50 protein-coding genes, 1 other RNA gene and 3 pseudogenes (2 of these 54 running past the window's edge) are annotated in these 57,671 nt (G+C 36.2%); 29 read left to right on the forward strand and 25 right to left on the reverse strand.

Annotated features, from left to right (window positions below; translation table 11 throughout):
* A protein-coding gene (locus AC4CUY_RS10955) for a DUF1266 domain-containing protein (RefSeq protein ID WP_490774114.1) crosses the window boundary here: on the reverse strand, positions 1 to 890 show its beginning. It extends 1,006 nt beyond the left edge of the window; only the first 890 of its 1,896 coding nucleotides appear in the window; it begins with the start codon at positions 888 to 890; its stop codon lies off the left edge, out of view.
* A 171-nt stretch (positions 891 to 1,061) separates the two neighbouring features.
* Here AC4CUY_RS10955 and AC4CUY_RS10960 point away from each other — a divergent pair, with 171 nt between their 5' ends.
* On the forward strand, positions 1,062 to 1,763 hold the full coding sequence (locus AC4CUY_RS10960; RefSeq protein WP_336950923.1) for an SIR2 family NAD-dependent protein deacylase: 702 nt from the start codon (positions 1,062 to 1,064) through the stop codon (positions 1,761 to 1,763).
* Positions 1,764 to 1,817: 54 nt separating this feature from the next.
* On the opposite strand, the gene AC4CUY_RS10965 is transcribed toward AC4CUY_RS10960, so the two are convergent.
* Both AC4CUY_RS10965 and aspA read right to left on the reverse strand, forming a co-directional pair.
* Complete coding sequence (locus tag AC4CUY_RS10965) at positions 1,818 to 2,819, reverse strand: DUF4349 domain-containing protein (RefSeq protein WP_490774115.1); 1,002 nt, start codon at positions 2,817 to 2,819, stop codon at positions 1,818 to 1,820.
* Positions 2,820 to 2,963: 144 nt separating this feature from the next.
* A complete protein-coding gene (aspA, locus tag AC4CUY_RS10970; protein WP_490774116.1) occupies positions 2,964 to 4,415 on the reverse strand; it encodes an aspartate ammonia-lyase in 1,452 nt (483 codons plus the stop codon).
* A gap of 374 nt (positions 4,416 to 4,789) precedes the next feature.
* On the opposite strand from aspA, the gene putP reads away from it, so the two are divergent.
* Entirely contained in the window at positions 4,790 to 6,295 is a 1,506-nt protein-coding gene (gene putP, locus AC4CUY_RS10975; protein WP_336950920.1) for a sodium/proline symporter PutP, read from the forward strand.
* 50 nt (positions 6,296 to 6,345) lie between these two features.
* On the opposite strand, the gene AC4CUY_RS10980 is transcribed toward putP, so the two are convergent.
* Positions 6,346 to 6,843, reverse strand: a complete 498-nt coding sequence (locus AC4CUY_RS10980; RefSeq protein ID WP_336950918.1) for an Lrp/AsnC ligand binding domain-containing protein — start codon at positions 6,841 to 6,843, stop codon at positions 6,346 to 6,348.
* 120 nt (positions 6,844 to 6,963) lie between these two features.
* Between AC4CUY_RS10980 and putA the strand changes: the two genes are divergently transcribed.
* Entirely contained in the window at positions 6,964 to 10,719 is a 3,756-nt protein-coding gene (gene putA, locus AC4CUY_RS10985) for a trifunctional transcriptional regulator/proline dehydrogenase/L-glutamate gamma-semialdehyde dehydrogenase (protein WP_490774117.1), read from the forward strand.
* Positions 10,720 to 10,845: 126 nt separating this feature from the next.
* On the opposite strand, the gene AC4CUY_RS10990 is transcribed toward putA, so the two are convergent.
* From AC4CUY_RS10990 to AC4CUY_RS11015, 6 genes and pseudogenes are all read right to left on the reverse strand, one after another.
* On the reverse strand, positions 10,846 to 11,412 hold the full coding sequence (locus AC4CUY_RS10990) for a TetR/AcrR family transcriptional regulator (RefSeq protein WP_336950916.1): 567 nt from the start codon (positions 11,410 to 11,412) through the stop codon (positions 10,846 to 10,848).
* 29 nt (positions 11,413 to 11,441) lie between these two features.
* The gene (locus AC4CUY_RS10995) at positions 11,442 to 11,786 is read right to left on the reverse strand and encodes a DMT family transporter (protein WP_336950915.1); all 345 of its coding nucleotides are present in this window, start codon (positions 11,784 to 11,786) and stop codon (positions 11,442 to 11,444) included.
* Positions 11,787 to 12,117: 331 nt separating this feature from the next.
* A complete protein-coding gene (locus tag AC4CUY_RS11000) occupies positions 12,118 to 12,819 on the reverse strand; it encodes an IS1 family transposase (protein WP_004282341.1) in 702 nt (233 codons plus the stop codon).
* Between the two features lie 674 nt (positions 12,820 to 13,493).
* Entirely contained in the window at positions 13,494 to 13,718 is a 225-nt protein-coding gene (locus AC4CUY_RS11005) for a hypothetical protein (protein WP_004719860.1), read from the reverse strand.
* Positions 13,719 to 13,845: 127 nt separating this feature from the next.
* Positions 13,846 to 14,781 (reverse strand): annotated as a pseudogene (locus AC4CUY_RS11010) (alpha/beta hydrolase).
* Between the two features lie 131 nt (positions 14,782 to 14,912).
* Positions 14,913 to 15,128, reverse strand: a complete 216-nt coding sequence (locus AC4CUY_RS11015) for a hypothetical protein (protein ID WP_336950913.1) — start codon at positions 15,126 to 15,128, stop codon at positions 14,913 to 14,915.
* 338 nt (positions 15,129 to 15,466) lie between these two features.
* Here AC4CUY_RS11015 and AC4CUY_RS11020 point away from each other — a divergent pair, with 338 nt between their 5' ends.
* Positions 15,467 to 15,748, forward strand: a complete 282-nt coding sequence (locus tag AC4CUY_RS11020) for a hypothetical protein (RefSeq protein WP_336950911.1) — start codon at positions 15,467 to 15,469, stop codon at positions 15,746 to 15,748.
* A 259-nt stretch (positions 15,749 to 16,007) separates the two neighbouring features.
* Here AC4CUY_RS11020 and AC4CUY_RS11025 read toward each other — a convergent pair whose 3' ends face one another.
* From AC4CUY_RS11025 to AC4CUY_RS11035, 3 genes are all read right to left on the reverse strand, one after another.
* Positions 16,008 to 17,234, reverse strand: a complete 1,227-nt coding sequence (locus AC4CUY_RS11025; protein ID WP_490774118.1) for an acetamidase/formamidase family protein — start codon at positions 17,232 to 17,234, stop codon at positions 16,008 to 16,010.
* Between the two features lie 316 nt (positions 17,235 to 17,550).
* Positions 17,551 to 17,931: an NADPH-dependent 7-cyano-7-deazaguanine reductase gene (locus AC4CUY_RS11030; protein WP_490774119.1), complete on the reverse strand. Its 381-nt coding sequence runs from the start codon at positions 17,929 to 17,931 to the stop codon at positions 17,551 to 17,553.
* Between the two features lie 573 nt (positions 17,932 to 18,504).
* Complete coding sequence (locus AC4CUY_RS11035; RefSeq protein WP_004821939.1) at positions 18,505 to 18,630, reverse strand: hypothetical protein; 126 nt, start codon at positions 18,628 to 18,630, stop codon at positions 18,505 to 18,507.
* Positions 18,631 to 18,840: 210 nt separating this feature from the next.
* On the opposite strand from AC4CUY_RS11035, the gene AC4CUY_RS11040 reads away from it, so the two are divergent.
* On the forward strand, positions 18,841 to 19,305 hold the full coding sequence (locus tag AC4CUY_RS11040; protein ID WP_419327309.1) for a DoxX family protein: 465 nt from the start codon (positions 18,841 to 18,843) through the stop codon (positions 19,303 to 19,305).
* Between the two features lie 93 nt (positions 19,306 to 19,398).
* Here the strand turns inward: AC4CUY_RS11040 and AC4CUY_RS11045 are convergent, their stop codons facing one another.
* Entirely contained in the window at positions 19,399 to 19,800 is a 402-nt protein-coding gene (locus AC4CUY_RS11045) for a hypothetical protein (protein ID WP_419327310.1), read from the reverse strand.
* A 493-nt stretch (positions 19,801 to 20,293) separates the two neighbouring features.
* Here AC4CUY_RS11045 and xseA point away from each other — a divergent pair, with 493 nt between their 5' ends.
* Both xseA and xseB read left to right on the forward strand, forming a co-directional pair.
* Entirely contained in the window at positions 20,294 to 21,556 is a 1,263-nt protein-coding gene (xseA, locus tag AC4CUY_RS11050; protein WP_490774120.1) for an exodeoxyribonuclease VII large subunit, read from the forward strand.
* Positions 21,549 to 21,743, forward strand: a complete 195-nt coding sequence (gene xseB / locus AC4CUY_RS11055; RefSeq protein WP_034615548.1) for an exodeoxyribonuclease VII small subunit — start codon at positions 21,549 to 21,551, stop codon at positions 21,741 to 21,743. The genes xseA and xseB overlap by 8 nt, the downstream gene beginning before the upstream one ends.
* A gap of 107 nt (positions 21,744 to 21,850) precedes the next feature.
* Here xseB and pepN read toward each other — a convergent pair whose 3' ends face one another.
* Positions 21,851 to 24,460: an aminopeptidase N gene (gene pepN, locus AC4CUY_RS11060; protein ID WP_419360023.1), complete on the reverse strand. Its 2,610-nt coding sequence runs from the start codon at positions 24,458 to 24,460 to the stop codon at positions 21,851 to 21,853.
* Positions 24,461 to 24,751: 291 nt separating this feature from the next.
* On the opposite strand from pepN, the gene AC4CUY_RS11065 reads away from it, so the two are divergent.
* The 4 genes from AC4CUY_RS11065 to dsbG all read left to right on the forward strand — a co-directional run bounded on the left by AC4CUY_RS11065 (position 24,752) and on the right by dsbG (position 28,945).
* Entirely contained in the window at positions 24,752 to 25,195 is a 444-nt protein-coding gene (locus AC4CUY_RS11065; RefSeq protein ID WP_336950904.1) for a hypothetical protein, read from the forward strand.
* Between the two features lie 68 nt (positions 25,196 to 25,263).
* Entirely contained in the window at positions 25,264 to 27,297 is a 2,034-nt protein-coding gene (gene dsbD, locus AC4CUY_RS11070; protein WP_490774121.1) for a protein-disulfide reductase DsbD, read from the forward strand.
* Between the two features lie 10 nt (positions 27,298 to 27,307).
* Positions 27,308 to 28,138 carry a prolipoprotein diacylglyceryl transferase family protein gene (locus AC4CUY_RS11075; protein WP_490774122.1) on the forward strand — a complete coding sequence of 277 codons (831 nt, stop codon included), beginning with the start codon at positions 27,308 to 27,310 and terminating at the stop codon, positions 28,136 to 28,138.
* A 57-nt stretch (positions 28,139 to 28,195) separates the two neighbouring features.
* Positions 28,196 to 28,945 (forward strand): thiol:disulfide interchange protein DsbG, encoded by a 750-nt coding sequence (gene dsbG, locus AC4CUY_RS11080; protein ID WP_490774123.1) that lies wholly within the window; start codon positions 28,196 to 28,198, stop codon positions 28,943 to 28,945.
* A gap of 137 nt (positions 28,946 to 29,082) precedes the next feature.
* Here dsbG and hpaR read toward each other — a convergent pair.
* The 3 genes and pseudogenes from hpaR to AC4CUY_RS11095 form a co-directional block, all read right to left on the reverse strand.
* Positions 29,083 to 29,514, reverse strand: a pseudogene (hpaR, locus tag AC4CUY_RS11085) (homoprotocatechuate degradation operon regulator HpaR).
* 682 nt (positions 29,515 to 30,196) lie between these two features.
* A complete protein-coding gene (locus AC4CUY_RS11090; RefSeq protein ID WP_490774124.1) occupies positions 30,197 to 30,577 on the reverse strand; it encodes a hypothetical protein in 381 nt (126 codons plus the stop codon).
* Positions 30,578 to 30,594: 17 nt separating this feature from the next.
* A complete protein-coding gene (locus tag AC4CUY_RS11095) occupies positions 30,595 to 30,933 on the reverse strand; it encodes an immunity protein Imm33 domain-containing protein (protein ID WP_336950899.1) in 339 nt (112 codons plus the stop codon).
* Between the two features lie 239 nt (positions 30,934 to 31,172).
* Here AC4CUY_RS11095 and AC4CUY_RS11100 point away from each other — a divergent pair, with 239 nt between their 5' ends.
* A complete protein-coding gene (locus AC4CUY_RS11100) occupies positions 31,173 to 31,610 on the forward strand; it encodes a LexA family protein (protein WP_490774125.1) in 438 nt (145 codons plus the stop codon).
* A 105-nt stretch (positions 31,611 to 31,715) separates the two neighbouring features.
* Positions 31,716 to 32,918: a winged helix-turn-helix domain-containing protein gene (locus tag AC4CUY_RS11105; RefSeq protein ID WP_490774126.1), complete on the forward strand. Its 1,203-nt coding sequence runs from the start codon at positions 31,716 to 31,718 to the stop codon at positions 32,916 to 32,918.
* A gap of 475 nt (positions 32,919 to 33,393) precedes the next feature.
* On the opposite strand, the gene AC4CUY_RS11110 is transcribed toward AC4CUY_RS11105, so the two are convergent.
* Entirely contained in the window at positions 33,394 to 33,576 is a 183-nt protein-coding gene (locus AC4CUY_RS11110) for a hypothetical protein (RefSeq protein ID WP_336950896.1), read from the reverse strand.
* Between the two features lie 347 nt (positions 33,577 to 33,923).
* On the opposite strand from AC4CUY_RS11110, the gene AC4CUY_RS11115 reads away from it, so the two are divergent.
* The 4 genes from AC4CUY_RS11115 to accC all read left to right on the forward strand — a co-directional run bounded on the left by AC4CUY_RS11115 (position 33,924) and on the right by accC (position 37,749).
* Positions 33,924 to 35,240 carry a Y-family DNA polymerase gene (locus AC4CUY_RS11115; RefSeq protein ID WP_490774127.1) on the forward strand — a complete coding sequence of 439 codons (1,317 nt, stop codon included), beginning with the start codon at positions 33,924 to 33,926 and terminating at the stop codon, positions 35,238 to 35,240.
* Positions 35,241 to 35,475: 235 nt separating this feature from the next.
* Complete coding sequence (aroQ, locus tag AC4CUY_RS11120; protein WP_336950894.1) at positions 35,476 to 35,931, forward strand: type II 3-dehydroquinate dehydratase; 456 nt, start codon at positions 35,476 to 35,478, stop codon at positions 35,929 to 35,931.
* A 17-nt stretch (positions 35,932 to 35,948) separates the two neighbouring features.
* A complete protein-coding gene (locus tag AC4CUY_RS11125; RefSeq protein ID WP_336950893.1) occupies positions 35,949 to 36,368 on the forward strand; it encodes an acetyl-CoA carboxylase biotin carboxyl carrier protein in 420 nt (139 codons plus the stop codon).
* A 16-nt stretch (positions 36,369 to 36,384) separates the two neighbouring features.
* Positions 36,385 to 37,749: an acetyl-CoA carboxylase biotin carboxylase subunit gene (gene accC, locus AC4CUY_RS11130; protein WP_336950892.1), complete on the forward strand. Its 1,365-nt coding sequence runs from the start codon at positions 36,385 to 36,387 to the stop codon at positions 37,747 to 37,749.
* A 114-nt stretch (positions 37,750 to 37,863) separates the two neighbouring features.
* Here accC and AC4CUY_RS11135 read toward each other — a convergent pair whose 3' ends face one another.
* The gene (locus tag AC4CUY_RS11135; RefSeq protein ID WP_336950891.1) at positions 37,864 to 38,352 is read right to left on the reverse strand and encodes a hypothetical protein; all 489 of its coding nucleotides are present in this window, start codon (positions 38,350 to 38,352) and stop codon (positions 37,864 to 37,866) included.
* A 254-nt stretch (positions 38,353 to 38,606) separates the two neighbouring features.
* On the opposite strand from AC4CUY_RS11135, the gene AC4CUY_RS11140 reads away from it, so the two are divergent.
* The 5 genes and pseudogenes from AC4CUY_RS11140 to AC4CUY_RS11160 all read left to right on the forward strand — a co-directional run bounded on the left by AC4CUY_RS11140 (position 38,607) and on the right by AC4CUY_RS11160 (position 45,094).
* The gene (locus AC4CUY_RS11140) at positions 38,607 to 40,082 is read left to right on the forward strand and encodes a GGDEF domain-containing protein (RefSeq protein WP_336950890.1); all 1,476 of its coding nucleotides are present in this window, start codon (positions 38,607 to 38,609) and stop codon (positions 40,080 to 40,082) included.
* 22 nt (positions 40,083 to 40,104) lie between these two features.
* Positions 40,105 to 41,595 (forward strand): annotated as a pseudogene (locus AC4CUY_RS11145) (amidase).
* 786 nt (positions 41,596 to 42,381) lie between these two features.
* Positions 42,382 to 43,260 carry a sulfite exporter TauE/SafE family protein gene (locus AC4CUY_RS11150; RefSeq protein WP_336950886.1) on the forward strand — a complete coding sequence of 293 codons (879 nt, stop codon included), beginning with the start codon at positions 42,382 to 42,384 and terminating at the stop codon, positions 43,258 to 43,260.
* Positions 43,261 to 43,403: 143 nt separating this feature from the next.
* Positions 43,404 to 44,495: a 3-deoxy-7-phosphoheptulonate synthase gene (locus tag AC4CUY_RS11155; protein ID WP_004719768.1), complete on the forward strand. Its 1,092-nt coding sequence runs from the start codon at positions 43,404 to 43,406 to the stop codon at positions 44,493 to 44,495.
* Between the two features lie 74 nt (positions 44,496 to 44,569).
* Positions 44,570 to 45,094 (forward strand): protein tyrosine phosphatase family protein, encoded by a 525-nt coding sequence (locus AC4CUY_RS11160; protein ID WP_419327363.1) that lies wholly within the window; start codon positions 44,570 to 44,572, stop codon positions 45,092 to 45,094.
* 128 nt (positions 45,095 to 45,222) lie between these two features.
* Here the strand turns inward: AC4CUY_RS11160 and AC4CUY_RS11165 are convergent, their stop codons facing one another.
* From AC4CUY_RS11165 to AC4CUY_RS11180, 4 genes are all read right to left on the reverse strand, one after another.
* Positions 45,223 to 48,237: a M66 family metalloprotease gene (locus AC4CUY_RS11165; protein ID WP_490774128.1), complete on the reverse strand. Its 3,015-nt coding sequence runs from the start codon at positions 48,235 to 48,237 to the stop codon at positions 45,223 to 45,225.
* 369 nt (positions 48,238 to 48,606) lie between these two features.
* A complete protein-coding gene (locus AC4CUY_RS11170; RefSeq protein WP_336950884.1) occupies positions 48,607 to 49,335 on the reverse strand; it encodes a histidine phosphatase family protein in 729 nt (242 codons plus the stop codon).
* A 108-nt stretch (positions 49,336 to 49,443) separates the two neighbouring features.
* Complete coding sequence (locus tag AC4CUY_RS11175; protein WP_336950883.1) at positions 49,444 to 50,295, reverse strand: 3'(2'),5'-bisphosphate nucleotidase CysQ family protein; 852 nt, start codon at positions 50,293 to 50,295, stop codon at positions 49,444 to 49,446.
* A 304-nt stretch (positions 50,296 to 50,599) separates the two neighbouring features.
* Positions 50,600 to 50,767, reverse strand: a complete 168-nt coding sequence (locus AC4CUY_RS11180; protein ID WP_419360005.1) for a hypothetical protein — start codon at positions 50,765 to 50,767, stop codon at positions 50,600 to 50,602.
* A gap of 277 nt (positions 50,768 to 51,044) precedes the next feature.
* Between AC4CUY_RS11180 and AC4CUY_RS11185 the strand changes: the two genes are divergently transcribed.
* From AC4CUY_RS11185 to AC4CUY_RS11210, 6 genes are all read left to right on the forward strand, one after another.
* Positions 51,045 to 51,764 (forward strand): HAD-IA family hydrolase, encoded by a 720-nt coding sequence (locus tag AC4CUY_RS11185; protein ID WP_419360003.1) that lies wholly within the window; start codon positions 51,045 to 51,047, stop codon positions 51,762 to 51,764.
* Positions 51,748 to 52,188 (forward strand): RNA-binding S4 domain-containing protein, encoded by a 441-nt coding sequence (locus AC4CUY_RS11190; RefSeq protein ID WP_336950812.1) that lies wholly within the window; start codon positions 51,748 to 51,750, stop codon positions 52,186 to 52,188. The genes AC4CUY_RS11185 and AC4CUY_RS11190 overlap by 17 nt, the downstream gene beginning before the upstream one ends.
* Positions 52,189 to 52,347: 159 nt before the next feature.
* Positions 52,348 to 53,391, forward strand: a complete 1,044-nt coding sequence (gene recA / locus AC4CUY_RS11195; protein ID WP_336950811.1) for a recombinase RecA — start codon at positions 52,348 to 52,350, stop codon at positions 53,389 to 53,391.
* A gap of 145 nt (positions 53,392 to 53,536) precedes the next feature.
* Positions 53,537 to 54,385 carry an SDR family NAD(P)-dependent oxidoreductase gene (locus AC4CUY_RS11200; protein WP_419327324.1) on the forward strand — a complete coding sequence of 283 codons (849 nt, stop codon included), beginning with the start codon at positions 53,537 to 53,539 and terminating at the stop codon, positions 54,383 to 54,385.
* 1 nt (position 54,386) lies between these two features.
* Positions 54,387 to 55,817, forward strand: coding sequence for a class I adenylate-forming enzyme family protein (locus tag AC4CUY_RS11205; protein WP_483770950.1), 1,431 nt, complete (start codon positions 54,387 to 54,389; stop codon positions 55,815 to 55,817).
* Between the two features lie 207 nt (positions 55,818 to 56,024).
* The gene (locus AC4CUY_RS11210; RefSeq protein ID WP_336950808.1) at positions 56,025 to 56,651 is read left to right on the forward strand and encodes a regulatory protein RecX; all 627 of its coding nucleotides are present in this window, start codon (positions 56,025 to 56,027) and stop codon (positions 56,649 to 56,651) included.
* A 382-nt stretch (positions 56,652 to 57,033) separates the two neighbouring features.
* On the opposite strand, the gene ffs is transcribed toward AC4CUY_RS11210, so the two are convergent.
* Positions 57,034 to 57,130: signal recognition particle sRNA small type (gene ffs / locus AC4CUY_RS11215), an RNA gene on the reverse strand.
* A 382-nt stretch (positions 57,131 to 57,512) separates the two neighbouring features.
* On the opposite strand from ffs, the gene AC4CUY_RS11220 reads away from it, so the two are divergent.
* On the forward strand, positions 57,513 to 57,671 hold the 5' end (the start) of the coding sequence (locus AC4CUY_RS11220; RefSeq protein WP_419327326.1) for a YbgF trimerization domain-containing protein. It continues 699 nt past the right edge of the window; 159 of the gene's 858 nt are visible here — the first part of the coding sequence; it begins with the start codon at positions 57,513 to 57,515; its stop codon lies off the right edge, out of view.

A 57,671-nucleotide genomic window follows, 5' to 3' on the forward strand; every position in this document is an offset into this window, starting at 1 on the left:
GCTTGATTGACATGATTGGTTAAATCTTCATTTATCTCAGGTTGATAGACGATTCCCATGCTTAAACAATCAGGATTGTGATTATTATTTGGTTGAATATGATTTAAAAATAATAAGACATCATCTGCATATTTCTTAACTGGTGCTTGATTCTGCTTACCCTTAATCTGCTCAATACACCAGGCTTCACCATCCCATTCTAAACTGATGGTTACATGGGGCTTATTGCTTGAATCCCTTAAGCTAAAATAACGAAATATCCCCTGCTCTTTTTGCGTCACATAGTATTCACCATAGCCATCTTTCAATTCAATCAGGTTGCTAAACTGCCCTAAACAGTGCTGCATATAACGTGATTCAAATGCCATTTCCTTACGTAACAACATTCCTGTTGCCGTAATTTCAATAAACTTGCCTGTATTTACAGTTAAAACTTCATCAATTGCCTGCTCACTGCTGTCCCATTGCCCTTTTTCTAAACGCTTTTTCATTGCTTCATGATCTTTATGCCAAGCTTCTAACACTTGCTCATAGGTCATTTTCATGAATTTGCCTTTTAAATTGCTTTTTAAACGCGAATTAAAAAACTCTAAAATGGGCTTTTCCAGCTCCAAAATCTGTTCATGTAAAGGATCAACATACAACATCTGATGTTCTGGCTGTTGTTCAAGCTTGTTCAAAAACCATGTAGGAATGGGCTGCGGAAGTTGACAAATTTTCCAAGCAGAGACCGAATTTACATGAAAAACTGGATTAAATTGTTTAATCACATATTCAAAGAATTTCTTTTCAAACCATTGGGTAATTTCTGGATCATCTTTCCGGCGTTGACTACGCTCTACAATTGTCTTTTTTACTTCAGGGGCATTGACAATATCACGTGTTTCCATGCTGTTCCAATTTAACTTATTTCTAGTACATTTGATTTTTATAAAAAATATTCGAAATGATCGAAGTATGACTGACTATTATTTTATAACAAATTAATTCCAATAAAAAACGTTTCAGTCATATTTCACAATATTTATGTTAGCATTTTAAAAATTTTAATTGTTTATCCTATGAAAAAAATTGTAGTTTTCTCAGGTGCGGGAATGAGTGCGGAAAGTGGAATCAGCACTTTCCGAGATAGTAATGGCTTATGGGAGAATTATGATATTCAAGAGGTGGCTACACCTGAAGCTTGGGAGCGTAATCCTGCATTGGTGCAACGTTTTTATAATGAACGACGTCAACATATTCTCCAAGCCCACCCTAATCAAGCACACAATATCATTGCTCAATTCGAACAACATTTTGATGTCATTGTCATTACTCAAAATATTGATGATCTTCATGAACGTGCTGGAAGCCAACAAGTTATTCATTTACATGGCAATATTCGCCTTGCTAAAAGTTCTAAACCCAATTCGCAGTACACAACTCAGTTTTATCCTATAGATGGTTGGCAATTGGATCTAGAACAACATAAATGTCCTGAAGGATATCCACTTCGCCCCCATGTGGTTTGGTTTGGTGAAGCAGTTCCTGCTTATGAAGAAGCAGTACAGATAATCCGTGATGCTGATATTTTTATTGTTATCGGCTCCACATTAACCGTTTACCCTGTGGCTAGTTTGATACACGAGATTCCAGAACACTGTGATGCATATTATATTGATCCACAAGCCAGTTATGAGCGTGTTCCCCAACAATATCAATGTTTAAAAATGAGTGCGACTGAAGGGATGCAACAGCTTTTTGAAAAACTGACAACACATTAAAAAACCAGTGCAATTGCACTGGTTTTAAAAATTACAGCATAGCACTAAGCAAAATTATTCATTTTCATCTGTAGAATTCATCTGATCTTTTGTTACATCTTTAGGCGCTTTAGTCGATGATGAATCATTAAATAATTTATTCATTACAGGTTTAATCACTCGATAAATAATCAAGCCAATAAATACCAGTAAATAAAGAGGCCAAATGGTGACTAAAATAACCAATAAATCCAAAATAAATTGCCAGCCATATTGAACACCTTCCCAAGCACGCTTCCAAAAACTATCACCGTTTAAGCGTGTCACAGCAGCAACATCAACATCCAGACTTTCTCTCACCATCGCAGGTTGCTTAATGGCAATACTAATCGTGCTAAAACGCACACGATCTTGAACTTCAAGTTGGGTTAAACGGGAAATTTCATTCAGCTGTGATGGTTTGGTATCACTTGGAACGCTTTGCGTTTGTCCAATTTTTTCTTCTAAAAGCTTTAACTCAAAACGCTTAGCAGAATATTGTTGTTGATTTAAAAAGTACATCAATGGCAATAACTGATTGACATATATCGCAGCTTTATCACTCGGTACTCTGACAATGATCTCAGCATGCGGATCAACTTTTTCAAAAACTCGGATTTTACCATCCGCAATTTTTTGTGTTTTTACATCGAGTACATCAAAACTGATATTTTTCTGCTCTATAAAGCCACCCGCTTGAAAAGTGAGCTTATCAATTTCTAAAGCAGTTTTCACCACATCTTTGGCTGTGAAATTAACCTGTGCTTCTCGCACCATACGACGTGCTTTTTCTGCTTGGCTGACATCGGTACTTAAAATAGTTTCAGGTTTTTGTTCAGTCAGAGGTGTAGTATCAACAGAATTTTCACTAGCTTGCTCAGTACTTTTTTCTGCGGCATCAGCCGCTTGAACAGCATCCTGAGCAACGACTTGTGCATCTTGAGCAGCTGCTGAAGTTTCAGCAGCTTGTTCCGATTTTTTCGCGCATCCAGAAAGAAGTACCAAGCTTAAGGCGAGAATTAAATGTTTATTATTCATAGATTATTGACTTTTGTTGGTGATTTTAAATTTTGTTGAATTATAAAGAAACTTTACTTTTTTTACCATGCATAAAAATACAGCACCCAAATGCTGTATCTATCAGATCTTTTTTACACGGATCAATAGCCGTAATTCAAACAATTAGCCTGCTTTACCGATTTCTTCATATGGCTGTACTGCAATTTCTGCAATCATATTTTCAAAAGAGAAAATTTCATCTAGACGTTCTTGGCTCAATAAACCTTGTTCAAGTACAACCTCTTGAATGGTTTTATTTTCAGCAATACATTGCTTCCCAATTTCATCACACTTCGCATGACCTAAAATTGGATCAAGTAAGGTAATTATTCCGACACTACGCATCACAGCATCAAAACAGGTTTTTTCATTGGCAACCACACCTTGAATACACTTCTCATCCAAGGTTTGGATTGCATGGATTAGTAACTCAATTGACTCCTTCATGGTAAGTGCAATCACAGGTTCCATAACATTTAACTGTAATTGGCCTGCTTCTGCTGCAAAGGTAATGGTTAAATCATTACCAATCACTTTAAATGCAATTTGATTGACCACCTCGGGAATCACTGGATTGACTTTCGCTGGCATGATCGATGAACCAGCTTGTAATTCAGGTAAGCGAATTTCCCATAAACCTGTTCTTGGGCCAGAACTTAATAGACGTAAGTCATTACAAATTTTAGAGAGTTTTACAGCCAAACGTTTTAAGGTGCTTGAAAGGATAATAAATACACCGCAATCACTGGTCGCTTCAACATAATCTTCTGCACCACTTAAGTTTAATCCTGTTAAGGCTTTTAAATTTTCATTGACCTGGGTAGCATAACCATGAGGCGTATTTACGCCTGTACCAATCGCAGTAGCGCCTAAATTAATTTCTAATAAAAGTTCACGGGTTTTTTTAATTAAACGAACATCTTCTTTGAGTAATGTAGCAAAGGCATGAAACTCTTGCCCTAATGTCATTGGGACAGCATCTTGTAACTGTGTTCGTCCCATTTTTAACACATATTGAAACTCAGCAGATTTCAATGTCAGTGAACTAATCAAGTTATTGATTTTTTCAAATAACAAATCCAGTGAATAGTAAGTTGCTAAACGTAATGCTGTGGGATAGACATCATTGGTCGATTGAGATTTATTAACATGGTCATTTGGATGGATGATGTCATAACGTCCTTTCGCATAACCTAAAGACTCTAACGCAATATTGGCAATAACTTCATTGGTATTCATATTAATCGATGTACCCGCGCCACCTTGGTATACATCTGTTGGAAATTCATCTTTCCAATTTTGCGGATTTTCAATCAGTTCATCACTGGCTTTTTGAATTGCTACACTGATTTCTTCAGAGATCGTATTAAATTGCAAATTAGTTTGTGCCGAGGCCTTTTTGACCTGAGCCAAAGCACGAATAAAAAAGTTTTGCTCTCCAACGGTATGTTTAGAAATATTAAAATTTTCTAAAGCTCGGATTGTGTGAATGCCATAATAACTGTTTATAGGAACTTCTTTACTTCCTAACAAATCTTTTTCTATTCTTGTAACTTCAAGTTGAACCGTTTCCATGTGATCTGCTCATTATGTATTTATGCACTATAGTTGTGCAGTGATAATAATATTCCTTCTCATCTGCTTTTGTACTAGCAAAAGATGTCATTTCGATAAACAATTTTATGGAACTATCAATTAAATGTTAACAATGTAACTTTACGTAAAGTATAATCCCACAGTCACTTAAACACTCCCAGTAGAATTTTTTAGATATAAATTGCTGATTATTTGCATTTGTATCTAAAGTTACAATCGGATACATAAATCTTGCACAATCACCTTATAAAAATCACAGCGATATTTTTTAGTTGTGTGAAAGAATTCGCTCGTGAAACTTATGCGATAAAAAATAAAACTTGGAGATTTACTCCACAAGGACTGAATTAAATATGGACTCACTCAACCCCACAGTTGTAACGTTTATCTTCTATATTATTGCAATGGTTTGTATTGGCTTATATGCCTATAGAAAAACCACCGATTTCTCAGATTATATTTTGGGAGGTCGAAGTTTAGGGAGTTTTGTCACCGCACTTTCAGCGGGTGCATCGGATATGAGTGGTTGGCTACTCATGGGACTACCGGGTGCAATTTACCTGACTGGATTATCTGAATCATGGATCGCAATCGGGCTTATTATTGGTGCTTGGCTCAATTGGTACTTGGTCGCAGGCCGTTTACGTGTCCATACTGAAATACAAAATAATGCATTAACATTACCAGATTATTTCACCAGCCGTTTTGGTGATAAAAAGAAAGTGATACGTATCATTTCTGCACTGGTCATTTTAATCTTCTTTGGTATTTACTGTGCTTCAGGCATGGTGGCAGGTGCACGTTTATTTGAAAGTATTTTTGCTATGAACTACACCACTGCTCTTTGGGTCAGTGCGATTGCAACCATCAGCTATGTGTGTATCGGTGGCTTCCTTGCGATCAGTTGGACGGATACATTTCAAGCGGGCTTGATGATTTTTGCATTGCTTTTGGCGCCAATTATGACTTTCTTGGCAGTTGGTGATTTACAACATGTCAATCAATTGATTGAAACCGCACGCCCCCATGCCGCAAATATGTTCCAAGGAGTTAGTTTTATCGCCATCATTTCATCAATGGCATGGGGCTTAGGCTATTTTGGACAACCACATATTCTAGTCCGTTTTATGGCAGCAGATTCAGTGAAAACTATTCCCAATGCTCGTCGTATTGGTATGGCGTGGATGATTCTATGTTTAGCAGGTGCTGTTGCTGTCGGTTATGTTGGTATTGCTTATTTCCAAGCACATCCGGACATTCCGTCTGCTGCAATTGTGGCAAAAAATCCAGAAACAGTGTTTATGGAATTGACCAAAATTTTATTTAATCCATGGGTTGCAGGTGTTGTTTTAGCCGCTATTTTAGCTGCTGTAATGAGTACATTAAGCTGTCAGCTTTTGGTATGCTCAAGCACCTTGACTGAAGATTTATATAAATCTTTTCTTCGCAAAAAAGCCTCACAAAATGAGTTGGTTTGGGTCGGTCGTTTAATGGTTTTAGCTATTTCAGTACTGGCTATCATTTTGGCATTTAACCCAGAAAGTAAGGTACTTGGTTTAGTCGCTTATGCATGGGCTGGTTTTGGTGCAGCATTTGGTCCACTTATTTTATTGTCTGTGTTCTGGAAACGTATGACTTTGAATGGTGCAATAATCGGTATCATTGTCGGTGCTGCAACAGTAATTGTTTGGAAAAACACGATGGTACATACCGGTTTATATGAAATCGTTCCAGGCTTTATCCTGTCTTTCATCAGTATCATTGTGGTCAGTTTAATGGACAAAGCGCCTGAAAAAGATGTGATTGATCGTTTTGAAAATGCTGAACAAATTTATAATCGTGAAATGAAAAACATGTAAATTCATGTGCTTGAATAAATCATTAGAGTTGGGGCATTCATGCCCCTTTTCTATTTCTTTACTTTCGCTTTAAAATTTAAATGTAATTGTGAGCTGTCTTTAATCACTTCCATTACTGGATAACTACGCGTTTCTTTTACCCCAGGCAATTGCCATAGCACCTGCCCTGAAATACGACGAAACTCTTCCATATCAGCACATCGAATCTTTACCAAAAAATCAAAACCACCACTGATCATATGACATGCCATAATTTCTGGATATTGTACGATTGCATCTGAAAACGCATCTAAAGCATTGGGTGTGGTTTTATCTAAAAGAATCTCAACAAATACAACAAAATTAGCGCCTAACATTTTTGGATTTAGTTTTGCTTCATAGCCTAAAATAAACCCTTCTCCTGTCAATTTCTGTACTCGAGCAAGCGCAGCTGTAGGCGATAAATTGACTTTTTCAGCCAGCTTAATATTGGAAATTTTCCCATCTTTTTGCAAAATATCCAAAATTCGAATATCTATACGATCCAAGTTTAAATAAGCGCTTTCCATAGAATAATTCTCTAAATATTATTCAAATTATAGTGAGTTATTCACTAAATATTCTGTAATCATAAATTATATAAACCCATCTGCTCAACAAAAATATTTGCTAGTCACAGGACGTTGACAATGAATATGGATTCACCTCAAGTTTTAAACGCAAACCTACTGCCAAGTTTGGATTACATTACCGAATTTAAAGACAAAACTGATTTTGAAGAAAAAATCAATCATGCATGGCGTCTTGCTGAGTCGGAATGTGTTGAAAACTTACTTGAGCACAGTCAAATTTCTGAAGAGATGAATCAGAAAATCTATGACATTGCATTTAATTTAGCGCATAGCTTACGTGACCGTAAAAGTTCATCAGGCAAAGCAGGGATTGTACAAGGACTGCTACAAGAATTTTCATTGTCTTCACAAGAAGGCATTGCATTGATGTGCCTAGCTGAAGCCTTATTGCGTATTCCTGATAGTGCGACCCGAGACTTATTGATTCGCGATAAAATTAATCAAGGTAACTGGAAAGATCATTTAGGCCAAAGTAATCTCATGTTTGTCAATGCTGCTGCATGGGGACTCATGCTGACTGGCAAACTGATGGAAACACCTAAACAGACTAGCCTTTCTGGGATCCTCACTTCGCTTTTAGCACGTACAGGTAAAGGCATCATCCGTAAAGCAGTTGATGCAGCAATGCGTATGATGGGTGAGCAATTTGTTACTGGTGAAACCATCGAAGAGGCTTTGGACAATGCCAAAACCCTTGAAGACAAAGGTTTCCGTTATTCTTATGACATGCTTGGTGAAGCTGCACTGACTGAACACGATGCAGATCGCTATTTCGAAGACTATACACAAGCGATTCATGCCATAGGTAAAGCGTCTGAAGGTAAAGATGTTTATACTGGTCCAGGAATTTCTATTAAACTTTCGGCTTTACATCCACGTTATCAACGTTCTCAAACCGAACGTGTGCATCATGAACTTTATCCTCGTATTTTAAATTTAGCACTTTTAGCAAAGACTTATGATATTGGCCTCAATATTGATGCAGAAGAAGCGGATCGGTTAGAGCTGTCTTTAGAATTACTTGAGCGTTTATGCTTTGAGCCACAACTAGCAAACTGGAAAGGTATTGGCTTTGTGATCCAAGCCTATCAAAAGCGTTGTTTCTATGTGGTGGATTATATTATTGATCTGGCAAAACGCAGTCAAAAACGTTTAATGATTCGTCTGGTCAAAGGTGCTTACTGGGACAGTGAAATCAAAAAAGCACAAATTGACGGTATGTCTGACTATCCAGTGTTTACCCGTAAAGTGCATACAGATTTGTCTTATATTGCTTGTGCAAAAAAATTATTGGCTGCACCTGATCAAGTGTATCCGCAATTTGCGACACATAATGCACAAACGCTTGCCACAATTTATGAGTTAGCAGATCCACAAAAATATTATCTTGGTCAATACGAATTCCAATGCTTACATGGCATGGGTGAACCACTCTATGAACAAGTAGTAGGCAAGGTTTCAGATCAAAAATTAGGGATTCCATGTCGTATTTATGCGCCTGTCGGTAATCACGAAACCTTATTGGCCTATCTGGTTCGACGTTTATTGGAAAATGGTGCTAATACCTCATTTGTTAACCGTATTGCTGATAAAAATATTAAAATTGCCGACTTGATTGAAAACCCAGTTCAAGAGATTTTACATACTGCAGAAAAAGAACATGCAATTGGGCTAAAACACCCTGCTATTCCACTTCCTCATAATTTATATCAAGGCATACGCCAAAACTCTCAAGGTTTAGACCTAGCCGATGACAGTAAATTAAAGGATTTAAATCAAACTGTTCAGTACTATTTAAAACACCAATGGAACAGTTATAGCCTTGTCGATCAGCTTGATTTACGAGACTTATCAGAAATAAATTCGCAAGAAATTCGTAATCCAGCTGATCATGCAGATCTAGTTGGTTATGTGATCGAAGCAGAAACAACACAAGTGGATTTGGCCTTAGATAACGCTCATCAAGCTTTTGAAAATTGGAAAAATGCATCTCAAGATTTTCGTGCAGAGTTATTGCTCAAAGCTGCTTCAATTATGGAGTCGCGTATTCAGGAGCTAATGGTTTTACTATGCCGTGAAAGTGGTAAAACCTATAGTAATGGTATTGCTGAAGTACGTGAAGCTGTTGATTTCCTCAGATACTATGCAGCACAAATGCAAAGCATTGAGGAAAATGGGACACTCAGCCCACTGGGTACAATTTTATGCATCAGCCCTTGGAACTTCCCACTTGCAATTTTTACTGGACAAATTTCGGCAGCACTTGTTGCAGGAAATACCGTAATTGCTAAACCTGCTGAACAAACCCCATTAATTGCAGCACAAGCAATTCAAATCTTATGGGAAGCAGGAGTTCCAAAATCAGTTGTACAATTACTTCCTGGTCGTGGTGAAACAGTTGGAGCAAAACTCAGCCAAGATGAGCGTATTCAAGGCATTATGTTCACAGGTTCCACTGAAGTTGCTAAGATTTTACAAAAAACCGTAGCACAACGTCTGAGTCCAACAGGTCAACCGATTCCGCTAATTGCTGAAACAGGTGGTCAAAATGCGATGATCGTAGATTCTTCTGCACTGACTGAACAAGTCGTAATCGATGCAGTAAACTCAGCATTTGATAGTGCTGGTCAACGTTGTTCTGCCCTGCGTGTATTGTGCGTTCAAGAAGACAATGCAGCAACCTTAATTAAGATGCTTAAAGGCGCCATGCAACAGCTCAACATTGGGCAACCTATTTTGCTTAAAACAGATATAGGTCCAGTGATTGATTCTGAAGCGCAACAGAATATTGAAAAGCATATCGAAATGATGCGTAGCAAGGGTTATGCAATACATCAACTTGCTTATGAAACACCAACATCTGATTTAAATGCAGGCACATTTATTGTTCCGACGGTGATTGAACTTCCAAATCTTAATGATTTAAAACGTGAAGTTTTTGGACCTGTATTGCATGTCATTACCTATAAATATGGTGAATTAAAGCAATTGTTAGAACATATCAATGCAAAAGGATATGGCTTAACCATGGGTTTACATACGCGTATCGATGAAACTATTCAAACTACCATTGAACATGCGGAAGTGGGTAACTTATATATTAACCGTAATATTGTAGGGGCTGTTGTTGGCGTACAACCTTTCGGTGGTGAAGGCTTATCAGGAACAGGGCCTAAAGCTGGCGGTCCGATTTATTTATATAAATTAATGCAGCATACAGCCCTACCAAAGCATCCTTTTGGTACTGTAAAAAATATCTCTGAACAGCTCAATCTAAAACCATCTGAGATTCAAAGAGAATTTCACACTTGGGCAAAACAGCATTATTCACAATGGACTTTGCATCAGTATCAATCACCGATTGCCTTATATGAGCTTCCGGGCCCAACAGGTGAATTGAATCAATATCATGTTGTATCACGTCATCGGATATTGGCAATCGCAGAGCAAGAACAGGCTTTGCTGAATCAATTTAATGCAATTTTGTCTCTCAATACGCAAGTCTGTATTTTAAGTGATGATGCGATTGCTTTAAAAATGATTCAAGCGATGCCAAAAGTATTGCAACAAAAATTTTCGATGATCAAGGATGTTGTTGCTGGAGAATTTGATGCAGTTTTACATCAAGGTGCGGGGCTAAAAGAATTACAGACCCAGATTGCGCAACGTAAAGGTGCAATTGTCGGCATAACTCACTTAACGGATGCCAATACAATTGTTCCACTTGCACCATTACTCATTGAGCGTGCGATCAGTATCAATACTGCGGCTGCAGGCGGAAATGCAAGTTTAATGACTTTAGGGAGTGAATAAACCATAAAGCAATGATTTAAATAATTTTTCCATTCCAAGCCAAAATCAATTGGCTTGGTTTTTTTTAGAATTTTTATTTTAGTTTGTAGATATTGATTTTGCTTAAAAATCTGAGCAAATGAATCACTATTCAGGATAACTCCTTAACAATAATTCCTGTTTAATTTTCTCATAATTATCCTGTATTTTTGGGGATAGACTTTCTACAAACCAGACCCCATCGGCAGCATAACGTAATATTTTTAATGTGACAGAATAATCAGTTTCAGCATGTTGAGATAACCGTCGTGTTAGCCATTGATCCCACTTCTCACTGTAAGATTTATCTGTCATCAATGTCATGCTTAAAGCACTCCATATAGTGTTGACTCCAAATGAAGAACTTAAGGTGACATCAATATATGCGCGAGTAAAGCAGCCATAAGTGACTGGATCTTTTTCAATTGCTAGGCTGACTTGCTGGTCCAATTGTTGGATTAACTCTTCCAACATTGCCTCAATTAAAACTTGTTTATTGGCAAAATGATGAAATATACCACCTTTAGTTACACCTGAATGAGTTGCAATACTTTGAATCGACACACCATTTACACCGTGTTCAGCAACTAAATTCATCGTGTTGGCTAAAATTAATTTTTTAACACCTTCAGGATCTTTTTTACGTTGATAAGCATTTCCAACAATTTTATCCATACTCAAATCTTACCCGCTTCGTGCTTTTATCAATGTCCTGCTGATGTTGAAAATAAATTAATCACCAATACACCTGAAATAATTAATCCAATACCTGCAATTGCAGCAAAGTCTAAGCTTTGTTTGAAAATGAAGTAACCCACCAAAGCAGTGAGAATAATACCAACACCAGCCCAAATTGCATAAGCAATACCTAATGGAATTGTTTTAATCACTTGAGAAAGTAAATAGAAAGAAATCACATAAAAAAACACCACCAGTAAACTTGGGACTAACTTTGTGAAGCCTTGGGATTTCACTAAGAAAGTTGAACCAGTTACTTCAGCGAGGATAGCGATAGCCAATAAACTATAGGCAAAAAGTATAGAATTCATAAATTCATCAAAAGATACCAGTTGGTTGGTATGTTATATAAATTCAATTTACAATACAACCTTTAGCTATTTGTAATCTCAGCCATTAAATTTTATGAATAAAAAGCAACATCACTTTGATAAAAACTAGTTTTATAAAAAAAGGTGAGTTATCAATATGATACTCACCTCTTTTTTTCAATTTCCCACCTAATCAGGTTGGATGGATAAAGTAGAAAAATGAAATTATAAACAACAAGGCAATTATCGCCAAAATTAAATACGTGTTTACCGTGTTGAAACTCTTTATAAAGTTTAAAATTTCGGTGGTGTTTCAAAAAGTATGCTGGCATTAAACGAATCCATTATTGATATAAAAGAATACTAAATCAAAGGCTTTGAAATGATTTTCAAGCTTTTTGGAGAAGTTGCAGCTTCTCCTAAAGCCTCGCCTGATTCGATGCCGTAATCGACAATTATTGCCTTCTATACCCACAGTGAAAAATTTACCAATCAACTGTTTGCATTCTTTAAAGGTCGTAACAAAGCTATCCCAATGGTCACTTGATATACATGTATAGCTTACACCTAACTGCTTCAATTTTAATTTAAGTCGTTTTGCAGTGGCTAAATCTCGGTTACCCCATACATAAGCAACAATTTCACCTGTTTCTCGATGATAGGCATAAATTAGCCATTGTTTATTTTGCTTATGACCAACAAAAGTCCAAAACTCATCTACTTCAAGGGTTTCATAATGACTTTGCTGTGCTCGAAGTTGATATTTTGATTGGCTAAGTGTCCGTAGAACTTTACCGATACTTACTCTTTCAATTTCTGCTATATCCCTGACACCACTGCCTCGCACCATGAGGTGTAATATTTTGGTTTTGATACCTGAGTGACAGCCTTGATAACTGAGAGCATGATCACCAATAAATTGACGTCTGCATATTTTACATTGGTAATTTTGCTTACCATCTACTTTTGTGCCATTTTTCTTTATACTGTCACTTAGGCAGGCTGGACACTTGATTTCTAGAGTTATTCGCATTTCTCTATTTTATCAAAATCCAACCTGCTTTTTTTCAGCATACTTTTTGAAACACCACCAAAATTTCCATTATTTTTCGTCACAAAATAAACCAGTATTTATTTTAATATATTTTGTCACAATTTGTAAGATAATTAAGCCTAATTAAATTAAAAAACACTTAAAAATAAGTCTAACTGGCTACTTTTACGGCATGAATAGATATTAAAAAGATTTATTATAAATGATAAATATTCTCACATATTTGTTTTTATTCAGTTATTATGCAGGTTTTGATACCTATATCACAATAATTATTGCAGCACCCTGCTGTTTAAAAAATATTCAAACTCATTAGTTTTTCTTAATAAATAATATTATTAATGCATTAACCGCATGGTAAAAAAATCAAAAAAAAGAAATATTTAGATACATCATCCAAAAAAAAGTGGATAAAAAATGAAGAATTAATAAAAAAGTGTTACAAGTTGTGTTTAACAATGGTCGCGGATGTCAATATTCTAAATGTGATAAATTTAGATTTTTAAAAGCAAAGAGTGATCCCTGCTGGATCAAGTAAGGGCTCTAAAGATATATTACTTTTCTCATGCAATATGATAAAAAATTCACACTCATTCCTTGAGTTGTAAATTTTTTAATAAATGATAATTTTATTATTCTTTTCAGTAAAAAACTTACTTCACCTCAAAATGATGTTTTTCTGTGACCAATTTAATTTTTATATCTTTGTAGTAGCGGACCATTGTGTTATTTGGATCTTTTTTCAGTGCATCTGCAAATTTATCTTCATTCATTAACTTCGCATAAGTTTTATAGCCAATTTCTAAAGTTGATGCTTTTTTACTAGATTCTTGAAATTCATCTATTCGCTTGTTGATTTGCTTTACACTAATTTCCATTTTTCATTTCTCGCTACAATTTCATTTTTTATAACATGCTTTTATGACAATACCGTTTAAATCATTATTTTTGAGTTTATTTTGCAGCAACATTTTTCTTCAAAAACATAATAGTTTGATTAAATATTTATTGACTCGCTTTTTTACCTAAGAAAATCGATACTCATGGACCAACCATTCTTTTGATTCGGGGTAGGAAATAGCTTGAACGAGGATTTTGCTTTTCTTGCAAAGCTTTTACAAAAGGAATGGATTTCGTATCAGTCAAAAAATCTTTATTTTCCCCCACTGATAAAAAAGAGGCGGATAGTTTTTGGTAAAAAGCTGTAGAGGTGATCAAAGTTTTAAATATTCAGGATTATCTTTTTGATTAGCTATATAAACTTGGACAAGCTTATTTACCCTCACTCAATCAGTTTGATTTCATCTGGTGCTGTATGGATAAAAGCATTCATATCATAGATCCCACATTACAAGATCAATTCCTTAAGTTGTGAAGCTTCTATCGTAGCTATAAATCCAGATTGCATGGAGATATTAGGGCTCGTGAGAAGCACTACATAAGGACTGGCTGAATTAATCCCAGCTAAATCCCCTGCTAAAAATAATTGATCTGCATTTATATGGTTTTTTTTTGCATTTTGCTGGATAAATTGCAGTGCGATATTGATTTGATACAATTGCGTTGGATAAGTTGCTTGTGCTGCAAATTGCTATCGCACCAAAACAACATTATAACTTTATGCTGCAAGCAGCTTAAAATATCCTTTAGCATTATCTTTAGCACCTGAAATCCAACCACCACCATGAATCCAAATCACGCTTGGACGTTTTATCAAGGTGTTGAATATCTTTTGACTGCTAGAGATCTAAACTGAGTTTTAGCTGTTCTTGATAACGAATGTTATTTCTAACAATGACATTCTTTGGTGCATGTTTATCTATCAAATAGTGTTCAAGTATCAATCACCTTAGCAAGGATTTTGTTATTTTTTTGCATATTTTGGCAAGCTGATAATCTGAATAGTGAAATTAAACAAATAAGAATTTTCAGTTTACACATTTTGATCTTAAAAATGTTCGATCATTGTGATTTTCACATTATCGATAACTTCAATTTTGACCCAAACATAGTCTAAAAAATGAAGTCTTTTACTTTTAATTTCAATGCTAAAAACAACTAAAAATTTTAATTTATATTTGCGCGATTTGTTGATGTAGACTTTGCAAAAATAAATCCGCTTCAGCTTTGGTTTGACACATTTTATGATATAGGCCATTGGCATTTTGATTGTGCGGGGTATATTCTATATTTATAGAAAAATTCTGCGTAATCATATTTTTAGAAACATGTATCGCGATAATATGCAGTGAATTTAGGTAAAAACCATCTTCTATTTTAACCAGCATTTTAAGCCTCAAACTTTATAACACAGAGAGAGTAAGACAAAAAAGCCCATCTTTTGATGAGCTTATTGTTTAAATATTTTAAACTTAATCATACTTCAATTTAGCCAGTATTTAAAATTTTTGATTATTTATTATGTAACAAAAGGAATATCCACTAATAATTTTCTTGAACAATACAATAAAAAAATTTAACACATCATCAAAAATCAGCTTTAGATTGTCCGACATTTTTTCACCTGATCAAAATACTTTGATGTTAGATTGAAAAAATCGTGATACTTATCACATTTCATAATAAAAGTTATTTTATCTAAATCTCTTTTATGGAGGTTGTTAATATGAATTATTTGATTATTTTAAATTCATCACAGGCACACCATTTTGATGAAATGCATAAGCTCATTTGTGACTATGATGCTTCAATTCGAGTAAATCCTACCACTTGGCTGATCAATACAACTTATGAAGCCAACATCATTCGCCAGCATTTAGCGAATATTATTAGTATTCATGACTCATTGTTAGTCTTTAAGATCGATGGTGAACATTCTTTTACCAATGATTTAGATTTAAATGACTGGATAGAGGATATAAATAGTAAAAGTATGATTCATGTTTAAATTTTGCGTACTGAATGGACATGACCAAAGTTTAAACCAACCCGATTGATCATGTTTCAAAAGTCATGCCTTTCCTGTTGAGAGTCAGAATCACAATAAAATGTAGTTTCAAAGCATAAATGATTGAATTGAAGGAAATGAATGCATAACGTTTAAATTATCGTTTTATGGATTATATATTATTTTAGATCTAATCATAAATCCTTGAAATTACATCACGGCGGTACTTTCAAGGATATTTAATTAAGCAGCTTTAATTTTATTTATGGTCTTCAACAAACTCTTTAAAGTCAGCTTTACGTATTTTGGCATGAATTCCCTTGGTCTTATCTACCACTTGCGATACTTCAAAATCAGTAGCAGCACTGAGGTAGGCATAAGCAATCGCTTCATCAATACCATATTCTTGGTTTAAAAAACGGATCGCTTCACGTGTAGATTTTTTCATTGCTTCATCTAAATCTTGATCTAATCCGGGTGTGATCCAAAATTCAGCATTTTCGGCTAATGGCTGTACGATTTCTTTACCTGGGATTTTATCTTTGCCTGTTTTTAATAAAGTGAACTTGAGTGTTGCTCTTGCTGAGGCTTCTAATGCAGTTAAAGCAACTTCGCCATCACCTTGGGCAAAATGACTATCACCTGTATAAAACAATGCACCTGGCACTTGTACTGGGTAATATGCAGTTGATCCAGCACCTAACTCATTTATATCAATATTGCCACCATACATCGCGGGTGGAACTGAATGCACTGGTTCTGATGTATTCGGCGCGACTCCCATGATCCCCATGAAAGGGCTCAGTGGGAAACGAATCGATTTACCCGATTCTGTTTTTAGTACCCCCTCATATTCACCCTTTGCATTTTTTTCTATTGGAGTAAATACTGAAACATTCCCATATCGCTCAGGATGTTCAGCCGAAGCATTTTCTTGTTGTGGTCTTTTAGGATACTCACCCACTAATGCACCTTTACCATGACGATTCGAAATGACGCCATATGGAACACGAGGCTCTACTTTAATGACTTCTACTTTTAAAATATCACCTGGTTGCGCACCTTGAATTGCTATTGGACCAGTCACAATATGAGGACCATCTTTATGAAAATCATGTTTTAGCGAAGATTTGGTAATATTTTTTGCTTCATCTAAAATATATTCATTCCGTACCCCTTTGGATTTAAAAAATTTTTCTGCATCTCGTCCTTGATCTTCAAGTAACCCCTCATGTGAAACTGTATCGAAAGTCACAACACTTCCCGATGGAACAGTTATCACTGGCTTTGCTTCTTTATTCGGTAAGTAACCCCAAGTAATCGTGTTTAAAGTTGATGGTACATAATAATTACCTTTGTATTCACCGTCTTTTAATTGAACAGGCTTGTTGGATAATTGCTTAAGGACATTAAAACTTTCAGCATTAACTGCTGAAGTACTGATAGCACTGCAAATAAACAGTGAAAGAACCGTCTGCTTAAACATAAAAAATACCTTTAACAATTGAAAAATAAAAATATTGCAAAGGAGCTTCAGCAAATTTCATGCCACGGTAAAATTACATTAATTTAAGCATTTCAATGAAAAGTGCGCTAATTATTTACATCTGTGCGTTCTAATCAAGTGCATAAATGAGGAAGTATGCTTAAATATCTTATTTCAATTGAATTTTAAAGATGTCTATTCTAAATTATGGTTTGCACTCTACTTTCTACAAATCAGTTGAACATACCATATTAATTTCATTATTGATTGACAATAAAAAACCCCACCAGATGGTGAGGCTGTTGAAGTTACAACTCTATTTTACTTCTTTCACTGTAAAAGATTTATCTTTTGCAAGTTCAATGGTTCCTTCATCGCCTTTAGAATGAATTGAAACACCATTTTCCCCCTCAAGACGCATACCACTTCCAGCAGGAACCTCTTTCAAGGAGTAATTATTTCCATCATTATCAGTTAATGTTGCTGTAACAAAATTATCACTGGTCTTCAGCGTAAATTGTTTCTTATCAGCTGTTTCATACTTTACCGTTTTTTCAGCTGACTCATTTGTATCAACAGCAACTGCGCTGCTACTTACCTCATTATTAGGAGATGTCGCTTTATCTTTGTCTTTTGCATTACACCCAGCAACAAAAACAACAGCTAAAAAAGATGAAATTAATAATAATTTTTTCATGTTTAATCTCGAATAAATATGGAAGTTAAGTTCTAACATAGCGCTTTAGAGCAATCCAACCACTAATTGCGAATTACTACTTGTTATCTACACAAATCATAAAAATCATTTAGAACCCTATACATTTTAAGCTTGAATTTCTTTTAATTTATATATTTAAATTTATTTTTTAATCAATTAGCAAGATGTATTGAGCTCAGACAAGTGCTGTCATTGCCGATTAGGACGAGGCAGTTTTATATCATTACAGAAAATTACTCGGCTATCATAGCTTATACCTCTAGTATGAATTCTTATAGAGAAAGCCTAAAAATTACATGAATTAGATATAAAATATCTAAATAAAACTTTGCTTTATAATTTAATAATCCTCCCACTTTTCGATATCTTTTAATTGTGAAATCGAGCCTAAAGAATCAAAGATCTATCTATAAAATATTTTTCTAATCTCAAACAAGACTTTATCTTTACAATAAAAAAAACGCTTTAAGCGTCTTAGCATGAACATGATTTCGATTTCGATTTCGACCAATGCATCAAATCAATCAGCCCACTGTATCAGTGGGCGTGGGATTAACTGTCCTTATCGACTGAATGTGGCGTTGTTGTTTGATCTTGCTTTTGTGTATCTGTATCTCTTTTTTGACACGCTGTTAAACCGATCAGCATAGCTAAACTTAAAATTGAAAAGATTTTCATAGTTCGCTCAATTTTGCTTAAAAAATATACCATATCAAAGTATGAACTTCATAATGTGTATTTTATGAAACTTAGGTAACATTTCGAACTGACTTGCAAAATTTTAAATCTGTATAAATGACAAATTATATACACTCACCAACAATGCTTACATTTAAAAAGTCTACTCAGATTATTAAGATATTTTTTAATTTTCAGAATTATAGACACATGCTTGGTTTTCTCTTTAAAAATCCATTTAATTCGCCAAAATTTAGTCAGTTCGCCTTAATATTAACCAGAGTTTCAATCGGTTTATTTTTCTTAACAACGGGTTATAACAAATTATTTGTAGAGAAAAATCAACAAATCATGTTGGAAACGATTGTTTCTGCTGGTATACCTTTTCCAGAAGTCACAGCTATCATTGTTTCTTTATTTGAATTTGCATTCGGGCTATTGCTAACCCTAGGATTATTTACTCAGTTAACCAGCCTTATATTGCTCTTTATTTGCTTTGTAGCACTCGTAACCGTTGGTATTTATACAATTCCACCGGGTCTTAATTTGATCACTTGGATAAGCTGGTTTTTTTATACCCATGATTTGCTTTATATTTTCATTTTACTTTTTATTTTTACAAACAAGCCAGATTCTTTCACGCTAGATAAACTTTTTTTCAAAAAATACTTTTAGAAATTACCCACTTTTTGGGGAAATGGGTTATTAAAATAATATATTAGTTGATTATGATGTATGAGAATTTATCTTTAAATGAAATTTTAAAATTTATTTATCTAAACAAGCATCTTCAATCAACTTACTACCCTGTGGAAATTTAGTCACAGTTCTATAAGTTTCAGTAAGATCTGCATTGTAATCATAATATCCTGAATATAAGAAAATTTTTCTAGCTTCGCAGTCGTGATAACCAATCATTTTGATATAAGTTTGAAGCTCATATTCTCTACCAAATATTATTCTCGTCACAATCACTTTATATTTAGGTTGATCCAAAGCTGTTTCTCGTTCTGCGATTAATTTATCATTTTCAGGATACCGAGTATGATCACGATCAAAATGTTCTTTGAATTTCTCTATATTTAATTTTTTATCAAAAATTGGCATTATTGGATCTGCATAACAAAGCTGTGATATCCATAAAATAAATAAAAAAAGGATTTTTTTCATAATTTATAATTTTTTGAATGCTCTATAAAAGAAGTTTAGTTTACATAATATTAAAGCCCATCCCTTGATGAGCTTTGAAGTTATTTGGTTTGTTTCAGGTCAATTTTATAACAATCGGTTCGCATTTTCGGTGAGAGTGCATTACTGTTAAGCATACTCATCCCATTCTGACTCTGATATCTAAAGCGATCATAATCACTCATTGTTGATGTAACGTTACTGACATCTGCTCCATATCCCATACAATGCGCATGATTACTTTCTAAATCATAGCTGGTACAAAATACCAATAAAAAAAGCTAATAAATATTAATGATTTAACTTGTGTTTTTACTTTAAAGACTAAAAAATAATTTGGTTTAAGTAGATGTCGATAACGCCCATCAACATCATAAAAATATGCCATACCCGATGTATAAGATCAATATATCTTCACCGCCTTGAGTTACCATGCTATATAATATTTAGATAAATTTATCGTAATTTTCTTTGTATGTCTGACTTACAGCTTTCCTTAAGCGAATACCTTGCAACAGTTCAAGAAGTTATACGTATAACTTTTGATGAACCAATATGGGTAAAAGCTGAGATTAGAAATCTAAGCATCAAGGGCGGCCACTACTACTTAGAACTTGCAGAAAAGGAGGAAGATTCAGATAAAGTCATTGCCAGTTGTAAGGCAACAATCTGGAAATTCTCTGCTGCCAAAATGGTGTTAAAGTTTGAGCGTGAAAGTGGCATTGAACTCTCTCGTGATCTCAATGTACTGATTAAAGTGAAAGCTGTATTTAATCCCCAATATGGTTTTTCAGTCAATATTGAAGCAATAGATTCAAGTTATACCTTAGGAGATCTTGCACGGCGTTATCAACAAATTTTAGAGAGACTGACCAGCGAAGGTTTACTGAATAAAAATAAATTACTGCCTACCCCATTTGATATTGAAAATGTGCTCGTCATTGCTCCTGAAAATGCTGCTGGCTTGGGTGACTTTAAGAAAGATGCAGATGCTCTCGATCAAGCTGGCGTTTGTCATTTTGTCTATCATACGGCAACGTTTCAGGGGAACACTGCGGCTACAAGTATTTCTGAAGCTTTAGCAAATGGATTACGACAATGGGCGAAAGACCTCAACACCCCACCAGATCTTATTGTGATTATTCGTGGTGGAGGTGCAGTCAATGATCTGGCCTATCTCAATGATTACAATCTCGCTGCGCTACTCTGCAAACGCTCTGTTCCAATCTGGGTAGGTATAGGCCATGAAAAAGATAGAACCATTTTAGATGAAGTAGCGAACCGTTCTTTTGATACACCGAGTAAAGTGATTGCAGGGATTCGAAATCTAATCGTAGAGCGAACCCAAGATGTGCTAGATTCTCTACAGAAGATTAAACTGTTATCTCAGCATCAAATCACTGCTTACCAAAGCCAGAATGATCAGTACATCAAAGTCATTAAAACGCTTTCTCAAGGGCAAATCAATGAGGCAAATAAAAGCTTAGATTTGATGAAAGGTACTGTTCAGTATTTGGCACAGCAACTGATTAAATTGGCATCCAATCAAGTTGAATCACTCATGCGTGAAACGCTTTTGCAAAATCCACGTCATGTCATGGCCAAAGGTTATGCTATTGTCCGTAGTGATGGTAAAGCCATTCGTTCTATTCAACAAATTTCAACTGATCGCATCCAAGTAGAGTTACTGGATGGCACGATCAACGCAAATGTGACACAGGTATTAAGCAATGGCTAAACAAGATTTAACGTTTAAAGAAGGTTATGACGTTCTAAAGAAAAATGCAGAATTATTAGAATCTCAAGAAGAACCTGATATTGATAATTTAATGAAGATTGTTGAAGAATCTATGTCTGCATATAAAGCCTGTAAGTCACGTGTAGATGCGGTGCAACAAGCTTTAAATGAGACTTTTAAGGAATAGATAAATAATAAATCTGAATGTTTAAGAACTTATAAATATGCTATTTCCCCTATAAAAATAAGAGAAATAGCATTACAAATATAATTAAATCAAAAAATTATAAGCCATTAAACACTTAACATACTATTTAAGGTTTCACTGACATTTTTTGATTTCACTTGAGATTTTAATCCATCAAGTGCGGCTTTTACTTCACTTCGTTGTGGCTCAGCTAATGTATACCAGCGGGTGAGGACTTGAAGTAAACGAGACCCAACAATTGGATTTTTCTCATCCAAATACTTCGCCAAATCGACAAAATGCTGAACACCAAAACTCCATGCATTGACAGGATTGGCATTTAAACCACCACTTACTGAACGAATACGGTTAGGTGTACCTAAATCATAATCAGCATGTGAAGTTAAATACTGAATCGTTTCAGCGGTTGCTTTCGGATGCGCTGCTTGAATCATAAACCATTGATCTAATGACAATGCTTCATCCTTAAAGCGCTTATAGAAGTCCTCTAAGGCTGCTTTTGCTTGTGGAGCATCATTCCATACCAATACTTTAAGTGCGCCAAGTCGCTCAGACATATTCACAGAATTTTCATACTGTGCATAAGCCAAATCAAATACTGCGGTATCCCCCTGACGTGCCATAAAACTCAACATAATATTTTTCAGAGCACGAACACCCATTGCTTGTGAAAATTCATTTTGTGAATCTGGATCAAGTGATAAATATGTTTCTTTAACAAAGTCATCCAGTACTTTTGCCAATTGATTCAACAAAGCTTCACGTGCTTCATTTACAATCAAAGGATTATAATCTTGGTCGATACGACTACCCAAATAACCTTCACTTGGTACATCAAATAAGCGTGATGCCAAGAGTGGATCTTTTTCAATTACACTTGGTAAGGTCTGTTTAATTGCCTCTACATAAATTTGAGCATCATGACCATTAAGCAAAATACGCTCAAGTAAAGTCTGTGTTGCTTGCCACTGATTAAAACCATTGGTTTCATATTGTAGCAAGAAGGCAAGTTCTTCATCTGAATAATTAAATTCAAGATTTACCGGTGCTGAGAAATTCCGTAATAAAGATGCTACAGGCTTTTCGGTCACGCCTGTAAATTCAATGGTCGCTTCTGTTTGATCAAACAAATACACCCCATCTTTTATCCCATTTTCAAATAAAGCCTCAGAATGTAAGGTGTACTGCTCACCTGTTTCTGCATTAAACAATGCTAAAGCCACAGGAATAGGTACAGCTTTTAAATTTGGATATTTAGGATGGGTTTTTAAACTTTGTTTAAAACTCAAACGATAAGTGTGAGCACTCTCATCATATTCACCTTTCGCTTCAAGCTTTGGCGTTCCTGGTTGGTTATACCAGATTAAAAATGCAGATAAATCGACACCTGAACCCGCAGTTAAAGCAGCAACCCAATCTTCAACAGTGACAGCTTGGCCATCATGACGTTGAAAATATTCATCGGTTCCCTTACGGAATTTTTCCTTGCCCAATAAGGTTGACATCATGCGGTTAATTTCCGCACCTTTCTCATACACTGTCGCAGTATAGAAATTGTTGATTTCGACAAAATGATCTGGACGTGGCGGATGCGATAATGGGCCTGCATCTTCTGGGAATTGATGCGCTTTAAGAACCGCAACATCGTCAATACGTTGTACTGCTGCTGATTGTAGATCTTCTGAAAAAGACTGATCACGGAAAACCGTTAAGCCTTCTTTTAAACACAATTGGAACCAATCACGGCAAGTAATACGGTTACCTGTCCAGTTATGGAAATATTCATGAGCAATCACAGACTGTACACGCATGATTGCTGCATCAGTGGTATATTCTTCATCAGCAAGCACACATGATGTATTGAAAATATTTAAGCCTTTATTTTCCATTGCGCCCATATTGAACTGACTGGTTGCCACAATCATATAATTGTCTAGATCATATGCACGTCCATAGTGTTCTTCATCCCAACGCATAGAATGCTTTAACGCTTCCATCGCAATATGACATTTTGGGATATCTTTTTCTTCTGCATAAATTTCTAATGCCACATCACGACCTTCTGTAGTGGTATAACGGTCTTTTAAAACCGCTAAATCACCAATTACGCAGGCAAATAAATAAGCTGGTTTTTTGGTTGGATCTTCCCAAATGGTATAGTGGCGCTCATCACCAGTTTTACCAGCTTCAATCAAGTTCCCATTTGCCAAAAGCACAGGGTATTTGTTATCGGCTTCTACACGAGTGGTGAACACGGATAAGACATCTGGGCGATCAGGGTAGAAAGTGATTTTACGGAAACCTTCTGGCTCATTTTGAGTGACAAATAGATCACTCCCCGCAAGATATAATCCTTCGAGTTGTGTATTGGTTTCAGGATGAATGACTACAGATGTTTCAACGATGGATTCATCTGGCGCATTGGCAATCACCAACTGCTCAGAATCAAGCCTATATTCACTTTCAGTCAGTTTTTTACCATTAATAGAAATTGATTTAAGTTCAAGATCGCGTCCAAGCAATACCATATCTCCAGCTGCTTGACGTTTCATGACTAATTTGCTGTTTACGTTGGTATGGTCATCATAAACTTGGATATCGAGATTGATTGAATCTACAACATATGAAGGTTTTTGATAATCTTTTAAATATATAGTTTGATCTGCTTCAACTACTGGGTTTGCCGCGATATTCATATGATGTCCTAATCCTATTGTTGAGCTTCGACTTGTTATCGTGAGCTTGATCATCAATCAAATTTCACAAAGTGTCTGTTCTGTACTGTTGATTAATTTCTATATGGGTCTAGTTGAAATTAATTTCAATTGTTAGAATGCAAAAAACGTGCGAGATGGCCTATCTTTATACAACAATTTATCCTGTAAATCAGAAATGATGCTTATGAAAATTAATGCAATAAAAAGCAAACAAGATTTTTTAACATTTTTAGATAAACTCAAACAAGATCGTCTTGAAGATATTCAAGAATGGGAAAATATATGAAATCGCTTAGGCTATTTACAACGGTAATGTGTCTTCTCCCTTTGTCTGTTTATGCAAAGCAAACTGCCCCATATTTTTGCTTTAAGGAAAGTCAAAACAATAATATTCTGCTTATTTCTGAGGAAGAATTTCCAAAAGTCAAAACAGTAAAATATTATCCTTATATGAAAAAAATCTCGCTAAAATTTACTCACTATGATGCTGTTGATACAGCACAAGGTAGACCGAGTGAATTTCACAATTTCTATAAAGAAATAATCAATCAGAAAGAAACAGGAACTTATGAAATCGTTTATCAAGGTGCTGTGCTTTACAATGTCAATTACACCAGTAAAAAAACTAAGAAAATGACTCAATTCGACAGACTCTATCATGACGATGAACAAATTTTTCAAAAACTTAAGCAAAATGGAGTTGAATGTTTTTAACGATATTTTTACAAAGAAAAACTTAGAATTATGCCTTCTTTATCTGAAATTATGGATAATGGCTTTAAATGAAATCAAGATATGGAATTATGAAGTTGCGAACATTGCTCAGTGTATGTTGTTTTACTTTGTTGAGTCTAAGTACAATCAGCCACGCCAATCCTGAGTTTCTCCCACCAGATCAAGCTTTTCAATTCTCTGCCGAATCAATTTCAGAAAATAAAGCACAATTGAAATGGACAGTTGCACCTCACTATTACCTCTATCATGATCAGTTTAAAGTAACAATTAACAATAAAGCTGTACCTTTAAGTCTTCCCAAAGGTCATATCAAAGATGATCCAACTTTTGGGAAAACTGAAGTTCATTATGAAAATGTGACAACACAAATTCAGGTTAAACCTAATTCACAATATTTAGTGATGTATCAAGGTTGTTCTGCAGATGGCTTATGTTATCCATTACAAAGAAAAACCATTGCAACTGATGCAGATGGCTTATTACCGCAAAGTAATACATCTTCAAAACGCCTTTTCAATAACAATCCTACTAGCTCATTACTCAATCAGTCTGATACCGCAGTCGCAGCTCAAGATACAAAAATCAAAGAAAATGCTGAGACTAAAGTAAATTCAACTGTTGGAAAAACAGATTTAGACAAAGTATTGGATGAACAAACCACTGAGCTGGGACAAAAAACTACTAATGAAGCAGACAACACTGTAAATCCAAACAATTTCAACGCTTCTGCTGCAAGCGGTAATGTCATTACAGATACAGAAAATTCTACTGGTTTACACAGTAATATTGACACTAAAAACACTACATCGTCATTACAATGGAATGATGATCAATCATTCTTTAAGCTATTATCTAAAGACTCTCTGTTTTTAAACTTATTGGTATTCTTTGGTTTAGGTATTTTATTGGCTTTTTTGCCCTGCTCGCTTCCGCTTATTCCTATTCTCTCAGGGATCATCATTCAACGTGCTAAAGGTTATAAAGCTGTTGTGATTGCCTTATGCTTTGTGATCAGTATGGCTGTAGTTTACGCGATTATGGGTGTTGTGGTGGCTGAAATTGGTTATAGCTTTCAGCGTTGGTTCCAAAGCCCTTGGATTGTTTCGTTGTTTGCAGTTTTATTTGTTGTTCTGGCTTTAAATTTATTTGGTTTATATCAATTAAACTTACCACAATTTATTACCAATAAATTAAGTCATCTGCAAAATAATCAAAAAGCTGGGACAGTACTCGGTGCTGTGGTTATGGGTGCATTATCAGCGCTCATTGTTGGCCCATGTATGAGTGCCCCGCTTGCTGGCGCATTATTATTTGTTTCACAAACTCAAAGTGCTGTATTAGGTGGCTTGTACTTATTTATTCTAGGTCTAGGTATCGGTTTACCTTTATTTATTGCCAGTGTATTTGGTTCTAAATTATTACCAAAACCAGGTAAATGGATGGATCGGATTAAAGTCAGTTTCGGCTTTATTATGTTGATGGTTGCATTGTATTTCATTCGTCCAATGCTTCCTTCGACTGTGTACGCTGCAATTTTTGCCATGCTATGTATCGCATTGTCAATCTATCTCTTTTTTGCTCTACGCGACAGTGAAAAAATAGTCAATAAAGTTATTCTAGCCATCATCGCAATAGCCAGTTTAGTTGCTGGTTTTTGGAATATTCAACAAAGTTATTCTGCTTATCAAATTCAACATAGCCAAGCAGAACATTTAGTTTGGAATAAAGTGACCACCGCTGAACAATTAGAACTGGCATTGGTCAATGCAAAACAGCAAGACAAACCAATCATTATTGATGTCTATGCAGACTGGTGTGTGGCGTGTCAACCAATTGAAAAAGAAGTATTCCCGCGTACAGATGTACAAGATGCATTGAAAAACTTCACGCTCATCCAATTAGACTTAACGCAATACAACGCCTCACAAGATATTATTTTAAAACAACGTGAAATTTTAGGTCCACCCACCATGTTGTTTTTAAATAGTAATGCGCAAGAAATCCGTGAATTGCGCTTTACTGGAACCTTCTCAGCACCACAACTTATTCAACAAACTGAAAAAATACACACAGGACGTTAAACAAACTTCCATGATCACTGCACAGGCAATTCATTTAGGACCGATTATGTTGCCATGGGGATTAACCATCCTCATGCTTGCGATACTGATGAGTGTGGTGATTGGAAAGTTTTGCTTTCAATATTTTGCTGTATCAAATTTACAATGGTCTGCGTTTAAAGACTCGATTTGGTCTGCATTCTTGGTTGGCCTGCTATCTGCACGACTTGGGTTTGTCTTACTTAACTTAGATGTTTATTTAGAGCATCCAGTTGAAATATGGAAGATTCAAGATAAAGGTTTTCATCTTTATGTGGGAATTGCTTGTGCTGGCCTGTGGATGATTTGGAAAAACAGATCTCTGAAGAAAAGCTTTATTGCACTATTTTTTGCGGCTTTTGCCCTGTTTTTCATTTCAGGTCAATATTTCTATCAACAAGTACAATTGCAATACCAACAATTTCCTCAAGTCAATTTAGTGAGTCTTCAACAAGAGCATGTTGAGCTGACTCAATTCCTCGGCAAACCCACAGTAATTAATCTTTGGGCCAGTTGGTGTCCGCCATGCAGACGTGAAATGTCAGTGTTGAATGATGCGCAACAACGATATCCCAATGTGCAATTTGTCTTTATTAATCAAAATGAAGATGCCAAAGCAGTGCAAACGTATTTGCAACAACACAAACTTAATTTGCATTGGGTTCTACTAGACTTTGACGGTGTAACGGCACATAAAATGGGAATGTTTGGCTTACCCAGCACCTTATTTTTTAATGCACAAGGCAAATTAATCGATACACATATGGGGGAACTTACCCATGCTGCGCTTCACCAAAAAGTTCAAAGGATAGTTTCAGAATAATGTATTTCATTGGTATTGATTGAAGAAATATTGCTTTTAACTTAAGGAGTCATATTGATGATTGATTTAAAAACACTCGGTATTTATTCGCTTGGTTTGTTGTTAAGTGGCTCTTTGTTTGCTGCTGATGCAAATTTCCTTAAAAATAAATTGGAAAAAGAAGGTTATAACTTTGTTAAGCAAATAAGTGCACCCGAAGGTTTAGAGGGTTGGACAGGTTATAAAGATGAATATCCATCTACGATATTTATTTCAAAAGATCAAAAGCACTATATCGTTGGTGATCTATTTAATGCTTCAGGTAAAAACTTAACTGAAGAAGCAATTAATACCCATGTTAAAGGTGCAGTATTAGATGAAATTTGGAAGAGCCTCGAAAAATCGACTTGGATTCAAGACGGCGATAGCAATGCTCCTAAAGTGGTTTATGTATTTAACGACCCAAACTGCCCCTACTGTCATACCTTTTGGCAACAAGCGCGTCCTTTTGTAGATTCAGGAAAAGTTCAATTACGACATATTATGGTTGGGGTAATTCGTCCAAGCAGTAAAGGACAAGCCGCAACGATTTTAAATCACGCCAATCCTGCCGAAATTTTCAAACAATACAATTTAAGCAACGGTAAGAATAAATTGGTGGAAATGAAAAGTATTCCTAATGCATTATCTGAAAAGTTAGATGTAAATACCAAACTGATGGATAAATACGGCTTTTACGCTACCCCAGCAATGGTATGGAAAGATGCAAAAGGTGAAATTCAAAGCCAGCAAGGTGCACCGAAAGACATTAAAAAGTTATTTGATTAAGCAATGATAAAAATGAGTGATTAAAACCCACTCATTTTTGATTAAAGTGTTTTGCATATTTAAAATGAATTGAGTGACATGCAGTTTTATTTTAATCCCTAAACCATTGTTTTACTTGCGATCTGATAATTTAAAATTTATCGTGGTTTTATTTTCGAAAGATCATTTAACAATCCCATAAGTTGTTGGATATTCTCTGTACCATATTGCATTTGAATATCTATATAAATTTCTTCCATTTTATTCGCTTGCGTTTCAAAGTATTGTTTACCCTCTTCACTAAGCCGAATCAAACTCACCCGTTGATCATGGAGATTTTGCATTTCTTAATCAAGTTTCGATCAAGCATACGACTTAAGATTCCCGTTAAACTGGGCTTTGAAATACACACCAAATCAGCCAAATGGTTATTTTCAAGCTCATCATATTGATAAATTACAGCAATCACCCGCCATTTCTGCTCAGTTAAAATCCATTTCATTTAATACTGATCTAAAATGAGTCATTGTTGCTTCTCGGGCTTGTAACAATGCTAAAGTAAACGATGGCGATAAACGGATAGATTTCATAAAAACCCTTTAAATAAAAAATTAACAGATAGATTAATCACTTGATTAATTAAAGAATTTATTCAATACATATCAGCAACGACATCACACTTTTACTGATAAATTTATACATATAAACCCATATTTTCTTTACTAGAAAGTGATAAAAAAAATATATACGGATCAGGATAACAGTCTCACAGTAACAACATCTGCTCAAAAATGAAAACATTGCCCCTTAGATAAAATAAAAAATCAATAAAATCAAAAATTAAATTTACTTACATCATTCTAATATTTAAGAAAATTTTTAGCTTTGCTTAGAGTAATTAAACCTATTTGGCTTTATGCGCAATCTTGATTGCTCTTCTATTTTTTAAAATTCTGCTGAAAAGTGAACTCTTGTTTCCTTTTGAATTGAGTTGTCATATTTCTTTTAATTGGCTTGCAATCTTTTACGATCTTAGTGTGAATTCAAAGCCAGAACAAAACACACGCATTAAAAAACTCGCAATTAAGCGAGTTTAGGGTGCATCAGTCATATGATTGATGCTTAAAGCCAAACAAAATACAGACCAGGGAAAATCAAATCTTGTATTGCTTTAATGCGTCTATTATTGATCATTTAAAAAAAAACAACTTATCATTTTCAGCCAATTAAATATCATTTTTTGACTAAAATAAGGCTTAAATGACATTTTGCTTATTTCTTAATCGAACAAAATAGCTCAAGCGTCATTCCTGACTGCTCAATACTTTGCTTTTGTCGATCTAAATAATTGTTGGCAATCATTAACATCATATTGGCCGTATCGAGCTCTAAATTTTCTTTCGAAATTCTAGCAATCATTTGATAAGCATCTAAGCGCGAACAAAATGCTTTATGCTGTTCAGCTGCAGTGATCGTGCTCTGATCTTCATCCAATATATGTTTGGTTACATTGACTTGATCAGTATAGGTTTGAATACGCTGATCATATTGTTCTTGAGTGAGTTTTTGCGTGGATTGCTCAGCAAAACTTGGGGTACTGAATACACTACTCAGAACAATACTGCAGAGGGTCAAAATAAATCTATAGCTCATGCTTGAGCAAACCTTTTTTATAAAATATCTGCTTTCCATACATCTTCGTATTCATCAGCATCTATCATAAATCTAAAGCCTTCTTCTAAAGCAAGGTAAGGAATCGCATCAGGAAAAACCTCTTCAAGCTCTTTTACACTGATCACATCAAAAAAATCTTCACCCTCTTCCAACTCACCACCATAAATAAACCATGACACGTTTTCAGCATCTGGCTGTTTACGTAAACCCACGATCGGTTCTTTATTTAATGTTTGCTTAGCGATAGCCACGAGATCCGTTTCATTGACTTTGATATAGCGAGAGTCAAATTCTTCACACACTAATTTCTGTTCTTCTACAAAATCTTGCAACATGTACATTTCCGAGCGATTGGATTTTGTCAAATTGTAAGCTGACAGTTTGACAATCACAATCAATTCACCAAAAGAATCTTGCATCAAGCATTTATTTTGTTAAACTTGATTATGTTACATTATCAAGTTGAATCGTGATGAAGCCAAATTTAAATTCTCCATCGAAATTAAGTGATAGCACTGTAAGGGAAAAATTTAAATCAATGAATCCCCTCATCTCTGTTATCGAGTCTATTTCAATGCAAGATCTACTTACAATTGAATTTCGTAGCAACATTCGCATTCCTTATCCTTTAGAAACTGTTGCAGCAGGCTTTCCATCACCCGCCCAAGACTATACTGAAAAGAAAATTGATTTAAATGAACACTTAATTCATAACCCTATTGCAACCTTTATATTAAAAGTTAACTCCTTATCAATGAAAAATGCAGGTATTGAAATTGGAGATGAAATCTTAATTGATCGTAGTCTAGAGGCTGAACATGGCGATATTGTTTTGGCATTAATCAACAATGAATTTACAGTCAAACGCTTTATGCAAGTTAAAGTATCTACAGGAATTTATGATATTTGGCTCAAAGCAGAAAACCCTGATTTTCCAGATATTCACCCACACAGTGAAGAACAAATTATGATTTGGGGCGTAGTTACTTATATTCTTAAAAAATTAAAATGATCATTAAAAGTGACAGCACTGGTTTATGCTAATCATCTTAAAGTTTCATTTGCGATACTCTTGTAAGCCAATACTCACTAAAAATAGGTTAAAAAAATAATTGTTATGATTGAATCATTAAGACGCCTAGCACTCTCTCATCAGGGTCTAATTTCACCTACTTCGTTCGGTACAGGGTTATCTGGAACACGCCATGCCATTGAACATCTTGGCTATGTCCAGATTGATACAATTTCAGTAGTAGAACGTGCCCACCATCATATTTTATGGAACCGTGTTCCGGATTATCAACAAAGCCATTTAAATCAACTGATCAAACAACAACATATTTTTGAATATTGGTTTCATGCAGCATCTTATTTACCGATGCAGGATTATCGCTATGCACTTCCTCATATGACATCGATTAGAAATGGAGAGCATCGTTATTTTAAGCACGGTGATCAAGCTTTTATGAATGAGATTCTGGCTCGGGCGAAAGCTGAAGGCAGTATTCGATTACGTAACATTGAACAAGGCAATAAGCAAAATTCGGGGGGCTGGTGGAACTCAAGTTTAGCGCGTCGTTCTATTGAACAATTGTTTATGCAAGGCGATTTGATGATTTCTGAACGTAATGGTATGGAAAAAGTCTATCAACTGACTGAATATTGTATTCCAAGTCAGCTTGATCTGAGTGTTCCTACATTAGAGGAATATGCCCACTACTTGTTCAATACCACGCTTCGTGCACATGGCGTGTTTACATGGAAGCAATTGTTGCATTTAAAAGTTGGACAAAAGATCCGTAAGGCAATGCGTGACATTGTCAATGAAAAATTAGATGCGGGTGTAATCACCACTTTAGCTCAATTAGGCAGTAGGGACAAAGATAGTCAAAATCTTTATATCCCAACCGATGCCTTAGAACGGATCCCGACTATTGAGTTGAAAGTCAAACTTCTCTCTCCTTTTGACAATCTGGTGATACATCGTGAACGTCTAAATACCCTGTTTAAATTTGATTATCGATTGGAATGTTATGTGACGCCACCTAAACGTATATTTGGTTATTTTTGTCTACCTATTTTATATGGGGATCAAATTGTGGGACGTATAGATTGCAAAGCACATCGGGCAAAAAATCAATTTGAAGTCATCAGCCTACATTTTGAACCCTATCATCTTAATCATACTATTGCGGATCCAGCGCATTTTTTTAGCACACTAAACACTGAAATACACTATTTTGCCCAATTTAATCAATGTATAAATATAAATGAAGGTCTTCATAAAATTCTTGATCATAGCAAGAAACAATTCAAGTGATAGGTAACGTAAGCTTAAAATCAAAATGCTTTAAAAGCATAATAAAGTCAAACCACTTAATTATTCATACAATTGATTTGCATCAAGTCATTGATCATCAATAAAGCTTATGTTTTTGTATGAAGTTTTTTGGTTATGAATAAGTTTTTGTATTATTGAATTCTAGAGGATTATCCTGCCGTGGAGCGACATAAATATCGCCTATCGTTGTAAGGTGGGAATGCGATGGTACAGGACGTTCCCTTGCACAACATAAGCAAAACAAAGCACGGCTTTGTTTGCAGTGCAAGGTTTATTATCTTTTGGAGGCATCGCCTACGCAAATTAAATTTAAACTTCCCCCTCTAATATGTAGCTGTATATATTCTTGTGTATGCGTTTTTTACAGGTTAACTCTATCTAAATCTAAAATGACAAAACACCTAAGTTGAGGCGTTTTGTCATTAAAAGCTACGATTGAGTTTAGTTCAAAGCCCTATTTTTGCTGAGGCTTGTGTTGGTTTTGCTGATTTTGTTGAGCTTGTTGGTTGGATTGTTGCTTTTGCTGGTTTTGTTGATTTGATTGTTGATCTTGCTGACTGTGTTGCTTCTGCTGTTGATTAGATTGATTGGGCTGACCTTGTTGGTCGTTCTGCTGATTCTGTTGTTGATTAGCCATTTTCATATCCATCCTTTTCAATATTGGGATATGCCGTACAAATCTACGACAACTGTTAATTTAGCCCTTTCAGTTTTCTATACAAGGATTGAGATGTTTCATTTTTCGACATTGTAAGCTGCAATTTAAGATATACCTTTTAAAAGAATCACTTCTCTATTCAGCATTTTTACCTAAATTACTTAAACCACTACGAAGCTCAACAGTGCTTATTAAGTTTTGTATCTCGCCAATCCCTTTATTGAAATCATCCCGTCCAAATGATGAATAAATCCACATTTGATTTGAATTTATTTTAAACATCTTTTAATATTTAACTTGAATTTGTAACTTTTTCAAAATATCTCATGAGTGAACAAATTTTTGCTTTGATCGACATTAACAATTGTTATGTCAGTTGCGAACGCGTATTTAACCCCAGTTTAAATAACAAACCAGTTGTCGTATTAAGCAATAATGATGGTTGTGTCGTTTCACGAAGCAACGAAGCCAAGGCGTTAAATATAGATATGGCTATCCCTTGGCATGAAGTTGAACAACAAGCCCAAAAAGCCGGAGTACTCGCCTTTTCAAGTAACTATGCTTTATATGGTGATTTTTCAGATCGTTTTTTTAAAATTTTAAAGATTTTTTTTAAAGATGAGGATTTGGAAGCCTACTCTATTGATGAGTGTTTTATCAATCTCAGTTCCTATCAAGACTTATTCGTTCTACAGGATTACTGTAGAAAACTCATCGAAACCATCCAAAAATGGCTTGGTCTACCCTGTTGTATTGGTATTGGCTATAGTAAAACCCAAGCAAAGCTTGCCAATAGTTTTGCCAAGAAACGGCGCGGCTTTGATAGTGTCTGTGACCTGACTGGTTTAGATTTGTGCAGTTTTGAAAGTTTACTACTTGAAACCAGTGTCGCTGAGGTCTGGTGTGTTGGACGTAAAACCAGCAAACGGTTACAAGCTTATAATATTTATAATTGCTATGACTTAACTTTTGCCAATGAACATTACCTTGCACGCGAGTTTTCAGTGGTCATTGGACGCACCATTCGTGAGCTAAAAGGTCAATCCTGTATTGCTTTGGACGATGCAGACATTCCCTCAAAACGTATCCTTTCGTCACGCAGTTTTGCATCTGCTCTAAATAATGTTGAGATTATTAAACAAGCCATTATTTTCCATGTCAATCGTGCACATCAACGACTAAGCAAGCAACGCCAACTGTGTGCAGTTGTGCATGTTTCCTTATATGAAAAAGTTGCTCAAGCACCCTATAAAAAGGCACAAAGTAGTGTCATTGGCTTGATGTATGCAACAGACGATTTGATGATTTTAACCAAGTCAGCATTACAGCAAATTGATGTTTTATTTAAAGAAAATTTAAAGTATGTAAAAGTCGCCGTCATGTTCTCAGCACTGCATAGCAAAAGCCAGCACATCAATGACTTATGGCATCCTGTAGACTTTATTCAGCAACGTGATCAACTGATGGATACACTCTCCAGTATGAAACAACGCTTTGGCTCAGACTGTATTCAAGTAGGTTATCATTCCGACAAAGAAACATGGAAAATGCGTCAGCAAAATCGTTCTCCAAGCTATACAACGCGTTGTAGTGACATCTTATGTATTGATGATAGCCATATGGCTGTTACACAAATCAAATGAATAGTTTTGGTCACTCAGTTTAAAATGAAGTCTCTGTAAAACATCTGCTAAAAATGTCATATTTTAACATTGCCATTTACAGACAAAATTAACATTATATAGCCCATACAAGGCACTGCGTTTCCGCGACGATTCAAAGAAAATATAAAGTATTTGTGGAAAAATATGCCATAATATGCAAACTTTGCAGACATCTTGCAATTTTTTTTGCGACTTTTGAATTGGAGCACTCTCAATGAGTTCGACCATTTTGGTCATTCACGGACCAAACTTAAACTTGCTAGGAAAGCGCGAACCTGAGGTCTATGGTCACCTCACATTGGATGACATTAACCAACAACTGAGTCTCCAAGCACGACAAGCTAATATGAGTTTAGATACTTTTCAAAGCAACTGGGAAGGAGCTGTGGTCGATCGTATTCACCAAGCACAACAAGACGGCATAAAATTTATCATTATTAATCCTGCCGCGCTGACCCATACCTCAGTTGCTGTACGTGATGCTCTACTTGGCGTTGCGATTCCATTTATTGAGGTACACCTTTCTAATGTTCATGCACGTGAAGCATTTAGACATCATTCTTATTTATCAGATAAAGCTGTTGGCGTCATTTGTGGTTTAGGTGCCAAAGGCTATTCTTTTGCACTTGATTTCGCCATCGAAAAACTTAAATCTTCAACCCAATCATAATTTAGGAATACGAACCCATGGATATTCGCAAAATTAAAAAGCTCATCGATTTGATGATCGAATCTGATCTTCAAGCAATTGAAGTGAAAGAAGGCGATCAATCGATTGCTTTAACTCGCCGTAATCCTGTGGTTGCTGCTGGTGTAGCACCTATTGCCCTTCCAACCGCTGAAGCGCCTGTAGTTAAAGCTGCCTCTCGTGGTGCAGTAGAAACGTCTCCAATGGTTGGTGTGTTCTATTCAGCACCAAGTCCGGGTGAAGCACCATTTGTGAATATTGGTCAGACTGTTTCTGCGGGTGAAACTTTAGGTATCATCGAAGCAATGAAAATTATGAACCCTATTGAAGCAACTCAAAGTGGTGTAGTTGAAGAAATTTTAGTAAAAAATGGTGATGTAATCCAGTTCGGTCAACCTTTATTTCGCTACCGCGCGTAATACCTCGGGGGTTGATATGTTGCAAAAAGTTTTAATTGCAAACCGAGGTGAAATTGCATTACGCATCACTCGTGCTTGTAAAACTTTGGGAATCAAAACTGTCGGAATCTACTCAGATGCTGATAAAGATTTGATGCATTTACGCTTTTGTGATGAAGCCGTATGTATAGGTCCTGGCGCAAGTAGTGAAAGCTATTTAAATATTCCAGCCATTATTACCGCAGCAGAAATTACAGGCGCAGATGCCATCCATCCGGGTTATGGTTTCTTATCTGAAAATGCTGAATTTGCAGAAATTGTAGAAAACTCAGGATTTATTTTCATTGGACCTCGTCCCGAACACATTCGTCTGATGGGAAATAAAGTTTCCGCAATTACGGCGATGCGTAAAGCAGGTGTTCCAACAGTTCCTGGTTCTGCTCATGCGGTCACACCAAACAATGCATTGGCTGAAGCCAAAGAAATTGGTTTCCCATTGATTGTAAAAGCTGCTTCAGGCGGTGGTGGGCGTGGGATGCGTATTGTTGAGCGTGTTGATACATTACTTGAATCTGTTCAAGCTGCACAACGTGATGCTGAAATGTGGTTCGGGGATGATACGGTTTATATGGAGCGTTTCCTACAAAAACCACGTCATGTTGAAGTACAAGTTTTAGCCGATGGTAATGGCCAAGCGATTCATTTATATGACCGTGACTGCTCTTTACAGCGTCGCCATCAAAAAGTGCTTGAAGAAGCACCTGCACCAGGTTTACCAGAAGAAGCGCGTGCACATATTCTTGAAGCTTGTGTCAATGCATGTAAGTTGATGCAATACCGTGGTGCTGGTACTTTTGAGTTCTTATTTGAAGATGGTGAGTTCTTCTTTATCGAGATGAATACTCGTGTTCAAGTTGAGCATCCGGTGACTGAACAAGTGACTGGTGTTGATATTATTGAACAGCAATTACGTATCGCTGCAGGTCTAGGTTTAAATCTTCAACAAGAAGACATTAAAATCGAAGGTCATGCGATTGAATGCCGTATCAATGCAGAAGATCCGTCAACCTTCTTACCATCACCAGGTAAAATTGAATCATTCTATGCGCCAGGCGGTGCGGGTATCCGTTTAGATTCTCATATCTATCAAGGCTATAGCATTCCTCCGTATTATGACTCAATGATCGCAAAGTTGATTTCTTATGGTAAAGATCGTGAAACCGCGATTGCCCGTATGAAGCAAGCCTTGGATGAGATGATCTTAACTGGAATTAAAACCAATATTCCATTACATAAAGATCTGATTCTTGAAGATAAAAACTTCTGTTCACAAGCAATGGATATTCACTACCTTGAAAAACACTTATTAAAACAAGTTCAAGGACATGAAAAAGAAGCTTAATATACATTCTCTAATCCCGTAAAAACCCAATAAAAAACCTCTGTAAAATCAGAGGTTTTTCATTTTAAAGCAAATGCTTCATTACTTAGACAAGCATTGATGCTTTAAATCGACTTAAGGCAAGACTCTGCGTAAAGTAGCAAAGCACTGATCCCCTTTGTCAGAAATACAAAAATTCAAGGTGTTCTTATTAATCCACTTCACAAAATATTGGGTAACTTCACCAGACTGATCTTCTTTACGTCCTGAACAATCTGTTTCATTATTTTCATAGCGAATTTGCATGATTAATGCAGGTGGCTTTTCCAACGTATTATCCGGTGAAGGTTGATAATCAAACAGACCAGTTGACCACTCTTTGGCACTATTCACCACCACTTCATTGGAACCACGGAAATTATAATATTCTGTACATTTCTTATTTTCTGGAATTTCCATACCCCATAAGCCTAAAATTTCAGGGCGAGTATTTATACGAATTGTGCTTGTGGTATTGGTTGCAGCCACAGTCGTAGGATTGGTTGCTTGAGGTTGAACTGTTTCAGCTCTCACAAAAGGTGAAAGGCTAAGCAATAAAGAAATTATAAGTGCTGTTTTTTTCATACCAAGTCTGTATGTAATATTTCATCAGACATAAATTAGCATAGATTTAGAATAAAACATGTAAAATTAACCATATATGAACAATCTTTCTTGTGTAATCTATGCAAAAAACATTTTTGTGACGAGCCCGAATTAAGGTAACTAAAACTATTGATTTATCGATACAAATAGATATGATTACTGATTAATACCTTAGCAGAGCCAGATAAAATATTGGCTTAGAGATTAATCCCTCTTTAGAATAGGTTAGTAAATTGCCTCGAGCTCTCGCATATTTAAGTCAAGTGCTTAAAGACAACATCTCTGCATTTTTTATTATTGCAATGATTATTTTTGTCTGTGCATTGGCTGGAATATTGGGTAGACCCTTATCTTTTCTTGCCATTTTTTGGCCCGCAAATGCTGTTTTACTTGGGCTCTTTTTAAGGTTTCATCGCTTAAAAAATATAGGTGGATGGATTGGTGCATTTATCGCATTTATGCTTGCAGATCTGCTTACTGGCAATTCATTTTTAATCACCTTCTTTCTGACTTTAGCCAATCTAACTCACGCCGTGGTCACATTAGGCCTGATTCGTTTTTTTAAACTAGATTATAAACAATATAATAAAGGTCTAACATTTTTATACTTATTTGCAATCAGTGCCTTTGGCGGTTGTTTAGCCTCGCCAATCGTCGCAAGTTTAACTGTCCCTTATTTACCAAACACCTTTATGATTATGGATAGAATCTGGGTCGATTTTGGTATGTGGTGGACGGGTGAAATCCTCAATGTTATTGCCTTTTTACCGATTATATTGGCAATCCCAGATAAAAAAGCCATTCAAAACCATATCCAACAATTTAAACAACAGCCTTTTCAATACGAAAAATTTCTTCCGCTATTGGGCGTGATTTTCTCCGTCATTCTGACTCATTTTTTTCTGGGTCCAGGTGCAATCATGTTCCCAATTGCAGCGCTAGTCTGGGCTGCACTAAGCTATAATTTATTTTTTGTCTCTATCATTAACTGTATAGTGTGTATGCTGCTCTATAATGCATTGACTGCATATTATATTGCTCAGTCACCCGATGCCTATTTGGGCACCACACTGTCTGTACGCATCGGTTTAATGATGCTGGCTTTGGGGCCTTTAACCCTCGCTATTATCAGTTTAAATCGACAAAAGCTTTATCACCAAATCTTATACTTAGCCAATCATGATGGCCTCACCACCACACTAAATCGTCGTTATTTCTATGAAGAAAGTGAACGCACCATTGCTGAGGATGTTGAAAAACAACAAGCACACAGCGTCACAATTTTAGTTTTAGATTTAGATCATTTTAAAAAAATTAATGATCAATATGGCCATGTGATCGGCGATTATGTTTTGCAAGAGTTTACCCATCAAGTCAAAGCACAAATTCGCACGAATGATCTATTTGGTCGCTTAGGTGGCGAAGAGTTTGCTATATTATTAAAAGATCTATCTTTAGATCAAAGTATTGCCATTGCACAAAGAATTTGTAATAGCGTTTTCAATACCCCGATTCATTTAGATGATCAACGTAGCTTAAATATCAGCGTCAGTATTGGCTTAAGTTATCAGACTTTACCCTATTGCATACCTTTTCAACAGCTGATAAAACGAGCTGATGATGCTTTGTATTTAGCCAAGGAAAAAGGTAGAAATCAGCTTTGTTTAGAAAAAACCATCGAACAAAACCAAAACATATTTGCCCAATAACTCAAAACAGCAAGGGAAAGCTATGAAGTTTTCAGAATATATTCAATATGATGGTATCGGTTTAGCACAACTTGTAAAAAACAAGGAAGTACAAGCACATGAATTATTAGAAATCGCAATTCAACGTGCTGAACAAGTTAATCCTAAAATTAATGCGATCGTTATTCCGATTTATGAACATGCATTAAAAAACACCCAAAATTATGCGACTGGTCCCTTTTCAGGTGTACCATTTTTACTCAAAGATCTACATCAAGAATATGCAGGTGTCGCAACTTCATTTGGTTCCAAATCGTTTAAAAATGCGCAATATATTGCTAAAGAAAATTCAGAAATCGTCAATCGCTGGGTGAAATCTGGGGTAGTCACTTTCGGATTAACCAATTCGCCTGAATTTGGCATTAAAGGTATCACTGAACCTTAAGCTTGGGGCAGTTGCAAAAATCCATGGAATTTAAAACACAATAGTGGCGGCTCTTCTGGAGGTTCCGCTTCTGGGGTTGCAGCAGGTATCGTACCGATTGCGGGTGCAAGTGATGGAGGTGGCTCTATCCGAATCCCAGCTTCATATTGTGGCCTATTTGGCTTAAAGCCAAGTCGTGGACGTACGCCTTGGGGACCTGAAATCAGTGAAGCAATGCATGGTGCTGCGATGCAACATGTTTTGTGCAAATCAGTCCGTGATAGTGCAGCCATGTTAGATGCCACTCAAGGCTCAGATCGCACTGCTCTTTTCAACATCCAAAGCCCGACTGAACGCTACTTAGACATCATTGAAAAAGCTCCAAAGCGTCTGCGAATTGGTTTTTCCACTGTTTCCCCAATTGGAACCAAAGTTTCAAAAGATGCAGTTCAAGCTATCCAAAAGACTAGCAAACTTTTAGAATCTTTAGGACATATTGTTGAAGAGGCAACGCCTCAAATTGACGGTATGTCTCTTGCCAAAGACTTTATTACCACATGGTTTAGTCAATGCGCTTATACGGTCAATCAAGTCAAACAGAAATTTGGTGCAACAGATCAAGATTTTGAATTAGATACACTGGCAATTGCCGCATTTGGGGCCAAGGCTTCTGCTGTGGACTATATTAACAACCTCAATAACTGGGGTGTTTATGTTGCAAAAATGAACCATTTCTTTGAGCATTATGACTTATTTTTGATCCCGTCTACAGCCTCAGTAGCACCGAAAAATGGTGAGGTAAAAACACCATCTTGGCAGGTTCCGATTTTAAAAGCCTTGCTCAAAGTTGATCAAGCCCACTTACTGGCAAAAGGTAAGTTAGTTGAGCAAATGATTAAAAATAATTTGCAGTGGGTTCCATTTACTCAATTGGCCAATATCACGGGCTTACCAGCCATGTCAGTACCTTTATATTGGAATAAAGATAATCTACCTTTAGGTTCACAATTTATTGCCCCTTTTGGACGTGAGGATGTGTTATTACAACTGGCGGCACAATTAGAGCAGGCGCAACCTTGGGCATCTAAATATCAAAGCATTCTATTATAAATTTTATCTGCTTGAATATTCCCATTAAACATCGAGTACTGATGTGAATATTTATTTCAGAATAAGGCTTATTTTAGAGCTGATTATTAGATTTTGAGTTACTAAAAAATGAGCATTCAATACTCAGTCATATTTTGAACTAGTATGCAATGAGTTGCTTTTATATTGATGAATTATACATGATCGGGCTATTGCGTGGCGACGGCTCTCGCCCATTGAGCGTGGGAATGCGGGGGTTACAGGACGTACCCTTCGCACAACATGAGCAAAAACAAAGTATAGCTTTGTTTGCAGTGCGAGGTTTGGCATCCCTTGCCAAAAGTGAGGCATCGACTACGTGAACCTATTTAAGCGCCAATAGTAAAGTAGGGCATTGTAAGCTTTTCAATCATAAATATTCATTTCCATAGAGAAGTATAAGTTCCAAGTTATAAAGTTTACTTTTGTAAGATAAATCATATAATTCGTATATTTATTAGGTTTCTTTCACAAGTCTTTTTAAAAGCATAAATCGATGTAAAAGCACCCTCATCCTAGCCTTCCTCCCAAAGGAAGGAAGAAGTTTCATACTAATATGATTTAATTCAAATGATCATCTTCAAGCTACAAAAGAGACCTAATCAAAATTTAGAATAATAATCAATTAGATAGATATAAAAACCTGCATTACGCTAAAGTTAAAAGACTTTAGCATTTTTTTGCATAAGCAAATCAACAATCAAGACAACCACTTATACAAAAAAGTCATAAGATATGCCTGTTTTTTGATATCTGGCAATATAAGTCATGTTTGGTCCTGTTGAGTTTATTCTAGCTGGCGTTTTAGTCGGCTTCTGTGTAGGTATTACTGGTGTAGGCGGTGGTTCACTTATGACCCCCATCTTGATTAGTTTATTTCGAATAGAACCACACATCGCAATCGGAACAGACCTACTTTATGCAGCTATTTCTAAATTTTGTGGCTCAATGGTTCACGCTAAAAAACTGAATATCGTTTGGCCGATTGTTCTCTGGTTAGCTTTAGGCAGTGTCCCTGCTTCATTTATCACCCATTGGGTTTTAGACAATTATCTCAGCAGTTCAACGCACTACAAAGCCATTTTAACCATGGTGTTAGGCTTTATGCTGACCATAACAGGCTTGTCTATCGTGTTCCGTTCTAGAATTGAAAAATTCTTTGCCAAATTTCGTGCAGAAAAGCAAGATTTTCATGAAGCCAATAATTTCAACATTGAAGGAAAACGCACTTATGTGGTGATTATGGGGATTGTACTGGGTGTGTTTGTGACCCTTTCTTCTGTAGGTGCTGGCGCATTTGGTATCATGGCACTGATCCTCATGTTTCCAAATTTACCCATGATTCGTATCATTGGTTCTGATGTTGTACATGCTGTTTTATTAACCTCTGTTGCTGGATTTGCACATATGACATCTGGCAATGTAGATTTTCATCTGCTTGGATGGTTGTTGGTGGGCTCAATTCCTGCAATTGTGGTGGGAACCTTAATCAGTTCTAAAATGCCAGAAAAAATGATTCGCAAGGTTTTGGGGATCACCCTATTTGCATTGGGTATTAACTTTATCTTAAACCCAGTTAAATCCAAACCTGTAGAAAAACCACAGGTTGCAATGGTGACGCCATCCGTCCAACAACCACAGGTTTAAAATTAAGCTTTTATTAATAACTAATAGTTATGAATTGACCGCAAAGTTTTAATGATTTATTTATGACAAAACTTCGGCCAATTCGTGTTATATTCTGACCACTAAAAATACTTTCTGTATGTTTCTAATACCCAGTGACGGCAATGAATACATTAAATTCAAATCCAATTACTCAATCAGATATTGATGACGTGAATGTCCAAAGCATTCAAACGCTGGTAACCCCAGCGGAACTTAAAGCTGAATTACCATTAAATGAAAATGCCTACCAAACTGTACTTCATGGTCGGGAAACTGTTCGTAATATTTTAGATGGTAAAGATAAACGTCTATTTGTTGTGATTGGCCCTTGTTCTATTCATGACCCTGTTGCAGCACATGATTATGCAAATCGTTTAAAAGTATTAAGTGAAAAAGTAAAAGATACTTTATATATCATCATGCGTGTTTATTTTGAAAAACCTCGTACCACCGTTGGCTGGAAAGGTTTGATCAATGATCCAGATATGAATGATTCTTTTAATATTGAAAAAGGTCTACGTTTAGGGCGCAAACTATTGCTTGAGTTAAACGATAAAGGCTTACCTTGTGCAACTGAAGCGCTTGACCCAAACTCACCACAATATTACCAAGATCTTATTTCATGGTCTGCAATTGGTGCACGTACAACGGAAAGCCAAACACATCGCGAAATGTCTTCTGGTCTTTCGTCACCTGTAGGCTTTAAAAATGGTACAGATGGTGGTTTAACCGTTGCAACCAATGCTATGCAGTCTGTTAAACATGGTCATAGTTTCTTGGGTTTAAATAACGAAGGCCAAGTTTCAGTGATTCGTACTAGTGGTAACCCTTATGCACACGTTGTATTACGTGGCGGTAATGGTAAGCCGAACTATGATGCGGGTTCTGTTGCTGAAGCGGAAAATGCATTAGCAAAAGCCAAAGTCAGCAATAAAATCATGATTGATACCAGTCATGCCAACTCAAATAAAGATCCGTATTTACAACCGCTTGTGTTGAAAAATATCACCGAACAGATTTTAGATGGCAACAAATCTATTGTCGGCATTATGGTTGAAAGCCATATCAAAGGTGGGCGCCAAGATATTCCTGAAAATCTGGCTGATTTAGAATATGGTAAATCTGTGACTGATGGCTGTATCGATTGGGAAACCACTGAAAAAGCACTTCTGGAAATGGATGCAGCTTTAAAAGAAATTTTACCAAATCGTTAATTAATATAAAAACGCCATCTACATAGATGGCGTTTTTGTTTATGATGTTATTAAACATTTTCTGTAAGAATGCTATGAACGAACTTGAACAAGAACTCTGTCAAATCGCAAACTTCCAGTTTGTCCACGAACATTTACTGACTTCAGGTCAGCCGAGTGCTGAACAACTGAAACAGATTAAAGAATACGGCGTAGATACAATCATCAATTTGGCATTTACAGATGCCAGCTTACACCTTGAACATGAAGATAAAATCTGTGCTGAGTTTGGACTCAACTACATTCAAATTCCAATCCATTGGGATACACCAGCAGATGATCAATGCTTATTTGTGTTAGATTTGATCGCGCATTTGGTACAGGAAAAAATCGTTTGGGTACATTGTGCGAAGAATATGCAGGTGAGTTGTTTGATGTATTTATATCGCCAATATTATATGGATATAGATATGCCAGCCGCACAAGAGTTGATGCATCAAATTTGGGAACCCAATGAAACTTGGACTGGTTTAATACATGCTGTTGCCTTACAACTACAAGGGCGTAAAGCCACTGAAGATTTACAACACTCTTTGATGAATGCGGATCAGTTTTCTTAAACCAGCCTAACAACATTTCAATCATTGATGTATTTAAGTAAAATCATCAACATGAACAAAAATAAGCGCCTTATGGCGCTTATTTTATTGTGATAACTTAATGTTTGATTTGCTTATTTGATCAATGGTTACTTGATTAGAAGCTGCTTGATCAAAGCTAAATTTTCAGCACGGGTTGCAGCCAAAATCAAACTGTTATTGGCAGTAAGATTTGTCCATTTTTGATTCCCACCAGTACCGCAATTATAACTAATCAAACGTGCTCGGTTATTGCTTAAATAACCATATTCCAAATCAAAACATTTTGAACCTTGCTCGATACGTTGCAGTGTGGCATTCATCGCCCACACTTGGCTTGCTGCATCATGGTTACATGAGCTTAGATTAATCACCCCACCCTGATTGGCTAAACACTGATCCATATATTTTTTGCTGTGGATTTTACCCATTGCATCGTAGATCCACTGTTCAGTGTCATCACCCGTACAGCCACTCTTACCACTGATATAGGCATTCAATTTGCCATTAGCCAGTGTTTCAACTTTTAAACAATTTGTCCCATTTTTAATACTGGAAACATGGTTTAAATTGAAATCAGTACTTAGTTCCAACTTTGCCACAAACTGATTAAATGCCTCAATCGCTTCAACATTGCCACTTTCGAGATCAGTTCGATATGCATTTATCCAACGATTTAAACGATAAAGTTTAATTTGCTGTTGGGTATAACGAACCATTTCTGTCTGCGCGTCCGCTGACAATTCAGTTTTAAATTGACGATAAGAGTCAAATAATAAGCGTGAATCCGCATCTAGGCTGACCACCTCTTTACCTTTATTATTCAGCAAAGCTTGTTCGAGTTGTGGCATTTCAAGTGTTCTTAATGCCGAATACTCTGCTTCTTTACCAATAGAAACAAAAGGTGTCATTGCTTGTGTAGTGACTGGGATATTGATATTCGACAATTTCACTGCTTGCTGGCCTGCTTTTTGGCAGTAAAGATCAATATTTTGAGGGGCATCACTTTGCGCAAGATTGATATGGAACTTATTGGCATTGCTACCTGAGTTTACCCGTTGTGGTGCAAGTGCAATATTTTCTACTTTATTGACATACTGCACATTTAACCAACAATTTGCAGCAGTGCCAGCCGAGTTGGCCTGAGGTAGATTAAAGACATTGCCCCAATTACCTCGTGCTGCAGGATAAATAATCCCCACCTGATTGATTGGATCATAGCCACCTAAAATCGTATAAACAGGCACACTAAATAAACGTGGTTTTAAAAAGTTACCATCGGCACTGTTATACCAAACATTGCCTGAGTTTGGTGTTTTAGGTTGTGCATCTACCATTTCACGCGTTGCTGCATTCCATTTTTTATAACCTGTCGTAGAATTTGGATCCCAAACGTATTTATCAAAAGCAGGTTGAATTTTTAACCACATACTATAACCAGTATAGTGGGTATATTTGGAAATCGAGCTGGCGCTAGATCCACCACTCATGGCATCCCAACCATAAGCATAGAGATTTTGGAAGTTTGGTACACCATTACTACCATCACCTAAATTGGTATTGCCCCAATTTAAATTGCCACGCATTTTATTTCGAAATGCAATATATCCCCAGCCACTATCAGCATGATGTGCAGACCAGAAATAATTTGTAGGACTTCCACTTGTTTCGACTGAGCCAGGATAATGCCCTAAACCATAGTGATGCCCGATTTCATGGCTAAATTCATTCCCCACCGAATCGATCAATGTCAAAATACCATTTCCACCACTTAAGCCGTGATTGGACTCACCATTGGCATATTTACCTCTGGCATGATGAATCACCACACTTTGAGTCACTTGTGGTTGCTCTTGACTTTGCATCGATGAACTGGTGACACCCCAATTCGCTAAGTTAATTCCCACACTAAATGTTGATTTAGCAGTATTTTCACGCATATCTCCATCATAGACACCACCATTGGTTGCACTGACAGAATCGTAAATGACACCACTTGCAACCATGACCCGATTAAGCTTCATTTCATCGTATTTGCTGACAATCATTTTTGCAGCAGGGATGGTTTGGAAATAATCGGTTCCTGCTTTTTCAGGTTCCAACAGCATATAGTGACCATTGGATTTAGGTACATCAGTCAATAAACCTAAACGAATACTTTGTACCACCAACTCGCCTGGTGCTGCAAAATCAATATCTGCCCCAGCTAAAGAACCACTGCGATTGTTTACAGGATCTATAATACGGATGGATAATCCTGAACGTACCTCATCCCACTTTAATGCTGCTGACCATGCCTGTTTAGAGTACATCACCCGCGCTCGATCATCCTGATTAGATTGATCGGAAGCAGCAAGACGTGAAGGCTCTTTTAGATTTACGGTACGTATCAGTTGGTTACCTTGATAGATTTCCGCTTGTAATTTATCAACATCTCCCATTGAAACTAAAGGTGTAACCAATAACAATGCATCTTTTTGCGTTGTTAAGCGTGGCATTTTATCCTGTTCATTATTCTTCGGATTTACCACATGGCTTTGGGCAAACTGTAGCATTGCAGCAAAGTCACCATTTAAATCATTGCGCAATAAGCGATTTCCACCCTGTGCATTAAAATCATAAAAGCCTAATACACTGCTTGAGATTTTATTTTTAACTGGTTCTGGATATTTTTCTACTATAGGTGGTGTTGTCCCTGTATTACCATTTGAACCACCCGAACCATTTTCAGGAGGCTGAGTCGTGCCACCGTTTGAGCCACCTGAACCATTTTCAGGAGGCTGAGTCGTGCCACCGTTTGAACCGCCCGAACCACTCTCAGGAGGCTGAGTTGTGCCACCGTTTGAGTCGCCTGAACCATTCTCAGGAGGAGTCTCAGTTGATCCACCATTTGAACCACCCGAACCATTCTCTGGAGGCAAAGTCGTACCGCTATTTGCCCCCCCTGAACCGTTGTCTGGGGTTTCTGGTGTACCATCTCCAGGTAACTCATTTGTACCATCGCCAGGGTTTTGCGGTATATTCGATGGCTGATCATTTGTTGCATGGCTATCACTACCACCCCCACATGCAATAAGCATTGCTGAAAGCGTACAAATTGTTAAATATTTAAACCGTAATTGCATCACATATCTTCCCCATATTTATAACGACTTATCTCTATCCTTGGTTTTTGAGATTAAATTAAAATAATTATATATTTCAATAGTTTAAATATATCACACAGATTATAATCATGTGTTTTTTTATTTAAAAAATATAAAAAGGACATATTGCCCTAAATTTTACTTTTATGGATTTATTGAGTCTTAGGTTGTTATTTATCGGCACCGTGGCGCTATCGCGTGGCGATTGGGGGTATCGCCCATTGTGTGTGGGTATGCGGGGATACAGATTGAGTAGTGCAAGATGAGGCATCACCTACACAAAGAGAGAAGGAACTTTCAAGATCAATATGATTCACTCAACATAATTATTTTTGGATTTAAAAACAACTATTGCTGAAAATCTCGTATCGACAATTCACCACGTTCGCCTCGCCAAATCCATTTTAAACGACTATCTGCAAAACGTTCACCTTCAAACCAAACAAATAGCCCTTCCATCATCTCAGGCCAATCACTTTGACTGATATAGGTACGTTTTGAAATCACCGCAATAATCGCAGCAAGAATCGTATCGTGGCTCACAGCCAAACTAATACCGTTGTTTAGCGTAGGATGTGTTTCATAGATTAATTCAAGCACATCCACCACACCCGTAATCGGATGCTTCATACCAGGTAAGGCATTATTGACAAAACTGTTGATAAAACCTAAAGCACCTTGTGCTCTAAAATAGGGAGCAGCCTGTTTAATATCCAGCACAAAGCTTCCCGGCTCAACCAATAAGCCCTTTTCTACAATTTCGATATGATGGGTATTCGGATAAGGAGAAATTCCGTCAGCGCCTTGAATCATCAAAGCCGCGGTATCGACACAACGCTGAATGGGGCTTGAAATACAATGTTGGATCACTCGATCCGTATTTTCAATCAAATAACAGCCCCAAGCTTGGGCTAGATCACGACCTTGGGAAGTTAATTGCAGATCATAACCTGCCAGCCCCTGCCCATTCACAACCTCACGAATTGAATGACGCGTGAATAAGGTTACAGGTGTTTTCGCATCGGGCAATAAATCTATTGCTTTTAGCATACTGTTCGGCAATAAATCTAAGGCCATATCAACTTAAAACTCATTTTTATACAAGCTTACTATAACATATGCAACCAAACGCTCAATCTAATCTCAAAGTGTTAAATTATCTATAAAATGCATATGTATATCAGATTAAAAGCTCACATTGCTTAATGCTTCTAAAGCAATTTCTTTATTTTCGATGTTCCGAAATGCGATAAATCCATCATTTAAAACGGTATCACGTTGATTATAGGTAAATGGTACCGCAGCTAAACTCAGTAATCCGCCACCAATACTTTCCAATAATCCTTGTCCTGCACTGGTATCCCACTCAGAGGTAGGATGGAATCTTGGATAAATATCGATTTCACCTTCAAGCATCATACAAAACTTATAGGCACTGCCAGCCTCGCGTCTAATTACAGGTGACTCTTGCTCAATATAATCAATATATTGCTGATACTTTGGGTTTTTACTGCTATGGCTGAGCCCAATTTGAATTGCATCTTCCTCTACCGCTTTAAATTTGCAATAACGTTCCCAAGTATTATGAATAAAGCAATATTTATAAGGCAATTCTGTTAAATAACCTAAATACATCACTTGTTCAGTAGGTACAGCAATGATTGAGAATATGGTTTGGTGATTGTGAATTAGACTTAAATTAATGGTGAATTCATCACGTTCATGAATAAATTCTTTTGTTCCATCCAAAGGATCCAGCATCCAGCAAATATTCCATGTATGTCGTTGAGAATAATCACTCTCTTCTGATAGGACTGGAATTTCAGGGGTAATTTTAGCTAATTGTTCAATTAAATAGGCATTTACTTTTAAGTCAGCTTGGGTAACTGGTGACTGATCATCCTTTTTATCAATATTAAACGCATTTCCAGCACAATAATTTTGGTATTCCTCGAGCAAGATCTGACTTGCAGATGCCAAAACTGGAACTAATTTTAAAATTTGTTCATCTTGTGGTGCTTGAGTGGTAATAAACATTGATCCGACCTGTAGGATGTCTGATTTTTGTCCACAAGCCTACCATTTTTTTATGTTGAGTGCATGAAAACAATAACTTTTAAGTAATAAATATCTTGAGCTTAGATGTGCTTTTCGAACACTATATAGACTTCTAAATTTTCATTTGATTTAGATTACTCCAAGTCTATTCAATCTATTTAAAATTTTATCCAATGAAATCCATTTTAATATGGATAAATTAACCAATAACATATTGTTTTTATTAATTGTATTTATATAATTCCTCACACCTTTAAAATTCAGGCTTCAGATGTGTTGAATTTTAATCGTTGTTTTGTTCATGAATATTTTTTAAATCGGGTCTATGTTCATATATATTTTTTTGCAGTTCAAAAATATGACTGAGCACTTTGCCGATAAGCAAAATATTTTCCCTATTTTCCAATTCTGGTGCTTCTTGGATTTTTCCTGAAATATTATCTAATAGCATCGCTGCTTAATGTAATTCAGAATTTATAATATCTAATATGTTCATTTAATTCTCATTTATATCGTTTGGATCTAAGTGTTATAGCATTTAGATCTAATGCTTTAGATTGTAATATATGTAGTTGGCTCAAATTTTGAAACCATCGCTAGCGATTAGTGACCAATAAAGAAATTCGAAAATAGTAAGCTATCCAGTTCATCATCCCACATTTATTTTATTAAAATTTACACACTCATCATGTCTTTGCTAAACTTTAAAAAACTTAGGAGTTTCTTGAATGCAAAAACCGATCATCTTTTTTGATATGGACGGCACACTCCTTGATTTAGCTTTCGATGATCTGATCTGGAATACCAAACTCCCCGAACGTCATGCAGAAACCCATCAATGTAGTTTAGAGCACAGTCAAAATATTCTAAATGCATTTTATCAACAACATAATCATACCCTCTGCTGGTATTCTTCAAAATATTGGTCTGAAAAAGTTGGGGTTGATGTCCTCCAGTTACAATATGATTTTAAAGATAAAATCACCCCAAGAACGGGCTGTTTTGACTTATTAAAACAATTAAAAATACAAGGTTATCGTTGTTGGTTACTGACCAATGCAGATTGTGCTGGCTTAAAACTTAAACTTGAAAATGTTGATCTCAGCCCTTATTTTGAAGTAATGATCAGTAGTGAAGAAATTGGCTATTCCAAAGAGTTTATTGAGTTTTGGCAAATCCTACAGCAAAAGCATCCATTTGACCCACAAAATGCATGTTTTGTGGATGACACTATCCCAGTATTAAAAGGTGCTGAAAAGTTTGGTATAGCACACTTAATCACGATTACCCAACCTTCCAGTGGTCGTACTGCGCGTCATCAATTAGAATTGGAATATCCTGCAATCAATCATTTAACTGAGCTTTTACCTTTACTGAAAAACGTAGTGTTAGCAAATTTACAGTCAACAGATTTAGAACATAAGGATGTCGATGTCAAAACAGCCTGAGAAACAACAACTTGAAACAATGCGTGTAGACAAATGGCTTTGGGCTGCACGTTTTTTTAAAACACGCTCTATTGCCAAAGATGCAATCGAGGGTGGTAAAGTTCATCATAATAATGAACGTGTTAAAGTCTCAAAAGAGATTCGTGTTGGAATGGAGCTCACCATACAACAAGGTTTTGATCGTAAAACGGTAGTGATTAAAGCACTCTCCTTTGTTCGTGGCGGCGCACCGATCGCCCAACAACTTTATGAAGAAACTGAGGTGAGTGTGGCACGTAGAGAGTTGATTTCATCCCAAAGAAAATTGCATAATCTAGCACGCCCTGATCATCGACCAAGTAAAAAAGATCGACGACAAATTAGCAAATTTAAACAAGAAAATGATCAACAATTTGACCAATCTTGGTCCTATGATGATGACTGAATTCGTTTAGGTTGGGTACGACATCTTATGTCGTACTAATGTTTTTTAATATAGAACCATTTTTTATTTTCTGTCACTATTACTGCCGTGGACGAAAGATCAAATTTAATGACATCCACTTAAGATATTAGTGATATTACATCGTTTGAGGTTTACGAGATGGATGATAACAAAAGCAAGGCACTGAATGCGGCACTGAGCCAAATTGAGAAACAATTTGGTAAAAACACAGTGATGCGCTTAGGTGATAACACTGTTCAAGCGGTTGAAGCAGTTTCTACAGGCTCTTTAACACTTGATATTGCATTGGGTATTGGGGGCTTACCAAAAGGTCGTATCGTTGAAATTTACGGTCCTGAATCTTCTGGTAAAACGACAATGACGCTACAAGCCATTGCGCAATGCCAAAAAGCAGGTGGAACATGTGCCTTTATTGATGCGGAACATGCTTTAGATCCACAATATGCACGTAAACTTGGGGTAGATATAGACAACCTTTTAGTTTCACAACCAGATAATGGTGAACAAGCACTTGAAATCGCAGATATGTTGGTTCGTTCGGGTGCAGTCGATATGATCGTTGTCGATTCTGTAGCAGCGTTAACCCCTAAAGCCGAAATTGAAGGCGAAATGGGTGACTCTCACATGGGTCTACAAGCACGTTTGATGAGCCAAGCTTTACGTAAAATCACAGGTAATGCCAAACGTTCAAACTGTATGGTTATCTTCATTAACCAGATTCGTATGAAAATTGGGGTTATGTTTGGTAGCCCTGAAACCACAACTGGTGGTAACGCATTGAAGTTCTATGCTTCTGTACGTTTAGATATTCGTCGTATTGGACAAGTTAAAGAAGGCGATGAAATTGTAGGTTCTGAAACCAAAGTCAAAGTTGTTAAAAACAAAATGGCGCCTCCTTTCCGTGAAGCACTTTTCCAAATTATGTATGGTAAAGGTGTGAACCATTTAGGTGAATTAGTTGATCTGGCTGTTGCACAAGAACTCGTACAAAAAGCGGGTGCTTGGTATTCATATCAAGGTGACAAAATCGGTCAAGGTAAAAACAATGTCATTCGACATTTAGAGGAAAATCCTCAATTGGCTCAAGATCTTGATCGTATGATTCGTGAAAAACTTTTAACCACAGCCAATGCTGCACCTGCAGAAGATAAAGAAGAAGAACCTGATCTTTTAGATGTTTAAATTAAAACTTTATTTTAAGTTTATCAAGCGCCTTTCGAGGCGCTTTTTTATGCTAAAAACCAAATTAAACAACAGTCATTTTGATTTAAGATAAATTTCAGTTATAACTAAACGAAAGCCCTATAAATCAGACTTAATCATTATCATGTATAAAAAAATCAGAACAATCACTGAATTTTTATTTTTTCGAGCCCCACAAATTCAAGAAAATATACTGGATCAACATTTCTGCAATAAAACGATTTTAATTACAGGTGCAAGTTTTGGGATTGGTGAAGCATGTGCAAGGCTGTTATCCAATACACAATGCACGCTTGTGCTGATTGCACGTAGTACAGATAAGCTTGTACAACTCAAAAGTGAATTAGAATCTAATCAGTGCCATATTGAAATCATCTGTGCAGATTTATATCAATCTGATGCAGCAGAACATATTTTTCAAAGCCTAACAGCGCGCAATATTCAGATTGATGTATTGATCCATAATGCAGGAAAATCAATTCAGCGCTCTATTTGGGATAGCTTAGATCGCCCACAGGATATCGATCGAACCATTGCAATTAATTACATCAACCCTGCCCAACTTACCCGTTTATTGTTAACTGATTTAAAACTCAAGCAAGGGCAAATTATTGTGGTTTCAACCATCAACACCAAACTATTTGCCCCGCCATTTTGGTCAACCTATCAAGCCTCGAAAACAGCAATGCAACAGTGGATTCTTGCCATTCAACCAGAATTGGCGGTTTATGAAGTACACGCAGGCTTAGTCTACTTACCCTTAGTCCGTACACGAATGATTTTACCCACTAAACAATATCAGCAAATGCCAGCGATGCAAGCAAAAGACGCCGCTCAAGCAATTCTTGCGTGCCTAATTTATCGTAAACGACAATGGCAACCATGGTGGCTAGGAGTTGCACAGATTGCTTCAATATTGTTGATCACACCGATTTATTATTTCTATAAAAATTTACTCAAGCGAAAGTTATAAGATGAAATGGTTCTTTTGGTTAAGATGGTGCATAAGTTTATGCTATAGCACTATTCAACATGGTATTCATTTATATAGTATTTTAGATTCACAGACACGTATTCAAAAAGATAAAACAGCATTTATTATTGATGATCGTCAAATTAGCTTTTTAGAATTAAAATGTAGAACTGACCAACTTATTTGTGAATGGCAAAAAACACATAAGCAAAAGCAACTTCCGCAACAGATTGGTTTAATGATGCAACAAGACCTAGATAGCTTGGCGGCCTTGTTTGCACTGAGCCGTTTAGGTAAAGATATCATTATCGTTAACCCCAGCCTCGTACAGCATAAACTTCAAGCTTTAAATGACCAGAAACAACTGCATCTTATTGGCGGTTTAGATACATTCACTCAACTCAATATCCAAAATTTTACGCTTATTCCTCCACCAAGTACTCAGCAGAAATTTCGTATAAAACCGACTTATTTTAATAAAATAAGTGTCTGTTCTTCTGGTTCAACAGGAATTCCTAAAGTTGCGACAAGGCAATCTAAACCACTACAAAGTTTACCTTTGTTAGACCTCATGCTCAGGAAACTAAAATTTTTTAAAATTAAGCAAATTTTTGTGATGACACCGCTCTGCCATGCGGCAGGTTTAACTGCCAGTTTGATGGCACTGAGCTTTCATAAAACTGTGATTTTGCAAAAACGTTTTGATCCACAATCTGCCAAGCAACTGATTAAACACCATCAAATTGATTGTTTAAACTTAGTGCCCACTATTTTATACCGTTTAATTGAACTGAATGCTCCTCTGTGCTCAGTACAATACATCATTACAGGTAGCGCGCCTTTAAGCGCGAAATTGGTCAAACACGCGCTACTACACTATCCTCAGCTACAACTGTTCAATCTCTATGGCAGCTCTGAAAGTGGTATTAACCTCTTGGCAACAACAACTGATTTAAAACGAAATCCAGAAAGTATAGGAAAAGCTATTCAAGGTGTACAAATTAAAATTGCCGACTCTACGGGTCAGCCTTTAGAAAATGGCAATATCGGTATCTTATGGAGCAAATGTGCTTGGTCAATTACACCGAATCAATGGCTACAGTGCGGTGATTTAGCCGTACAAGATGCTGAAGGTTATTATTATTTAAAAGGTCGCTCTGATGATATGTTAATTTGCGGTGGAGTCAATGTTTACCCGATTGACTTGGAAAATATTTTATATACCCATAGCGCAATTAGCTATGCACGCGCTTATGCTATAGATGATACTGATCTTGGACAATGCTTGGCAGTAGACATTATTCTCTATCAGGTACTGAATATTGAAGAATTACAATTATGGATTAGCGGCCAAACGCCTCGCTACCTTCGCCCTAAATCAATTCGAATCATTGACCGAATAGAAACGGATAGTATCGGTAAGCCAGTTTAGGCGTTATTAAGCTTCGACATGAAGCGTTTTAAATAAAAATTTAAATCCTCATATCTGTTTATTTATCTTCCCCCTCTAATACTTGCTTAGACTCTTTGATATTTAGGAGGAGTAAAATTCATCTGTATAGCATTTGCACTGTTAAAAAAATGAATTAAAGCTAAACTAGCATTTATCTCTGAAATAAATAGATTGTTATCAATAGCTATGAGCCGAGCAAAATTTCCCAAATTGTTAGATTACCAAAAACTCAAACAGCAATTTGGTGAACAGGAAGCAACAGAGTATCAGCATTCTACATCTCGACCTGCAGAACCTGAATCTAATATTGCAAATGATGAACACGCTTTTAATGCAGCACAGGATCTTGCACCCAAACCACAGGGCTTGACCGGTACTCGTTTGCGTTCTTATGCTTTTGCTGTGTTGACTCGAAAAGAATATTCCAAAGCTGATCTGATTGAAAAGCTGATGACCTATGCACAAAGCCGTGAAGAGGTTTTAACTTTGGTTGATGAGTTGTCAGCAAATAACTACCAAAGTGACCAACGCGTAGCGGAAATGACTGTACGTAGCCAAGTCCGTAGAGGTAAAGGCCCGAATCGAATCAAACTGGCTTTACGTGCCAAACAACTGGATAAAGCCTTGGTACAAGAGGATATTGCAGAAATTGATTGGTATGAACAAGCCTATCAATTGAAAGTTAAGAAATATGGTACGGAGGTCAGCAAGGATCCAAAAATTAAAGCCAAACAAATTCGCTTTTTACAATATCGTGGGTTTGAAATGGATGCGATTATGAAAGCAATTTCAAAAAAACCAAGTGATGATTGATGATGGTCAGTCGATACAATTCCAAATAAACTTTTCATTTAAAGGTAGGTTGAAAATCTTAGGCTGAAAATCTATTGATAGAATTCCCTTCTCACTTTTTTTTCTTATAAATTCTAAGCAGATGCAATATCTTTTAACCCTGCACAAGCTAGCATTTCATTCATCCATAAAACTATATGCGTATTTTCAATACAAGCTCAATAAGGATGATAGATCTTTAATCACGACTAAAAAATGATGGTTGAATTAAATAAGAGGGTCTAAAGATTGAGAATATAAATTTTCAGGGATTAAATAACAGAGATGATTTTAAAATGTAGCATATAAATTGAATGGATATATTGAGTTATTATTATTGGTAAATTTAGAAATCTGGTGGCAGCCCTACTAGCAAAATCTCGGCACATCGTATTTCTGATACCGTTGCTACCTTCCGGTCCTGGCGGGGTTTTCAGAGTACAATTGCGAAACCACCAGCAGGGCTACCATTGCAAGAACAGAGTATAGAGATTTTTAATTTTCTTTCAAGCCTAACATTGTGATTTTCTCAAGTTATTCATTCGTTTGCTTATTTCATCATCAATATGGTTAATTTTTAACAGTAATTCTAACTTTCTTTTCAATAGCCCATTAAACTTATCAAGCATCCGTCAATATTTTACTGATTTTTTTCTCAGCACTACTTCATAAATTACAAGCGTTAAAATACAAAAAAGCTTCATATTGCATTAGAATTAGCTGAAGATTGTAAAAGCATCTTGCAATTCCGCCCCTAGCCGTTTTTAATGATAACAATTATTGATTTTCAAATAGCCCATATCAACCTATTTGAAAAATTTTGACTTTGATGGATTTTAAATTATGCTAAAAAAGCATGCTCTGTTTTCTATTGCTTTACTCAGTTCAGCATCTTTATATGCAATTCCTATAGAATCTCGTGGATTAAGTGATACTGCATCATCGCGAAATGATGTAGCAAATTCACCAGCACCCATTGCTGGAAATATGAATTGGGATTTA

The sequence above is a fragment of the Acinetobacter sp. 778_lipA genome (assembly GCF_058242985.1).

What these genes read in the sequence shown, in the direction of transcription:
- AC4CUY_RS11045 (WP_419327310.1), bottom strand. Translation starts at nt 19,800, where the DNA reads ATGAAAAAAATCCTTTTTTTATTTATTTTATGGATATCACAGCTTTGT.
- AC4CUY_RS11025 (WP_490774118.1), bottom strand. Translation starts at nt 17,234, where the DNA reads ATGTTTAAGCAGACGGTTCTTTCACTGTTTATTTGCAGTGCTATCAGT.
- AC4CUY_RS11180 (WP_419360005.1), bottom strand. Translation starts at nt 50,767, where the DNA reads ATGCTATTAGATAATATTTCAGGAAAAATCCAAGAAGCACCAGAATTG.
- AC4CUY_RS11205 (WP_483770950.1), top strand. Translation starts at nt 54,387, where the DNA reads ATGAAATGGTTCTTTTGGTTAAGATGGTGCATAAGTTTATGCTATAGC.
- AC4CUY_RS11100 (WP_490774125.1), top strand. Translation starts at nt 31,173, where the DNA reads ATGCAAGATCTACTTACAATTGAATTTCGTAGCAACATTCGCATTCCT.
- aspA (WP_490774116.1), bottom strand. Translation starts at nt 4,415, where the DNA reads ATGGAAACGGTTCAACTTGAAGTTACAAGAATAGAAAAAGATTTGTTA.
- AC4CUY_RS11065 (WP_336950904.1), top strand. Translation starts at nt 24,752, where the DNA reads ATGGGAAAATATATGAAATCGCTTAGGCTATTTACAACGGTAATGTGT.
- AC4CUY_RS11040 (WP_419327309.1), top strand. Translation starts at nt 18,841, where the DNA reads ATGCTTGGTTTTCTCTTTAAAAATCCATTTAATTCGCCAAAATTTAGT.
- AC4CUY_RS11210 (WP_336950808.1), top strand. Translation starts at nt 56,025, where the DNA reads ATGAGCCGAGCAAAATTTCCCAAATTGTTAGATTACCAAAAACTCAAA.
- aroQ (WP_336950894.1), top strand. Translation starts at nt 35,476, where the DNA reads ATGAGTTCGACCATTTTGGTCATTCACGGACCAAACTTAAACTTGCTA.
- AC4CUY_RS11170 (WP_336950884.1), bottom strand. Translation starts at nt 49,335, where the DNA reads ATGGCCTTAGATTTATTGCCGAACAGTATGCTAAAAGCAATAGATTTA.
- pepN (WP_419360023.1), bottom strand. Translation starts at nt 24,460, where the DNA reads ATGAATATCGCGGCAAACCCAGTAGTTGAAGCAGATCAAACTATATAT.
- AC4CUY_RS11160 (WP_419327363.1), top strand. Translation starts at nt 44,570, where the DNA reads ATGAACGAACTTGAACAAGAACTCTGTCAAATCGCAAACTTCCAGTTT.
- AC4CUY_RS11000 (WP_004282341.1), bottom strand. Translation starts at nt 12,819, where the DNA reads ATGCGAATAACTCTAGAAATCAAGTGTCCAGCCTGCCTAAGTGACAGT.
- AC4CUY_RS11015 (WP_336950913.1), bottom strand. Translation starts at nt 15,128, where the DNA reads ATGCTGGTTAAAATAGAAGATGGTTTTTACCTAAATTCACTGCATATT.
- AC4CUY_RS11150 (WP_336950886.1), top strand. Translation starts at nt 42,382, where the DNA reads ATGTTTGGTCCTGTTGAGTTTATTCTAGCTGGCGTTTTAGTCGGCTTC.
- AC4CUY_RS11105 (WP_490774126.1), top strand. Translation starts at nt 31,716, where the DNA reads ATGATTGAATCATTAAGACGCCTAGCACTCTCTCATCAGGGTCTAATT.
- xseB (WP_034615548.1), top strand. Translation starts at nt 21,549, where the DNA reads ATGGCTAAACAAGATTTAACGTTTAAAGAAGGTTATGACGTTCTAAAG.
- AC4CUY_RS11190 (WP_336950812.1), top strand. Translation starts at nt 51,748, where the DNA reads ATGTCAAAACAGCCTGAGAAACAACAACTTGAAACAATGCGTGTAGAC.
- AC4CUY_RS11125 (WP_336950893.1), top strand. Translation starts at nt 35,949, where the DNA reads ATGGATATTCGCAAAATTAAAAAGCTCATCGATTTGATGATCGAATCT.
- AC4CUY_RS11030 (WP_490774119.1), bottom strand. Translation starts at nt 17,931, where the DNA reads ATGAAAAAATTATTATTAATTTCATCTTTTTTAGCTGTTGTTTTTGTT.
- AC4CUY_RS10965 (WP_490774115.1), bottom strand. Translation starts at nt 2,819, where the DNA reads ATGAATAATAAACATTTAATTCTCGCCTTAAGCTTGGTACTTCTTTCT.
- AC4CUY_RS11075 (WP_490774122.1), top strand. Translation starts at nt 27,308, where the DNA reads ATGATCACTGCACAGGCAATTCATTTAGGACCGATTATGTTGCCATGG.
- AC4CUY_RS11005 (WP_004719860.1), bottom strand. Translation starts at nt 13,718, where the DNA reads ATGGAAATTAGTGTAAAGCAAATCAACAAGCGAATAGATGAATTTCAA.
- AC4CUY_RS11185 (WP_419360003.1), top strand. Translation starts at nt 51,045, where the DNA reads ATGCAAAAACCGATCATCTTTTTTGATATGGACGGCACACTCCTTGAT.
- AC4CUY_RS11095 (WP_336950899.1), bottom strand. Translation starts at nt 30,933, where the DNA reads ATGTTGCAAGATTTTGTAGAAGAACAGAAATTAGTGTGTGAAGAATTT.
- dsbG (WP_490774123.1), top strand. Translation starts at nt 28,196, where the DNA reads ATGATTGATTTAAAAACACTCGGTATTTATTCGCTTGGTTTGTTGTTA.
- AC4CUY_RS11020 (WP_336950911.1), top strand. Translation starts at nt 15,467, where the DNA reads ATGAATTATTTGATTATTTTAAATTCATCACAGGCACACCATTTTGAT.
- AC4CUY_RS11200 (WP_419327324.1), top strand. Translation starts at nt 53,537, where the DNA reads ATGTATAAAAAAATCAGAACAATCACTGAATTTTTATTTTTTCGAGCC.
- AC4CUY_RS11135 (WP_336950891.1), bottom strand. Translation starts at nt 38,352, where the DNA reads ATGAAAAAAACAGCACTTATAATTTCTTTATTGCTTAGCCTTTCACCT.
- AC4CUY_RS11110 (WP_336950896.1), bottom strand. Translation starts at nt 33,576, where the DNA reads ATGGCTAATCAACAACAGAATCAGCAGAACGACCAACAAGGTCAGCCC.
- AC4CUY_RS11035 (WP_004821939.1), bottom strand. Translation starts at nt 18,630, where the DNA reads ATGAAAATCTTTTCAATTTTAAGTTTAGCTATGCTGATCGGTTTAACA.
- AC4CUY_RS10990 (WP_336950916.1), bottom strand. Translation starts at nt 11,412, where the DNA reads ATGGATAAAATTGTTGGAAATGCTTATCAACGTAAAAAAGATCCTGAA.
- AC4CUY_RS11090 (WP_490774124.1), bottom strand. Translation starts at nt 30,577, where the DNA reads ATGAGCTATAGATTTATTTTGACCCTCTGCAGTATTGTTCTGAGTAGT.
- AC4CUY_RS11175 (WP_336950883.1), bottom strand. Translation starts at nt 50,295, where the DNA reads ATGTTTATTACCACTCAAGCACCACAAGATGAACAAATTTTAAAATTA.
- AC4CUY_RS11155 (WP_004719768.1), top strand. Translation starts at nt 43,404, where the DNA reads ATGAATACATTAAATTCAAATCCAATTACTCAATCAGATATTGATGAC.
- putP (WP_336950920.1), top strand. Translation starts at nt 4,790, where the DNA reads ATGGACTCACTCAACCCCACAGTTGTAACGTTTATCTTCTATATTATT.
- xseA (WP_490774120.1), top strand. Translation starts at nt 20,294, where the DNA reads ATGTCTGACTTACAGCTTTCCTTAAGCGAATACCTTGCAACAGTTCAA.
- AC4CUY_RS10995 (WP_336950915.1), bottom strand. Translation starts at nt 11,786, where the DNA reads ATGAATTCTATACTTTTTGCCTATAGTTTATTGGCTATCGCTATCCTC.
- dsbD (WP_490774121.1), top strand. Translation starts at nt 25,264, where the DNA reads ATGAAATCAAGATATGGAATTATGAAGTTGCGAACATTGCTCAGTGTA.
- AC4CUY_RS11165 (WP_490774128.1), bottom strand. Translation starts at nt 48,237, where the DNA reads ATGCAATTACGGTTTAAATATTTAACAATTTGTACGCTTTCAGCAATG.
- recA (WP_336950811.1), top strand. Translation starts at nt 52,348, where the DNA reads ATGGATGATAACAAAAGCAAGGCACTGAATGCGGCACTGAGCCAAATT.
- AC4CUY_RS11115 (WP_490774127.1), top strand. Translation starts at nt 33,924, where the DNA reads ATGAGTGAACAAATTTTTGCTTTGATCGACATTAACAATTGTTATGTC.
- accC (WP_336950892.1), top strand. Translation starts at nt 36,385, where the DNA reads ATGTTGCAAAAAGTTTTAATTGCAAACCGAGGTGAAATTGCATTACGC.
- AC4CUY_RS10960 (WP_336950923.1), top strand. Translation starts at nt 1,062, where the DNA reads ATGAAAAAAATTGTAGTTTTCTCAGGTGCGGGAATGAGTGCGGAAAGT.
- putA (WP_490774117.1), top strand. Translation starts at nt 6,964, where the DNA reads ATGAATATGGATTCACCTCAAGTTTTAAACGCAAACCTACTGCCAAGT.
- AC4CUY_RS10980 (WP_336950918.1), bottom strand. Translation starts at nt 6,843, where the DNA reads ATGGAAAGCGCTTATTTAAACTTGGATCGTATAGATATTCGAATTTTG.